This is a genomic window from Paenibacillus sp. LK1 (assembly GCF_002750415.1).
GTDB lineage: Bacteria > Bacillota > Bacilli > Paenibacillales > Paenibacillaceae > Paenibacillus > Paenibacillus taichungensis.
Map to the genome: position 1 here is coordinate 1 of NZ_PEII01000009.1, position 57,671 is coordinate 57,671.

Genomic DNA, 57,671 nt, shown 5'->3' on the forward strand with positions numbered 1-57,671 from the left:
AATCCATCATCCTCCACCAGTTTTTAGGGGCATAGTTTAAAGGTAGAACAACGGTCTCCAAAACCGTTGGTGTGGGTTCAATTCCTGCTGCCCCTGCCAATTAACTATTAAGAACATATTGTATTATGGCGATCGTGGCGAAGTGGTTAACGCACCGGTTTGTGGATCCGGCATTCGGGGGTTCAATTCCCCTCGATCGCCCCTTTGTTTTTTTTGGGGATTAGCCAAGCGGTAAGGCAACGGACTTTGACTCCGTCATGCATAGGTTCAAATCCTATATCCCCAGCCATTATGCGGACGTGGCTCAGCGGTAGAGCATCGCCTTGCCAAGGCGAGGGTCGCGGGTTCGATTCCCGTCGTCCGCTCCAAAATATGGCGCCATAGCCAAGTGGTAAGGCACAGCTCTGCAAAAGCTTTATCCCCAGTTCGAATCTGGGTGGCGCCTCCAGTATTTTCATAAAAACATCATATGCCGGCGTGGCGGAATGGCAGACGCGCTCGACTCAAAATCGAGTGGGAAACCGTGGAGGTTCGAGTCCTCTCGCCGGTATTCAAGCAAGTATGGAAAAGCTCATTAGATGCAAAATCTAATGAGCTTTTTTTATTTGTCGGAATGAAAGGTGACGTGCGGCAATTAAGCAAAGAGGGGCTCCTGAATGGAATTTTGTAGGTCATCACAACACCATTTCATTCCCTGATCTCTGGCACTTGGATTATGGCTTATAGAAGGAAATGGAATTATTTTTGCTTACGTATTGACTCATAACTTTAATGAGTATATTGTGGATATACAAAGTCTCTAATATTACTTCGTTTAATTATGGATATTATAGCTCTTTTAAATTCATATAAAAGATGCTTATCAAAGCAAGATAGTATCCTTTTGCGCGTAAATTTATATTTTATAAAAGAAACGGAGTGAAGCAACGTGTCTGAGGAAAAACATGTATTAAAACATTCTGAAATTTTATTTGATCGATCTGTGTGGGAAGAAGCGTGGAAGAATCAGTCGACAGCTTCAAAATACAATATGAAGAGTACGGCGTTTGACGCAACAGGAGCATTTGAACGATGGGCTAGAGAATATCACCAACAGTCGTTTACTGACGATGGAAAGAAGCGATCCGATCGCATCACAGGCTGGATAGAAAATCAGGGTGTGAGTTTTGACGGGTTATCCATATTAGACATTGGAGCAGCGTCAGGCATCTTTACGATTCCTTTTGCAACCAAAGGAGCGACCGTTACAGCTGTAGAGCCCTCTGAACTGTTAGTTTCATTAATGAAGGAGACAATTCCTGCATCCCTTACATCCAGTATCGATATCGTTTCAGAGCGGTTCGAGGACATATCGATTCAGGACAAAGGTTGGGAGAAGAGATATGATTTTGCATTTGCATCCATGTGCCCGGCAATGTCGAATTGGGAAACGATTGAACAGGCGATTAGCACTGCCCGAAAGTATGTTTATATTAGTACGATGGCTGGACCGAGAGAACACACACTAATAAATGAGCTTAAAGAGGTACTAGGTGTCTATCCATCATACAACGCCGGAGATATGGGATATATACAACAGCTGCTGTACCTGAAAGATTATTCTTACACCACCTTAATCACTAAAGAAACAAGTTATATGCAGATGCCTGTTGAGGAAGTCGTTGATAAGCTTCAGGAGTGGCTTAGCACGCACGAACTGCCAACGGATGAAGGTTCACTTGCCCTGGCTGAGCAATATATCAGAGACACTTACAAGGATGGTATGGTTACATTCTCACGCGGAGGGAAGTTCGGTAAAATTCTGATTCAATTGGTGCAACAGAACATGAAAGTGGTACGGACCAAGTAACAGTAGACCCATTTCAGCAGGAATCAATTTAGATAAAGTTTTAAAAAGAAAAAGGGAGCAGTATAACTGCTCCCTTTTTGATGGTCAGATATAAGACATCTTAATCTTCGACTAAATAACAAACGTTCTTCTACTATAAATAGAAATTGATATAACTCTCATACTTCATCCTCCAAAGAGCCGTTATTGCTTCATGGATAGATCAGGCTTATGTTTACGTTCCCTATACTGTCCAGGCGTGATCCCTTCCCATTTTCGAAAAGAACGGATAAAGTTCTGCGGGTTGTTATAACGAAGCCGTGCGGCGATATCCTTGACCGTCAGTTCGCTTTCGTCGAGCCATTTTTTAGCTATACTGAAGCGGTACTTTGTCAGATACTCACTGAATGAACATCCTGTCTCTTTGCGGAACACACTACTTAGGTAGTTGGCATTGTAATGAAGTCTGGATGCGCATTCCTCCAACGTCAGATCCTTATCGTATTCTTGCTGAATGATGGCAATCATTTTCTCGGATATTTGCTGATATTGGGCGTACTGTCTTTCTTTCAAAATGAGAATGATCGGTATGATGATATGTTTGTTAAACCATTGCTCAACCTCAGTTGCATACTGCAGAGCATGAAGTTCATTGAAAATAGACCCATGGCCTTTGGAGATCTGTCCCAGTCGTATACCGGATTCCTGCATCATCTGCAAAATATGTGTTAACAATCGGGTAAGTGCTACCTGATATTCTTCCGGTGTGCATTCCATGCCAAAGAGCACTTTAAGCAACTGATGGAGATGAGAGGAGGCCAGGGCTTCATCGGCATTTTGGATAGCTTGTATCAGCGTATATTCCAGTGATTCGGGATATGGCAGTGTCCAATGGGAAGTACGATTGTCTATCGCCTCAAACTGAAAGATGATGCCTGCTCCCAGTTTCATTCGATGCTTAAGTGCCTCAAAGGCCTCTGTATAAGCTTGTGGTATCTGAAATAGGGAGTTGTGAGGCTGACTGAAGCCAATGCTTACTTGAAGACTAAGGATCACACTGATCTGATGTTGGAGTTGTTCGGTTAACGTGTACAGATGTTGTGAAAAACGAACACGGTCTTGCTCAGAGGTACCGATGATTGTAACGACAGCCTGTTCATATACCACAGGAAGTAACTGTTGTTCTGCATAAATACTCTCCTCCAGTATGTTCTGAACGGCAAACAACAACAGATCCCGATCCTTGGCATGATATTTGGTGTGATTCATAAGATCAGTCTGGATTGCAATGACGGCTATTTGTTGCCACTCTTGAAGCTGTGAACCATAACCATTCTCTCTGAGTGTGTCATAAAGAGTGGACGGTGCATTTTTACCCAGAAGCAGGTTGATTAGAAAATGAGTGCGTATCTGCAACTTATATTGATTTAGTTTGCTTTCAAGCTGGGATTGAGAAGCAGAGAGCTGCGAGACGCCAGCTCTGATTTGCTCGAATTCGTCTATATGAAGTGTAGACTTGGTTCCAAGGCGATCGGGTAAGCGTTTATCACCGAGTTGTGCAAGAAGCTTGCGGATGGGAATATGCATTCGTCTCGAACCTACCCATGAGAGCAACAGTGAGAGCAGTAGCATAGCAACACTGATATACATGGTGTGCAGCCCAATCTGAACATACTCGTGAGTAAGAATATTCGTAGGCGAAATGAGAATATATGTCCACCCTTTTAGAGAAGAATGCGCATAGGACAGCGAGTAACGTGTATCTGCAATACGCACCTCTCGTTGACCTGAAGAGGCAGCGAAACCACGCTTAGATAACAATTCACTAAAGTTGGCCTTCGAATCGCTGTCCCATATTCCTGCTGAAGCTAATGGCTGACCAATATATTCGGGATCGGGGTGGACCATGATGCGTTGTTCACGATTCAAAATGATAAGTCCGGCTGTAGAGCTGTCGGGTGCATCCTCTTCCAGTGGTTTTTGTAGTGAGCATGCGGGAATTCCCGCAATCAGGGCAGCGTCAGAAGAAACATTTACATCGGGTATCGATCTGGCGAGTGCAATATGATAGATACAGCCTGAATTCACCGGGCGCTCATTGTTATTAAAAACAGATGATGGTGTAAGCTGCCAACCGGAAGTGAGGGTGTTGGATAACAAATCTTTCATGGGCAGAGCCATTGGGAAGTCAGTATTCAGGTATAGGCCAGCATGATCGATAAGCCAGTCCTGGGTCTGATTTACAAGCGTAATATCCATCAGAGGTTCCCATGACCTCATATTCTTGAATTCGGTCTGTAACTTCTCAGCAAACAAAGGCCCGGTACCCTGAACAGATGATGATGAAGTTAGCGAATGGAGCGTGTCCGGTGACCGAACGGCCTGATCAAGCATATAGCTTACGGTTGCAAGTTTGTGCTCCACGTTGGTTTGCATTTGGATTAACAGTTGTTTATTGGCTTGAGCACGATGCAGCTCTGATTGTTTTGAAGAATAGATAAAAGCGGCGATTCCCGTCAACAGAATGGGCAGGGTACTTAACAAGATTCCGAAGACTATCATTTTATGTAGATAGCTGAATGATCGCACAGGTCCACTCCTGACTTATGAAGTAGTAACACTTTCTATTTTAGTAAACGCTTACATATAGAACAATCTAAATTTTGTTTATTTGGATAAAAAAGTAATAAAAAACCAAGCGGAAATTAAGATCATGAAATCGTTCAAATTTTAATAGAGGTCGTTTTAGCTTTAATGGAAGGCATAATGGGAAACGTCAGTCGAGGCAGAACGTAGATAAGAGGTATGGAAGTCGTATTATACGGGGTGAAACGGCTTTGAAGAAGGGTAATAAGGGATATCTAGGCCTTTATTCGGTATAGTGGCCAATGGTCTGATCAAGGGACAGTCAAAGGTCCAACCCGATCCCCGACCTGAGTCTAGGATGAAAAACCGTCCACGGTCTGTTTTGAAAAGTCGCAGTTTCCCCTAGAATAAGGACATAAGGTTAAACAAGAAACAAACGAACAAACACACAAACCAAAATTAACGAACCGAAAGGGTGGTGAACAATAATTATGAGATGGAATAAAGGAAATGGCTGGGCGGTTGTACTGATTGCATTGGGTGCACTCCTCCTCTTCGGAAAGTTAACTCCTCTACTGGGACATTTAATGGGTTATCTAATTCCGATCCTGATGATTGCACTTGGCTACTACGGAGTTAAACGAGGAAATGTACTGCTTGGATGGATTGTTCTCTTCATCGGTATCCTCTCATTGCTGGGTAAACTGGCCTGGCTGATCGGACCGATCATCGCGATTGGGTTAATCATCTTCGGATTCTCCATGTTGAGTAATAATCGCAGTCGTCGTGGCCGTTACTAAGCTTTCACGATTATGATAAGGAGGACAGACAAAATGAGTGTATTTCGTCGAATGCGGGACATTACCGTAGCTAATTTAAACGAACATCTGGAGCAAAGTCAGGATCCAGTCAAACTGATTGATCAGTTTCTGGTCTCGACCCGCCAAGACATCGGTGAAGCCGAGAAGCTTCGTCATCAATATGCAAGCCATACCAGACAAATGAAACAACAAGCGGATCAGGCAGCAGGTATGGTACACAAACGGGAAGAACAAGCTTCCATGGCTCTGAAAGCAGGCGAGGAGCATTTAGCCAAACTTGCTTTGCAGGAGAAAATTCTCCACGAGGAAAAAATGGAGCAATACAATGAATTGTACGCACAAAGCAATGCGGCTTTACAGGAACTGGACGAACAGATCGACCAACTGAAAGTGGAGTATCAAAATGTATACAGCAAACGCCAATATTACTACGCTCGTATGCAGACGATTCAATTGCAGCAAAGAATGAATCAGAGAGGTCACTACAACGGTCAGAATGTACCCCGTATGTTCAACCGGCTGGACGATCAAGTTTCTGATCTCGAATATGAGGCACAAAGTCTCCGGGATTTGCGGCGGATGAGTCAGGATGGGTCAGGTACGTCTGGCACCATGTCATCCTCTACGCTGGACAAAGAACTGGAACGGCTGAAACAAAAGCTGAACAATGACAGAAAGGAGTAGACACATGAATAAACTTTACCGCTCATCGCGTAATCGTATGCTGACAGGTTTGATTGGCGGCATATCTGAAAATCTTGGATTTAGTTCCACGCTGCTGCGTATCATTTTCTTCATCAGTATTTTCGCTACGGGGGGTACATCATTGTTGATCTACTTCATCGCTGCATTGGTAGTGCCAAAAGAACCCTATCACGCTGATCCATACACTTATGGTGCTGATCACGTAAGAGGATACAAGTAAAAGAAAGGAGTAAGCACATGAGCAAATTATATCGCTCAACGCGTGACCGGATGTTGACTGGATTATGTGGTGGGATATCCGAGTCGATCGGCATGGATTCAACCTTGCTGCGTATCATCTTCGTCATCAGTATCTTCGTAACTGGCGGCACGTCGTTGTTAATCTACTTCATCGCAGCACTGGTGGTGCCAAAAGAGCCATATCCACCTTATGATCCATACGGCTATGGTCCGGGCCCTGGTCCTGGCGCTGGTAGAGGATACAACAACTTTGATCACGAGCCGCCAAGAGGTCCTTTCCAAAACAACCATAATCAAGGCCCAGGTAACTTCGGTCCTGGCCCAGGATACAACAGCAGACCTCAGTCTGGTCCACGTTCTTACGACAATAACGCTTACGGAGCAGGGTCACAGCAAGAAAGTGAACTTGATTCCATGATGAAAGATATTGAGAAAAAAGCATTGAAAAAAGAAGTTGAAGAGCTTCGCCAAAAATTATCTCGTTACGAGAAGGGAGAAAAGTAAAATGGGAGTATTTAAACGGATTAAGGATATGACTAAAGCGTCGGTAAATGATATGTTGGATAAAGTGGAAGACCCGATTGTAATGTTGAACCAGTACTTGCGTGACATGGAGGCTGAAATTCATGAGGCAGAGGTAACAGTTGCCAAACAAATGGCGAATGAGCGTCGCATGAAACAGCGTCTGGACGAAGCAGAACGTACATCGGTACAACGTGAGTCTCAGGCAGAGGCTGCACTGGCTAATGGTCAGGAAGAAGTGGCCCGTAAATTGCTGGAAGAGAAAATCTACTTCGATCAAAAAATTACGGAATACAGAGAACTTCATGCTCAATCCGAAGCTCAAGCCAAAGATTTGCTGCAACAGCTGCATGACATGAAAGATGAGTTCTACAAAATGCGTAACAAACGTAATGAACTCGTATCCCGTGCACAAATGGCGAAAGCCAAAAAACAAATGTCCCAAATCAACAGCTTGCACTCCATCGAGAGTGGTGGCGCATCCCTTGGATTCCACCGCATGGAAGAGAAAATCATGCAAATGGAAGCTGAAGCTGATGTGATCCGTGCACCTTATCGTAATACACAATCTACGTACACTAATCCTGTAGATACAGAAAAGCAATTCAAAGTGGATCAACAGCTGCAAGCTCTGAAAAACAAAATCGGCAATGGTGCCAAAAATGAAACGGGCGGTACTTCAAAAGAATAACTGTTCGCTCAGCAGACAATATGATATTCTATAAATCGTGAATAAAGAACGGTTTCTAGAACAAAGGTTAAGCCATACAGGTGTTCAAAGCCTGATATGGCTTTTCCATCGAATTGGGAAGATCAACTTACAGAGGAGGTGCGGCAGAGATGAATAAGAAGGGTCAATGGCTTGCTGTTGTAATCATTGTCATCGGCATGCTGATGTTACTGAACCGAAGTATTAACCTGCTGACCGTCGCCGCACTGATTCTGTTAACGATAGGTATGGTTCAAGTTCGTAAGGGTGACACACATAAAGGCTATCGATACCTCGGTATCGGTGCCGCTCTGTTGTTGCTTGATAATTTAATGATTGTATTTTTAATTGTACTGGCCTCACTAGCCTATTTTTATTCCAAAAACAAAAAGATTCATCTAGATGGACATGTCATGCGAAAGCAAAATTTCATGGCTCGTTACTATTGGGATCAAGCACCATGGACATTGCGGAGTATGAGCCTATGGCATGCCATGGGTGAGATTAATGCAGATTTGTCACTTTCCCTCCCGGAGGAGAAACAAACGATTGTACTTTTGCAGGGAGTTATGGGGAATGTTCGTCTGATACTGCCTGAAGATTATGGTGTTGAAATTGAGGCATCGGTACTCTTTGGACGGATTAGCCTGAACGGAGAGCAGGATAGTGGCATGATGAACAAATTGGTATGGAGAACTCCTGGATATGAGTCCAGTGAACATAAAGCAAAATTTGTCATTTCTTATATTGTTGGCGACCTAAACATCAGTAATCCGTAATAAGTTAAATAGGTGAAGAAGGAGGAGACCGGATGAAGACAAAACGACATACCGACATGGTAACCCGAAGTATGGGTGAAGGGATCCTCCTTGTTTTCATTGTGCTCATTGTAATCTTGTATGTATTGTATACATATGGTTATCTTGCTCCGTTTGCAGGGTGGAGGCATCTGATTCAATCGGGTCTGGCGTTACTGCTGCTCTTGATCGGTATGGGTGCGGCCTTCGGCTTCTATCAGAGCTACCGGGTCAAACGAAGGCTTGAACTGTTGCGAGAGACACTGTTGCAATGGGAAAAGGGCTCACTCTCACGTACAGTGCCAGACCTTGGTATTGATGATGTCGGCCGATTAAGTGAGCAGCTTGGACGAATCGGCAAAAAGTGGGAAGATCAGGTCTCCTCGCTGCAGAGGCTGTCTACGAATAACGCTCAGCTGGCTGAACAGGCCAGAATAACGGCCATTGTGGAAGAGAGACAGCGCCTGGCACGAGAATTGCATGATGCGGTATCACAGCAGCTGTTCGCCATTTCCATGACCGCGACCGCGGTTGGACGAAGAATGGAAAAGGATTTTGCGCGTGCCCAGCGGCAGGTGGCCCTGATTGAAGAGATGGCGTCGGTAGCTCAGTCCGAGATGCGGGCATTGCTATTGCATTTGCGACCTGTCTATCTGGAGGGTAAACATCTCGAACAAGGTTTGCGCGATCTTGTGATGGAGTTGAAAACAAAAGTACCTATGGACATCGTACTCGAAATGGATGAAGACATTCATTTGATCAAAGGCATTGAGAATCATCTGTTCCGTATTATTCAGGAAGCGATGTCCAATACATTACGTCATGCGAAGGCAGAAAAGATGGAAATTCGGCTTCAGCGCCGGATGGATGCCATTCGGGTACTGATTCGTGATGATGGTCAGGGATTTAATCTCGACGATCAGAAACAGGCCTCCTATGGTTTGACCAATATGCGTGAACGTGTGACTGAAATTGGAGGAGCCATTCAATTTGTAACGGCGCCGGGCAAAGGAACACGAATTGAGATTACAATACCTTTGATGAACGATGAAAGCGAGGAAGAACATGTCAATGGAGACGGGAATAGAAACGGAGACGGAAGCGGAAACGTCGATCAAAGTGTTGCTCGTGGATGATCATGAAATGGTACGTATTGGCCTCGCTGCGGTGCTGGATACCGAAGATGGCATTGAAGTGGTGGGGGAAGCGGGCAGCGGTGAGGAAGGCATTCGGTTGGCACAGGAGTATAAGCCTGATGTTGTCCTGATGGATCTCGTTATGGAAGGAATGGACGGGATTGAAGCCACACGGCAGCTGCTTAAAATGTATCCGGAATGCAAGGTCATTGTGCTGACCAGTTATCTGGATGATGAAAAAATGTATCCGGTTATCGAGGCAGGGGCCTTCAGTTATCTGCTGAAAACATCCAGAGCCAATGAGGTGGCAGATGCAATCCGTGCTGCAGCTCGGGGGCAATCGGTTCTGGAGTCACAAGTGGCGTCCAAAATGATGAATCGTTTCCGACAGCCGCAGGCAGTGGCACCAGCTCATGATGAATTGACTGATCGGGAGATGGATGTACTTCGGTTAGTAGCTAAAGGCAAATCGAACCAGGACATCGCAGATGATCTCATTATCGGGATCAAGACGGTCAAATTCCATGTCACGAACATACTAGCAAAATTGGGCGTGGATGACCGTACACAGGCAGCCATCTATGCTTATAAGAATGGACTTGCGGAATAGAAAAAGAAGCGTGTGAAGGTTGAGGCATGCACTATGATTTTGCTGAGTAGATAAGGTGAAGTTAAGAAATCGGTGGAGCACGATTCGAAAGTTTGTTCTGCCCATAAGATGCTATAAGGTCCGATCAGCCATGAAGATGGTGGATAGGGCTTTTTTTGTGTGCCAAAAAGAAGTTTAGCAAATGAGTAATGGGGGCATGCTGTTGATAGATTCATAGAATGTAAGAAAGAGCGGAGGATTCAAATGTTAAATCGATGGATGACAGCAGGCATACTGGCATTAGCAATTATTATACTTGTAGGCATGACTCATGTGTACGCTGAGAAGACGGAATCCGAAGCAGGCAAGCTGGAACAATTGATGAAGACCGCCGATACAGCAATCGATCATGTGGACCGTCTAGTCATTAAATGGCAAGGGGAAGGCCGTGGAGATGCAAAAGAGCAGGCGGAGTTGCTGGCTCATCAGTTAAGATTGCAACAGCCTGAACGCGGTGTTCAGACGGGGCATGATGTGTATCGTAGTGAGATGCTTGCTGATGCTCAGCATGCAGGCATTCTGGTCAATGTTGTCGTGACGGGGGAAAAGGAATACTACACGATCGTCCAATTAACAGGCAATGAACATACAGACCAACGTTTATTGACCACATTACATGAACAAGTATCCCAGTTGCTCAACGATTCGGGAATGAAAGCAGCATGGAATTTCGCTGTGCAGGGCACAGGTGCAACTGAAGTAAGTGGCGCCAGCAGTCAATTGCAGCAAATCGAGGAACAGCTATCTGGAGATATGAATATGCAAGCGATAGAACGTTATACAGATAACAGCACTGCCAGTGTGTCATATGAGGCATCGGATCTGCCCATAGCGATTAAGAGCGGTAAACATCACTTGAACATGCAGCTTGCTGTCCATCAGGATGACGAAAAGGGGACTAATCGAGTTACAGTAGGTTTCCCGGTTATCACGATCGAATATTAATGCAATATTCAAGCAGGTTTATAAGTCTGATCATGAATTTTTATAGATGAAATTTCCATGAATTGTGGAAAAATAGTGATAACATTTCTCAGGAAAATTAGTGCAACCCATGGGGCTTTATGCTAAAATGGCATCACATCCAAGAAGGAAATTTGCTGGTAATTGACGGTTGTATGTTGCGTATATAACACCATTACATAGCTCGGGGAGAGTGTGGAGATATCTTCCCGGAAAGAAAGAGGAGCCCATGGTCGAAAAACAAATGCAAGATGAAGTGCAGACACCAGGTGCAGTATTTTTCATTTTTGGAGCAACGGGTGATTTGGCCCGCCGGAAGCTGTTTCCGGCGATCTACAGTCTCTACCGCGAAGGCAAGTTAGCCGAAGACTTTGCGGTTATTGGTGTAGCGCGTCGTCCGAGGTCACCAGAAGAATTCCGGGAAGACATCTATGAATCCATTAAGGAGTTCTGCCGCTATCCAGCGGGGGAACCCGATGAGTGGAACGCTTTTGTCGAACATTTTGAGTATAAATCACTAGATATCAATAACGTGGACGGTTTCAAAGAATTGCGTGAGCAGACAGAGAGTCTGGAAGCGAAGTTTAACACACCGGGTAACCGTCTGTTCTATCTGGCACTGGCACCTGAGCTCTTTGGCAGCGTGTCATATAGTTTGCGTGATGGTGGAATGCTGGAGAGCCGCGGGTGGAATCGACTTGTGATTGAGAAACCATTTGGATATGATCTGCAATCTGCGGAGCATCTGAATGAGCAGATTCGTGAAGTGTTCCGTGAGGAAGAGATTTATCGGATTGACCACTATCTGGGTAAGGAAATGGTACAGAATATCGAAGTTATTCGCTTTGGTAATGCCTTTTTCGAGCCGCTTTGGAACAATAAACATATTGCCAACGTTCAGATTACTCTGGGAGAGACGGTTGGTGTGGAAGAACGTGGTGGATACTACGATCATTCGGGAGCATTGCGCGATATGGGGCAGAACCATATGCTGCAGATGCTGACGATGATTGCCATGGAGCCGCCAAGCCGTCTATTCCCAGAGGATATCCGGGATGAGAAGGTTAAGGTACTGCGTTCTCTGCGTGCATTTACCTCTAATGAAGAAGTAAGCACTAACGTTGTGCGCGGGCAGTATACGGAAGGGGAGTATCGTGGCAAGCAGCTTCCCGGTTATCGCCAAGAGGACAAGGTTGATCCGGAATCCAATACGGAGACTTATTTTGCCGCACGTGTATTTGTAGATAATTTCCGCTGGGCGGGAGTGCCGTTCTATATTCGGACAGGCAAGCGCCTACCGGTGAAAACGACCGAGATTGTAGTTGAATTCAAATCCATGCCGAGTAACGTTTATCTGGGCAAAAAGTATAAACTGGAGCCGAATTTGCTCGTCATTCGGGTAAACCCGATGGAAGGCATTTATATTAAAATCAATGCTAAGAAGCCGGGTTCAGACTCCGAGATTCAGCCGCTGGCGATGGATTTCTGTCAGAGCTGCATGATTGGAATCAACTCGCCTGAGGCGTATGAACGATTGCTGCATGATGCAGCAGAAGGAGACTCCACCTACTTTACCCGTTGGGACGAAGTGGCTACAGCATGGTCCTTCGTTGACCGGATTGCGGCGGCTTGGGCGGAAAATCACGGAGAGCTGCACACGTATCCAGCAGGTACGTGGGGGCCGGAAGCAACAGGTAAACTGCTGGAGCAGGATGGGTTTCACTGGTGGCCGGTGAACGGTCAGGACGAAGACAGTGTCATCTGGCAAGTGAACAATTAATCGCGGGAAGTATCACTTATGAGTGGCAGCGATTTTGATTAGAGCGAAATCATATTATTGGTGAGAAGACTAACACTGTTACAAATAAGGCTTGGAAAGAACGCAGAGATGCGATCTTTTCAGGTCTTTTTTTCGATAGAGAAGTGGGAGGATGTAAAAATGTACATATAATAAAATAAGTTATTGACAAAAAGTAAGTATATAACTTATACTCAATCCAAGAGATAAAGAAATTACGCAAAGACATACGAAACCCGATGACGAATCGGATACGTACATCATTCATGAGATAAAATGTGAACCAGGTGAAGGGGTTACGAAATACATTCATGAAGAAAAAATTTTAGCATAATATCTTTAATCTAAGAATACTATTTTGTATATATTGAATGGAGGAAAAGAAAATGTTGGATGTAGGATTGTTGTTGATTCGTTTGGTGATTGGGTTGTCATTTATGGCGCACGGGGCTCAGAAGTTGTTTGGATGGTTCGGGGGATATGGAATCAAGGGGACCGGAGGCTGGTTTGAATCGATGGGGATGAAACCCGGCGCATTGGTAGCGTTGCTGGCAGGGCTCGCTGAATTCGGCGGCGGATTGCTGCTGGCTCTGGGTCTGCTCACACCGGTAGGCGGCATTCTGATTGCTCTGACTATGGTTATTGCGATTGTGAAGGTTCATGGTGCGAACGGATACTGGTCCACACAAAACGGGTTTGAATATAACCTTGCGATCCTGGTGGTTGGTGTAGCACTAGCTTTGACAGGTGGAGGACAATACGCACTGGACGCATTAATTTTCTAAGAGCGGTAAGCGAAATGAATAATGAGTACCTGGATGCCATAATGATGGCGGAAGGGTGCTCTTTTTTTGCTAACGGAAAAGAGAAGAATCTGCTGTACGTAATCCGTTATTTTCGGTAAAGATTATGGTACAATAGGAAAGTTGGATACTAAATCAGGTCTACGGCATGAATGAAGCACAATGCTTAGGGAGGATGAACTCCGTTGTAAATGTGTAAAATTAACATAGGATGCTTAACTGCCTAATATGCGAAATGCGAATGTACAATCAACCGGCATAGCCGGATTGCATAAAGATTGAATGGTAGACCGGCCTCGCCGGATTAACGTGAATGAACGGACGAAAGGGATAGAATTTATGAGCAAAGCTGCAGATAACATTCTTCAACAGGAAGTGGACAAACGCCGGACGTTTGCCATTATCTCTCACCCGGATGCGGGTAAAACGACATTGACCGAGAAACTGTTGCTGTTCGGGGGCGCGATTCGTCTTGCCGGTACAGTAAAAGCTCGGAAAGCAAGCAAACATGCAACAAGTGACTGGATGGAGATAGAGAAACAGCGGGGGATCTCGGTAACATCTTCCGTAATGCAGTTTGATTACCTGGGTCATCGCATCAACATCTTGGATACACCGGGTCACCAAGACTTCAGTGAAGATACGTATCGTACACTGACAGCTGCCGATAGCGCAGTAATGTTGATTGACGTGGCCAAAGGTGTCGAGGCACAGACCATTAAATTGTTCCAGGTTTGTGCGAAGCGTGGTATTCCGATCTTTACGTTCATCAATAAGCTGGACCGTGAAGGACAAAGCCCGTTTGATCTGATGGAAGAACTCGAAAACGTACTGGGGATTCGCTCCGTACCGATGAACTGGCCGATTGGTACAGGTCGTGAACTTTGTGGCGTGTACGATCGGATGAAAAATCAGGTGGAATTGTTCCAAGGGGACGATCACTCAACGATTAAAGTACAAAAAGTGGATGGATACGAAGATCCGATCATTCGTGAGATGGCAGGAGATTATCTGCATGATCAGCTGTGTCAGGACTTAGAGCTTCTGGATGTTGCAGGAGACCAGTTCGACATGGAGAAGGTACAACGTGGTGAACTGACACCTGTATTCTTCGGTAGTGCCATCAATAACTTCGGTGTGCAGACGTTCCTCGAGAACTTCTTACAGCTCGCACCGAAGCCGGAACCACGTCGCAGTACAGCGGGTGAGATTGAACCAACGAATGAGAAGTTCAGCGGTTATGTCTTCAAAATCCAGGCGAACATGAACCCGGCACACCGGGATCGTATCGCATTCCTGCGGATTGTATCTGGTAAGTTCCAACGCGGTATGAGCGTGAAGCATAATCGTGTGGGCAAAGAAATCAAACTATCGCAGCCTCAGCAATTCCTGGCACAGGATCGGGATATTGTAGAAGAGGCTTACGCAGGCGATATTATTGGTCTCTTCGATCCGGGTATCTTCCGTATTGGCGATTCATTGAGCCAAGGTAGTGAGGTTATTTTTGACGAATTGCCAACATTCTCACCAGAGATTTTTGCCAAAGTTACGGTTAAAAATGCATTGAAACATAAACAGTACCAAAAAGGGATTGACCAGTTGACCGAGGAGGGTACGATCCAGGTATTCAACACCGTTAGCTTCGACGAGACATTGCTCGGCGTAGTGGGTCAGCTCCAATTCGAGGTATTTGAATACCGGATGAAAGGCGAGTACGGGGTAGACGTGCAGCTACAGCGTATGCCATATCAATTTGCACGCTGGATCGTGGACGAGAATCTGGACCCAAGTAAATTCCGGATCAACTCCGCTCTGGTGAAAGATAAAAAAGGAAATCATGTAGTCCTGTTCGAAAATGAATACGCGATGAGAACCGCAATGGACAAAAACCCAACGGCGAAATTCCTGGAGACAGCTCCATAAGTCGTTATTTCCTAAAATAGCAAAGACAGCAGAAGAAAAACCTAAATCCCTGATCAGAGGGGGTTAGGTTTTTTTGCCGTTCCCAGCGTTTATAGCTCATTAAGGATTTCGCCGCAAAAATAACTTTCAGTCATCGTTCAGTCTTAATTGAGCGGCTTTTTCCTTTTCTAAAACACGGGTATACACAAACAAGGTACAGCCTCCTGAGTTTTGCTCAGTGGCTGTACCTTGTTTGGTTGGGGAGCCTAATTAGTCTATAGGGATATAACTGCCTTGCTCTTGGAGCAAGGCATCATCCAGACCAATGAGCCAAAATCCTTCTTTGCAGACAGAACAACGTGATGATGGTACCTTTCCCTCCAAGGCTTCAGTTATCTGATGGGTTGAACGGGAATGGTGTGCAGATGCTCCTGCGCGATTTGAATTAATTCTTCCTGCTTAGCAGGTTCCGTGTTCTTCCAGATCATTTCGAAAATGGCACCAAGTCCGGGTAATGCTGCTTCCGGTCCATCTACAGAACCTTCGATCATCTCCCGGAGCTGATCATCACTTTTATCATGAACCTTATGAACAATCGCTTCACGCAGGCTTAATGTAATTGGCATCGCAAGTCCCTCCTCGTATATTCGGCTGCTCTAATACTGTTCCCTGGGAAGCGTGAGCGCATTCAAGTTTATTGGGCTTTGTGGTATACTACGAAGGATATTTACATTTACCCTTTAATTGAAAAATGGACTACCAATAGATGCGTAATGCTGAAGTGCAGCGGGAGGTTAGACCCTAATGGCAAAAAAACAATATGCCGTCATTGGCATGGGACGGTTCGGATCAAGTGTAGCCAATGCGCTGAGCGGCATGGGATTCGACGTACTGGCCATTGATGCGGACGAGCAGCGGACCCAGGAAATGTCCAATGTGGTGACTCATGCCGTATCGGCAGATTCGACGGACGAAGAAGCGCTGCGTGCGCTGGGCATACGAAATTTTGATGTCGTCGTTGTGGCGATTGGTGAAGACATTCAGTCGAGTATTCTCACGACCCTTATTCTGAAGGATATGGGTGTACCGGTTCTGATTGTAAAAGCACAAAATGAGCTTCATGGTAAAGTATTGCAGAAGATCGGAGCAGACAAGGTTATTTATCCTGAACGGGATATGGGACTACGTGTAGCCCATCATCTGACATCTCCAAACATTCTCGATTACATCGAGTTATCTGAGGATTACAGCATTTTGGAGATGAGAGCGTCCGAGCAAATGATCGGTAAAAATCTGCTGGAGCTAAATATTCGTGCACGTTTCGGTTGCAATGTGATGGCGATTCGCAGTGGGAATTCGATGAATATCTCTCCGTATGCGGAGGATCGGATTGCGGACGGGGATGTGCTGATCATTGTTGGCCATAAGGACCATTTGACGAAAATGGAGCTTGCATATCCAAAGTAATAAGTACGTTGATGGGATGATGGAACATTCTTTGGTCGGATAATTTCAATTCGTCATGTAATATGTTGATAAAAAATCCCGCAGACGGGAAGGATGGAAAGATGGATATTGTATCACCGCAAAATACACGTGTGAAGGAATGGGCACAGCTGCTGGAGAAAAAGCACCGTACCCGTCAACATAAATATATTATTGAAGGCATTCATCTCGTACAGGAAGCGCTGCGCGCCGGGGCAGATCTGGAATGTATCGTTTACGATGGGGAGCAGGGTGTACCCAAGGAACTGGCTGGACAGGAGGCTCCACTTCAGCGTGTGGAATGGATTAGTGTATCCCCTGCGGTTATCGCCAAGTGTACGGATACGATGACCCCCCAACCTGTTTTTGCCGTTGTACATAAAGGTCGTGAGCCGCTGCAAAGCTTGTTGTCGTCCTCCAAGGGGCTGGTCGTTGTATTGGACAATGTTCAGGACCCTGGTAATGTGGGAACGATCATTCGCAGTGCGGATGCAGCGGGAGCGGCAGGTGTTGTGCTCGGTGCGGGTTGTGCTGATGTCTATAATCCGAAAACGATCCGTTCAACGATGGGGTCATTGTTTCATTTGCCGATTGTAGAAGGACAGTTGGAATCGTTACTGCCTGAAGCAAAGGCTGCGGGTGTAAAGTTGGTGAGTACGTCTTTGCAGGCAGAATATTCGTGCTACAGTTATGATTTTACACAAACGGTGTGGCTTGTGATCGGTAATGAGGGCAAGGGCATATCGGAGTCTACTGCACAACTGGTGGACGATGCGATTACGATTCCAATGCAGGGACAGGCTGAGTCACTTAATGCCGCGATGGCGGCAACGATCTTGTTGTTCGAGGCGATGAGGCAGCGTATGGTTTAGCCGATGAATAATATACTTCGTTATCATATGAGGTAAGAAATATAAGCTTATTCCTACTTGAACGATGAGTGGGGAATGGGCTTTTTTGCATGGTCGGAGAAAGTGGAAATAAATAAATCGAACGATATGGAGCTGGTATGCCAATATATAGTGTAAGGAGGAAGGGGATGGATGATGAGTGAGGCAGAAAAGTACATAAAACTTGTGGAATTAACCCGGGCTGGCGATTACGAAGCATACGGGGAGTTATATGAGCTAACGGTGATGGATGTGTATCGCACTGTTCGTTTTCTGATTCGTGACTCATCTGACGCGGAAGATCTGGTACAGGAAATTTATATTCAGGCATACAGGTCATTAGAGCGTTTCGATTCGGAGAGAGCGTTTCGTCCATGGTTAATGGGTGTGACAATGCGACAGGTCCGAAGTTACCGGCGCAGACGATTGACGCAATTTCGTTTTAGCAAACGGATGGAAAAGTCTGATACGGGGCTTGAGTATGATTTTTCCGGAGACTTAATCAACAAACTGGCAAATCGTCCTCTGCTTGAGCAGGTACACCGATTGCCATACAAGCTGCAGCAGGCCATCACTCTTCACTATTTGAACGAGTACACGCAAGAGGAGATTTCATGCATATTGGACATTCCGCTAGGAACGGTGAAATCGCGTATTCATGCGGCATTATCCAAGCTGAGACAGAATCAGAAGTTGGACCTATGTATTCGGGGAAAGGTGGAGGATTTGCATGAATCTCGATGAACAGCTGCGAACAGCCTACCAGAAAGAGACCAAAGACTGGACAATTCCTGAGAGAACAAAACATAAAATTATGAATGCTATTCGAAGTGAATCAGTTCTCAAAAGACATCGGAAAAAATGGCTGGTTACTTTGCTGCTGGCTGCTGTGCTCATCATTCCTACGGGAGCCTATGCGGGGTATACCTATTTGGCTAACGAAATGTATGGTTCACAGGAGAATATATCAGCGGTGGGTGGAACATCGGAGGATTATATGAGACTGGAAGAGAAGCTCCAGACAGCCAAAGCACACTTAAGTGAAGAGGAATTCATTCAATTTATGGATCTGATGAAGCAAATGGGACAAATGGCTTTGAAGAATGCGGATCAACAGGGAGAGATGCACCCCGAGCAATGGAGTGTCACAGAACAGACGGAATTTAATCGTCTTACTGCAGAACTGGGACCTTTTTTTGAAAAGCTGGAAGCAGCAAGTGTAGACTCTCCAAAAGAACCTTTGGACCAGGAGCAATTTTGGAAGGAACAGCTAGCAATTGCAGAGACGAAGTTTTCCAAGGAGCAGTTTACCGAGTTCAAATCGTTATATGAACAGATGAAGCAGTATGAGGCCATGGTGATGGATCAGGATGGGAACATGCATGAAGACCGATTGTCTGCGGAGCAGAAAGAAGAACTGAAGCAGGTACGTGAGCAGATTTTTCCCTTCTTGGAGAAGTTGGGACTGGATGTACGCAAACCGGGTGAGTAGCTTAGGTAGTGTTCAGGGGCTGAGGAGCGAAAGGATTTCATTCCTTTTGCTCCTTTTTATTTTGTAGAGATGATTTTGTAGATATTCTTCTTATCTGCGTTGCATATTCAGCCGATACTGATGCGGCGTAGTGCCTGTTGCATTGCGGAAGACTTTGCAAAAATAAGATGGGCTGGACATGCCTACACGGTGGCCTATTTCCGGAACAGCGTGTGTAGTACTCGTGAGTAACACACAAGCATGACGAATACGGGTAGCCTGGGCGTAAGCAACGATGGTAGTTCCGGTAGTTTTTTTAAATATATGGGACAGATGATAAGGCGAGAGATGCAGTGTATCTGCGATATCCTCCAGATGAAAAGCTTCAGTGTAGTGCTCTTCAATCCAATGCATGACAGCCTCAGCATGAGGATGCAGAGCTGAAGAACCCGCTGGGAGCGCAGTAGAGTTGGGAAACCGCCTGTCTTTCCAAAGGTAGCGAAGCTGTGCGAGAAGTCCAAGTAAAAAAAGTCGTGTATCCTCTTCCGCTTCATGTGGAAGCAACGTAGGCAGAATATCGGCAAATTGCTCAATCATCTGGACCAGTGGGGATGAGGCGGAAAGACGGATAGGTTGAAGTGGAGACGTATGTCCAAGAAGGTCCAATGTAAAACGATTGGATACGGCAAATTGCCGAGAGTGCGAGTTCAGCAGATGCTGCTCATACATCAGGACGCTGCGAATAAAGGGATGTTCTTTCGTGACTTGAATCTGGATCTGATGCAGCTGAAAAGGGCGGAATATCATCAGTGTACCCGGTTCTAGGGGGAATGCCTGACCCTCGGTTATAAGCTGTCCATATCCATCATGGATATACGTGATTTCCATCTGTGAATGAGCGTGAAAAACTTCTCGGAACGCAGTGGTGGAGGTTCGACGGCATGCCAGATTAAATTGATCCTCAGTGATGATGGGCATTAGGAATGCCTCCCCTTCAAGAGCGCAATATAGTTTTATTTTATCACAAGATGAACGCATAAAAGCGCTTTATTATTGTGTATTGTGAAGGGAATAAGGGAGGTATACATTCATGTTAAAAGTAGCCATTATTGGAGCAGGCGCCATCAGCACAGCGCATATTACAGCGTATTTGGCATTTCCTGAACGATGCCAGATCGTAGCTGTGGTGGATATGTACACGGAAAAAGCACAGAAACGAATTAACGAATACGGATTGAAAGGAGCGCAAGCTGTTACCGATTACCATGAATTGCTGGATCAAAACATTGATTTGGTTTCCATCTGTACCCCTCCATATACCCACGCACCGATCACATGTGATTTTCTGCATGCAGGTACACATGTGCTTGTCGAAAAACCGATGGCCTCTTCTTTACAAGAGGCGGATATGATGCTGGAAGCGGCGCAAACGAGTGGTAAGCTGCTTTCGGTGGTGGCGCAGAATCGCTTTACAACACCGATGATGAAACTGAAAGATGTGCTGGATAGCAAACTTATGGGTCCCATTGTCCACGTACAGGTCGATTCGTTCTGGTGGCGGGGCCATAATTATTATGATCTGTGGTGGCGTGGTACATGGGAAAAAGAAGGCGGTGGCTGTACACTTAATCATGCGGTCCATCATATTGATGCGATGCTTTGGATGATGGGTCCTCCGGTGGAATTGCAGGCGATGATGGCGAATACGACGCATGATAATGCCGAAGTAGAGGATATTTCCATGGCGATGCTTCGATTCCAAGAAGGAGCACTTGGTATGATCACCAGTTCCGTGGTACACCACGGAGAGGAGCAGCAGTTGATTTTTCAGGGTAAAGAGGCCAGGGTATCTGCACCCTGGAAGGTCGTTGCTTCTACGGCACGAACGAATGGATTCCCAGAACCCAATCCAGATTTGGTACAGAAGATTCAGAAACTGAGTGACGACTTAGCGGATGTTATTCATGTGGGGCATGCCGGACAAGTGGAGAATGTGCTAAACGCCATTGAGACAGAATCACCGCTTCTGGTGGATGGGAAGAGTGGTCGGAATACACTGGAACTCATTGTTGGTATCTATAAATCGGCAAGTACGGGAGAGAAGGTTACTTTTCCACTAGAGGGAGAGGATGCTTTCTATACAAGGGAAGGGATTATGAAAAATGCGGTGCACTTTTATGAAAAAAAGACAGCCGTAGAGAACTTCGAGGATGTGGAAATAACGTTAGGGAGAAAGTTGGAGTCTTAGTTAAATAAAAAAAGAGGCCAGTCCCACAGATATTGTGAGATCTGGCTTCATCTTATTGAAATCCTATTTACAAAATAAAATCAATACACCCGATGTTTCCATCCATTTAATTTTGCGATGGCTTCCAGATAATAATAATCTCCATAGATCAGGGAGACATCGATGAAGGAATTGCCGCTGCCTGTGGCGTGCAGCAGAATTGATTCATGCTCTGGCTGATCCCAGACCGCATAGTTCTCTGTTAAGGAACGCAGAATTCGTTCGGCTGCATCGGCATAGAGTCGTTTCTCACCTTCAGGAACGGCGGCGGCCAGTTCCAGCAGACCGGATGCAGCGATTGCTGCGGCAGAGCTGTCCCGGGATTGATCATCCAGGGTAGGAAGTCTGAAATCCCAGTAAGGTACATGATCCTCTGGAAGCGCAGCAATAAAGTAATGGGCGATTCGTTTCGCTGTGTTCAGGAAACGCTCATCTTGGGTATAACGATACGTATTAGCGAATCCATATAACCCCCATGAGGTACCACGACTCCATGAGGACTCAGGAGCATATCCCTGTCCGCCAAAACATTCAATATAATGACCATCCACCGGGTCAAAGGAAAGGATATGTTTGGTTGATCCGTCTTCACGAACACCATACTGCATGGTCGTCTCGGCATGGCTAATGGCAATATGTTTGTAGCGGGGATCTCCCGTCACTTCTGAAGCCCAGAACAACAAAGAGATATTCAGCATGCAATCAATAATGGCCCAGCCATATTTGTCTTCATTCCACGCACGAATGAATTTGCCTGCCGGATTATAGCGTCCTGCAAGGAAATTGGCTGCCTCCAGACCACGTCTGAGAGCATCATCATCACCTGTAAGTTTATGTTTGATTACAGCAGTAGAGAGAAACTGAAAGCCAACATCGTGATGAAGCTCTCCTGTTGGTTTTACAAACCATTGCTCCAAAGTTTCATCCCACGACCATGCCGCATCCCGGTAGCTTTTCTCTCCTGTCATATCGTACATAATCCACAGCATACCCGGCCAGAAACCTGAAACCCACCAATCGGTGTTGATGTTATCATACTTCCCATCATCGCCGGCAAAATGAGGACATTTATCCCCAATGTTTTTTTTCATCTCTGGCAATTTGTTTTCCAGCTTCTGCATGACTTCCTGCCAATATGTCGTAGTTACAGCGGATTCTGCCTTGGCCATGAGATAACCTCCTTAGGGTTAATTGGAAAGTTAAGATAACGCTTTCCTATAAGGAGATTATATCTTTTTAAAAATCTTAAAAGTTGTGTTAGGATATGAAGAAATGTTGCTCTGTTGTCATTGTGAAGAAGGAGGAACGAGAATGTTTGAACGTGTGGACTTTGAGGGAAATACTTTGGTGTGGGATTATCAAATTAAGTCTGTGAACGACTTCAAAGGATATTATCATTGGCATCAATGCGGAGAAATCCTCTATGTCCATGAAGGGCAAGGCATTGTGGTTTTGAATAATCATACCTATCCCATTCGTAAAGGCATGCTCTTCTTTTTTCAGCCCTATCAGCTGCATCACGTTTATGCCGAGGTGCATTCAGATACACCGTATGAAAGGAATATTTTCTATGTAGAACCCATTGTAATGGATCGATATTTGGAAGCGTTCCCGTATCGCCGTGCTTTTTTTTCAAGGTTATGGAAAGGCAGAAATCAACAGCAGGTTTTTGATCTAAGTTCATCTATGGATCAGGTGGATTGGATATACAAAAGTTATCACCAGTCACGCAGTCGAATTGGGGGAGAGTGGGAGGAATCAGTGCTGTTTTTGCTTCAACTCCTGAATGTTTTGGATCAACAAAATGATGTGGAACAGGAGAGGCAACCATACTTGGTCGAATCACGTCAATTAAGACATGCGGAGAAGATGATGCATTGGATTGAAGAGCACTATATAGATGAAATCAGATTGGATCATATGGCGAACGATATCCATTTATCCAAGTCTTATGCTTCCCGTATCTTTCAGCAAGAAACAGGAAGCAGTATTACGGACTACGTCACAGCCCGAAGACTCAAGCAAGCTTATCTTCTGCTGGAAACGACAACAATTTCCGTTGAAGAGGTTGGCAGAAGGGCGGGATTTCCCAATGGCTCTTATTTCATTCAATTATTTCGCAAGTCGGCGGGAACTACTCCGCTTCAGTATCGGCAGCATTTTGAACGCAGCAGCAGACATTAAATCACATGAGTGTAACTGCTGATGTTATTAAAAGTAGCGTCAGAACATTATCGTAATGAAATTTAAAGTGCTATTTTAAAATTGCAATGTATTCGGAAGTTAAAGCGAAAAAGAAGTTTTCTCTTCTAAAATAGAATGAATTTCTATACTTTCCTCAAAAGTACGTCCTACAGCCACTTATCGGCCCACCGTTCTACGGCGCTTAATGCGCGCCCCAACTCTGTGCCTTTGCGGGACAACATATATTCTGTCCGAACAGGGCGCTCCGTAACCACATGACGCACGACCAATCCCTCTTCCTCAAGTTCCTTCATCCGTTCATTAAGTACCCGTTTGCTCAGGTCCGGGATATAAGCGTGAATTTCACTGAATCGTTTGGGTTCTTCCATCAATGTATGAATAATGAGGGCTACCCATTTCCGGCCAATGATCTGATAAGACTGTTCCACCTTTTCGCATATTTGCTTGGCATTCTCATCATCGCTCATAATAGTACTCCTTTGATTTAGTTATGCTTATTATAGCATTAGTATACTTATTGTAACCTGAGTGTCCACAAGCCCTATGTGTAAAATGTCACATACCAATTGTTCTTAATGTTACCACATAAAGCGTTAACATTAAATAAAAACCCTATGAACACTGGTGTTCACAGGTTGGACACGATTGTTGACGAATTGTGACGACAGGTGTAAGATGGGTAACGTCAATTCAATTGGTTACAATTTATAACCTTGATTAAGGTTGTGGAGAGAAGGAATGTTCCATGTTTAATTCAGGTCAGATACACAAGCGGAGGTAAGGCGGGGAACTCCCCCACTAATTCCGTCTTTTGTCATGCTTGGATTTGAACATTTTGCATCATCATATACTATACTGCACAGATCACAGGAGGCACTCCAATGGACGCAATGACATTTGTCCTCTTCGGGGCAACAGGCGATTTAGCCAAACGTAAGATTTACCCTGCATTATATAATTTGTACATTGATTCGAAAATGCCGAAATCCTTCTCCGTTATCGGTCTTGGACGGCGTGAATTGTCGGATGCTGACTTCCAGGCGAATGTTGAAAAGTCACTGCATACCTTCTCCCGTCAAACACCGGAAGAAGAAGCTCAAGTTCGCGACTTCATTGGAGCTTTCCGTTATTGTTCTTTAAATAATACGAAGCTTGAAGATTACACCAAATTGCTGGAACTGGTTCAGAAACGTGAACAAGAGCTCAATATTCCTGAAAATCGCATGTTCTACATGTCGGTTGCACCGGAATTCTTTGAGCCAATCGCACTGAACATTCAAGAAAGCGGCTTAGGTAACACCAAAGGCTGGAAGAAACTTATCATCGAAAAACCATTCGGACACGATCTGCAATCTGCTCGTGAACTGAATGAGAAACTCAGCAATACCTTTGCAGAAGAAGAAATTTACCGCATTGACCATTTCCTTGGTAAACCGATGGTTCAAAATATTGAAACCCTCACTTACGCGAATCCAGTCATTCAGGCTTTGTGGTCCAATCGATACATTGCCAATGTACAGATTACGGCAAGTGAAACGGTTGGTGTTGAAGAACGTGCCGCGTATTATGACCAAAGCGGTGCCCTTCGTGACATGTTCCAAAACCATATGCTTCAGTTGCTGATGATGATTGGTTTGCACTTGCCAAAACGCTGCACACCGGAAGAAATTCAATTCAAAAAGCAGAAGATCGCTGAAGCTCTTCGTCCATTAACGAAAGAGAATATTGCTGCCGAAGTCGTTCGTGCCCAATATGCAGCAGGCGAACTACAAGGAACTTCTGTTGTTGGATACCTGGACGAGCCTGACATTCCAGCTGGTTCTCAGAATGAGACATATGTTGCCGCGAGATTGTGGATCGATGATCCATTCTGGAGTGAAGTTCCATTTTACATTCGTACAGGTAAACGCATGGCTGAAAAATCAACCAGAATTGTTGTTGAATTCAAGGCTCCACTGAAAACAGGTCATGAATCCGAAAATACAACAGAGCCTAACCTGCTGACAATTGAAATTGGACCGAAAGAAAGCATCTCGCTTCAATTGAATGCGAAAAACCCACTCAACCAAGGTGAAGTGGAACCGATGCATATGAACTTCAACTCAGGTGAACGCAACATTCCGGAAGCTTACGAAAACTTGATCTTTGACGCGATGCGTGGAGATTCTACATTCTTTGCTCACTGGAACGAAGTTGAACTGGCTTGGCAATGGGTACAGCCGATCTTGGAAGCATTCCAGGAGGGCAGTGTGCCACTCGATACGTACAGCGCTGGTTCGCAAGGACCTGAGTCAGCAGATCGTCTGATTGCAGAGAATGGCTACCGTTGGTGGTAAAAGTAGTGTAAGAGCAGCATCAGAGAAGAAAACACTACAGTCTGTTCTGCTCAATAATATACAAATTTTTATGAATTACACCGTTCCAATTTTGCATAAGTCCTTCCGGTAATACTCGGAAGGCCGCGAAAATTTTTGATATAGATTAGTTGGCTCAATCTAAATCAGTTCGTAACAATTACGCGCGAGTAGTGTAGGGGACGAAATCGATTCTGAAGAAGCGAAGACTGCGCCTTTATCCCCGGATTTCCCCCTTGAGGGTAATGAAAAGAAATCTGGGGGTAAGAGCGATCGAAAGAACGATTCGTAACCGGAACGGCTACTGCGCCAAGGTTAAGCACTTATTTTGGAATTGGCCAGATAAAAATTAGAAATGTTCATAACAGGAGGAACTAGCAATGAAACTTGGACTTATTGGATTAGGTAAAATGGGATTGAACCTGGGTAGAAACTTGATTGACCACAAACATGATGTGGTTGCTTTTGACTTGAACGCTGAAGCTGTTAATGAAATGAAAGAATACGGCGCAACAGGCGTATCTTCTTATGCAGAAATGGTGGCTTCCCTTGAATCCCCACGTGTATTGTGGATCATGGTTCCTCACAATGTGGTTGACGCTGTATTGGCTGAAGTAAGCCCACTGTTGTCCAAAGGCGATATCATCATCGAAGCCGGTAACTCTCACTATAAAGAGTCCATCCGTCGTTACGAAGAAATGAAACCTAAAGGCATTCACTACATGGATGCTGGTACATCAGGCGGTATGGAAGGCGCACGTAATGGCGCATGTTACATGATCGGTGGCGATCCTGAAGCTTGGGCTGTAGTTGAGCCTGCATTCAAGGATACTTCCGTTGAAAATGGTTACCTGTATGCAGGTAAAGCGGGTAGCGGTCACTTCCTGAAAATGGTTCACAACGGTATTGAGTACGGTATGATGGCTTCCATCGGTGAAGGCTTCGACGTATTGGAGAAAAGCGGCTTCGATTTCGACTTCGAACAAGTTGCTCGTGTATGGAACAACGGTTCCGTTATCCGTTCTTGGTTGATGGAATTGACAGAGCGTGCATTCTCCAAAGATGCTAACCTGGATGAAATCAAAGGGGTTATGCATTCTTCCGGTGAAGGACGTTGGACAGTTGAAACAGCATTCGACCTGCAAACAGCTACGCCAGTTATCGCGTTGTCCCTGTTGATGCGTTACCGCTCCCTGGAAACAGACACGTTCACAGGTAAAGTTGTCGCAGCTTTGCGTAATGAATTTGGCGGTCACGCTGTAGAAAAAAATTAATTTATATATAACTGTTAACATATACGGATAATCGGGTAATGATGAGTATAGTTGTTTACAAAATTCATCAAGTGGAGGGAACATATCATGAAATTTTTCTTAGATACAGGTAATGTTGAAGAAATCAAACGGATCGAACGTCTTGGTCTGGTGGATGGAGTCACGACCAACCCGTCTTTGATTGCCAAAGAAGGTCGCGTATTTAAAGAAGTGATTCAGGAGATCTGTGGGGTTGTTAAAGGCCCGGTCAGTGCTGAAGTCATCGGACTTAAAGCCGAGGATATGTTGAAGGAAGCTTATGAAATTGCTGAGTGGGCACCGAATGTAGTGATTAAACTACCGATGACCGAAGATGGACTCTATGCTTGTCATGAACTGACCCAAAAAGGAATTAAAACCAATGTAACGCTGATCTTCTCTGCAGCACAGGGCCTGATGGCAGCGAAAGCTGGCGCAACTTACATCAGTCCATTTGTTGGTCGTCTGGATGATATTGCGGTGGATGGCATGAAGCTGATTCGCGATCTGCGTCTCATTCTAGATACGTACGATTTGCCTTCCGAAATTATTGCAGCAAGCATCCGTAATATCAAACATGTGGAGGATGCAGCCCTTTCCGGTGCGCATATCGCGACCATTCCGGGTTCGCTCCTGCCAACATTGTGGAAACACCCACTGACAGACAGTGGCATTGAGCGTTTCCTGAAAGATTGGGAATCTGTTCCGAAATAATAAAATGTGGATAGGGTCTGATTCCTCAGAGCCATATTTCATTAAAAAGCCTTTCGACTTGCAGATAAACAAAATCTGCTGGCGAAAGGCTTTTTTAGTTGTAAGTGATGAGATCCCCGTACGAGCAGGTGCTGTCCTTCTTTTTCGGGACAACAGTGCATAAGGATAGTATATAGCCTATAGCTCATCCCGCAGGGGAGGGACGCCCGATGATGAGAAGACGATGGCGAAGCCGAAGACGCCGCAAGCCGCCAAGTGGCAGGCGCAAAATGTGGTTGATTATTTTATTGGTAACAGCGTTTTGTTTGATGCAGGGTTTCGCCTATGTAGACAAGAAAATGAAACCGCCCATCATGCATCTGGCCAAAATCAGAGTGAAGCAAATTGCAACGGAAGCGATCAATAAGGCAATTACTGCGCAGGTTTCCGAAGGTAAATCCACCGAAGGATTGATTGACTGGAAAACCGATACGGCTGGGAAAGTGTCCGGATTCATGCTGAATTACGATGAGCATATGCGGATCACTGCGAGTACGATGAACATCGTGCAATCCACTTTGCAGAACGTGCATATGTTAAAAGAAAAAATTCCGCTGGGGCAGGCGTTGGGCAGCCCGGTACTGGCATCCTTTGGTCCAAGTATACCGGTTCGTATTGAGCCTCAGGGGGCCGTCAAGGTGGATCTGAACACCCGTCAGCAGAACGCCGGTATAAACATGATTCTGGTTGAAGTGTACATTCACATCATTGCCGAAGTCGCGGTGGTGGTGCCCTTTGACATGGAACCCGAGACCGTTGATACGGAAATTCCGATATCTTACCTGTTGGTGGTCGGGGATGTGCCGATGTATTACTATGATAATCAGGGCAAGCCGGTGGGCAGCAACGGTAGCAACGCACCCGCAATTGCACTTCCATCCGGTCAGACTGGTGTTTCGAGTGGTCATGGAGGAGCACCGAATTCAAACTCTTCCAACCAGCAGCAGGCTCCAGCAAACGGTCTGAACGGAAATGGACTGGAGGTTGAGCCGGATTTGTCTGATCCGAATGGGGGATTGCAGCTTGACGTAGATGTAAACCACTGATGAGTCAAAGGCAAATATCGAATAAAAAAAACGGGGCCTCTATATGAGGTCCCGCTTTGCATTAAAAATCATCTCAATACTAAATAGATACTTCTTATCTTTTGTTCCAACCTCATTTTGCTTCATTTGCTTTTGGCTTTTTTCTGTTTGCGTTCTTCCTGCTCCCAATGCTTTAGATTCGGGTAAGGGTCAAATGACCATTCATTCAGCCCGCTATCACGATAGATCCCATAGTGCAGATGAGGAGGAAACTTGCCTTGTGTACCCGGTTTTCCATACCCTGAACTACCCACCCAGCCCAAAACCTGACCAGGGGTAACCACTTCGCCGATATGGGCGTTTTTGTCGAAGCCGGATAGATGAGCATAATAGTGGTAATGGTTGTTCAGATCACGAATACCGATACGCCAGCCGCCAAACGGATTCCAGCCTTTAATCTCCACGACACCGTAACAGGTACTGCGCACAGGCAGGCCATGTGGTGCAAAAATATCCGTGCCTTCATGAATGCGGTACCCACCCCAACTGCGTTTTGTCCCCCAGGTGCTGCGGTAAGAATAGTTGGTTCCGAGAGGAACGGGGAAGGCGTGATCAAAGAGATCGAGGTTGTCAAAATGCTCATATAATTTCGCGAATTGCTGAATGCGCTGCACCGCACGGGAGTTATGATAATATTCCCATAGAGCAATGTTGAAGTCCTCCGGCTTGTTCCCATAATTCTTAATAATGGAAGCCATGCTGTAGAGTACGTCCAGGTCATTATTGGCATCTGCTACACCATCACCAGAACCGTCACGACCATAACCATTGAAAAAGACAATGGAGCCCGGATGTTGATCCGTCTCATCTGGATTGAGCCAGCCTCTCCAGGCTGGGGAGGTCATGAATATGCCGGTCAGCCGTTCCGGATGTTTACGATCTTTCGGATGTGCACGCGAGATGGTTCGTTCGTATTGATCAATTGCTGCGAGCCTGTACCAGGGAATTTGGGTCATCTGACCAATGCTTTCATATAGATGTCGGCGTGAAGCGAAAATTTCCGCTGGTTTTTGCTTTACAGCCTGTGGTTTGGAATCAACGGCGGTGGGTTCACCGTAAACATCAACAGGCAAGAATGGGAGAAGCAGTGTGCCTGCAAGCAATGTTTTGATCCAAAAGGAATAAGTTAACCGCGATGTAAAGCGATCTTGCACAGGGAAGCAGCCCCCTTTCCAATGAGATGATGCACATGGTGCCCGGTGAACCAAGCTATAACCTAGCGTTCTTCAAAAGTCTTCATTTTATCCATGTAAGCATTTTGCATAAATCCAAAAAGCGACTTTCAATCAGCGAGAGGTAGATCGAAATGGGTTTATTCGTCTACCTCTCGTACTCGGGAGCGAAGGAATCGAATTATGCAAAATGCGGATGTAAGACATGAATGCACAAGATGTGACAAATGGGGGTTTTTCCAGCGCTTTCATGGTATAATATGTTCCGAGCAACAGCCTAACTTCAGTAGAAAGAAGGTTTATGCATTGGCTAAACGTGTTAAAGAACCGAAACCGGACTGGATTCGGATCAAATTGACAACCGGCGATAACTATCAGGAAATGAAAACGATGATGCGTTCCAAAACGCTGCATACAGTATGTGAGGAAGCACGGTGCCCAAATATTTACGAATGTTGGGCCAATCGGACGGCTACTTTTATGATTTTGGGCGACATTTGCACACGGGCATGCCGTTTTTGCGCGGTAAATACTGGCTTGCCGACGGAACTTGATTTGCAGGAACCAGAACGCGTGGCAGAGGCGGCAGAACAGATGAATCTGCAGCACTGCGTAATTACGAGCGTGGCGCGTGACGACCTGAAGGATGGAGGAGCGACGATTTTTGCGGAGACGGTGAAAGCCGTTCGTCGTCGTTTGCCTTTATGTAGCGTAGAAGTACTGATTCCAGACTTTTTGGGTGACCGGGATTCCTTGCAGATTGTCATGGATGCCAAACCGGACATCTTGAATCATAACATTGAGACAGTAGAGCGGCTTTCGGACAAAGTTCGTGCCAAGGCAAAATACAAGCGTTCACTCGAACTGCTTGCTCGTGCCAAGGAAATGCAGCCAAATATCCCGACGAAATCGAGCATCATGCTTGGTGTAGGTGAGGAATATCATGAAATTTTGCAAACGATGGATGATCTGCGCGCTGTGGATTGTGACATTATGACGATTGGTCAATACTTGCAGCCATCTGAGAAACATCTGTTTGTGGAGAAGTATTATCCGCCAGAGGAGTTCGCATCATTGAAGCAGGAAGGACTGAAGCGTGGATTCAGCCACGTGGAATCCGGACCTATGGTCCGCAGCTCCTACCATGCCCATGAACAAGTGAAATCTGCTGCGAAAAATAGTGAAAAGGCGGCATCTCACGCATGATGGAGGAGACAGGTTTGGAAGAAGAAAAAAGTTCAGAACAGGTTGAGGAATCGGTTCAGGAGCCTGTACAGGACAAACCTAAAGAACCGGTTATTGTTCAAATCGGCGGAAAGAATTATGAAATCGTGCAGAACCACAAGGAAGGCTGGAATCCTGAAGTCTTCCGTGACCGTTACAGCGAAGTGCTGGAGCGGTACGATTACATTATTGGGGACTGGGGTTACAGCCAGTTGCGGTTGAAGGGTTTTTACCGGGACAACCACCCCAAAGCAACGAAGGATTCCACAATCTCTAGCATGGTGGACTATATCAATGAATATTGCAATTTTGGCTGTGCGTATTTTGTGCTTCAGAAGAGCAAAGATCAGCCTCAAGCCAAAGCAAAAAGCGGTTCCTGAGAAGGACCGCTTTTTTTGTTGCATACATTTAGTCCAAAAAAGCTGTGCGAACCCTGTTCCAAAACGGATACGGGCGGAAACGAGCAAAGCTGACCTTATGACGAGCCACTTGGCAGCGTACGGATATGAGATCTTCCACCATAACGTTTACGTGGTCAATGGTAAGTAGCAACCGCTGATCCTTACGTGAGAAGATATCACAGTGATGGTGCTTTGGCAAAATAACTGGTGAACCCAGCGTCCGATAGACGCGGTTATTAATCGATGCAATCTCGGCGATCTGAATGGCCTCGATCGTGGGATGCACCATGGCGCCGCCAAGCGCTTTGTTGTATGCCGTACTGCCTGAAGGTGTAGATACACAGATACCGTCACCACGGAACATCTCAAACGTCACATCATTAATGTCGACCTGGGCAACCACCGTACCGTCTACACCTTTTAACGTAAATTCGTTCAGTGCAATATAAGAGGTATTGCCCGATTTTTTACGAATCTCAAGCTCCAATAGCGGGTACTCCACAATCCGGGGTTTGAGTCGTTCCGGGTCGCCTTTGCCGCTCATTAATCGAACCAGTTCCCGTAATTCTTCCTTCTTCCAATCGGCATAAAAGCCGAGATGGCCTGTATGAACCCCAACAAAAGCAATGTCCGGGATGCGGTCGATGAAATTGTGAAATGCTTGCAGCATCGTACCATCGCCTCCGATGGAGATGACAATCTCCGGCGATTCTGCATCCAGCTTAAACCCTTCCTCTTTTGCCAGCGCATGAAACTGCTGACTGAGATCAATCGATAACTGGTCTCCGCGGTCTTGAACATAGTATCTCAAGATGAAAGCTCCTTTGTGGTCATTATACTACCGATGATAATCAATTCCAGGGAAGAACACAACGTTGGATTGATATTCAGTTGAATATAAACGCACAGGATGGCTTATTTTTTCATGCGTCGAGGTAAGAAAAAGGGACTCATCAGAGAAAGTATCAGTAGTAAAAGTAATACGACTCCAAGTACACCAATTCCCGAAAACAGGATCTGTGTCCAATCGGGTGTATACGAAAATAATTCTGGCTTGGCACCGTTTTGGAACAAAACAGGCCATTCTGAACCACCCATCATCGGCAGCCATAGCACAAGTACAAGTATGGGTGCAATGAGAGCGTGAATTGCTCTCGCAAATAAAAAGGGGCCATATCTCATGGGTGTGTTACTCAGGACACTCATGATCTGGGCATGGACGGATAATCCTCCCCAGGAGAGGACAAATGCAGCAGCAGCAGCTTTGTACACGAGCGGAATGGAAATGCCCGCTCCTCCTGCTTCCTTGGTTCCCAAAGTGACTTCAAATAATCCACCTACGAGACTGTGAGATAAGGCAGGGGGAAATCCCGTATATAAAAGCAGTTGTTCCGTAATGGCGTATAACCCGCCTAGCCATCCAGTTTGAACGAGTAATTCCAACATAACGGAGAAGAATACAACTAACCCTCCTACGATAATAATAAGGCGAAGGGATGAGGAGACTGCCTGGCGCAGCAATTCACCAAATGCCCGTCCATCAGCCTTTCTTGCCTCGTGCATTGCATAAATGGCTCGGAGCAGTCTGTTTCTGTGTACCTTTGCAGAAGCGGAGGGAGAGTCGTTGATCGACTGTTTATCCTTTACGGAGACATTTCCATGGAAGCGCATGAGCAAGCCCACAAGAAATGCAGCACCATAATGTGATGTGACAAGTATGGGAGCGATAGCTACATTATGAAAAAAACCGACCGATACGGCTCCAATCATGAAGATGGGATCGGATGATGTGGTGAAAGCAACGAGGCGTTCACCTTCTTCCCGAGTAACCAATTTTTGCTCCCACAATTGTGCAGTCAATTTGGCTCCAGTGGGATAACCGGAAGCGCAACTGACGGCAAACACAAAGCCACCGCTTCCGGGAACGCGAAATAGCGGACGCATCAAAGGATTTAAGAGTGTACCCAAAAAATGAACAATGCCGAAGCCGAGAAGCAGTTCGGAAAGCACCAGAAAGGGAAAAAGGGAGGGAAACAGCACGTCCCACCAAATGGATAGTCCACGTACACCTGCATGCCAGGTTTCCGTAGGAAACAGCACCATCAACACACACAGGATCAGAAGAGCTAATGGGATCAGGACATGGGTGATTCGTTGTGAAGCGGCCATGAATTCTTCTCCTTTATTTTTGGAATGGTCAGTGTGCAGCAGATCGCTGGTGCTTTTGCCATCAATATATGAGACAAAGCGGACAAACAGTACAAATTAATGTTTAGAAAGCGCTTGCAAAAGTGGCTGTGTTTTTAAGAGATGTATGCTAAAATGATAAAAACGCCTGGACGTCAACTATTTACCTAGAAGGTGGAATTAAATCGGATGGAGTGATGATTATGAGTCTTGTCACCGGAATCCTGGTTTGTGCTTTTGTTTATGTTATACGTGCCTCGCTTGTTCGCTCTGAAGAAGAGGACTGGCGAAGTTATTAATGAAATATTTGGTGCGCCAAACCTCATGTTTGGCGCTTTTTTTGTGCCTTCAGTACGAGATAGACCTGTATAAGTTATGGCTATGTGGAACCATAAGCCTTTCATGTTATATAGGACTTTTGGGATTTTTTTGATAGAATGAAGATAAAGGTGTTCGTGGCCTTGTTCTTCAATCTCCTTTCACAATTAAGCATGGGAGTGTAATATATGTCAAAATTCGACACCTGAAAGGAGGGGGAAGCGGAATGAATCCTAGTTTGAGCATCTACGACAATCTTGGTGGAGAGACAGGCGTTCGCGCACTGGTCGAAGCTTTTTATCCGATTGTTCAGCAGAATGAGAAGTTGGCACCTCTTTTTCCGGAGAATATTCAACCGGTAATCGACAAGCAATACATGTTTTTGTCTCAGTTCTTCGGTGGTCCTGCATTGTTTTCCGAGGCTTTTGGTCATCCGATGATGCGTGCACGTCATATGCACTTTGAAGTGACGGTTGAACGGGCAGAAGCCTGGCTTGCATGTATGGATCAGGCGTTGACACAAGTTGGTGTGGAAGAGCCGTTGCATTCTTTCGTCCTGCAGCGATTGTCGGGGCCAGCACATCATTTTGTGAATACACCTTAGTTCCGATTACAAGCTTATGGGAGAGGGATGGAATGAGTGGAATTAGAGCCTCTGTATAAGGTAAAGGTGAAGTGTCATTATTGCGAGACTGAGTATGATACCTCACGTGTAAGACCAAGCTTAAAACGGCCATATCGGACGGATTCCGATTTTTGCGCGTATTACAAGCGGGAAAATCCGGATTTCTATGTTGTTCGAATTTGTCCTGAGTGTGGATTTGCTTCGACAGAGAATTCGACAGAACAATTAAACGATAAACAGCGCAAGGCTTTTAAGGAGCAGATCGGCAATCGTTGGGTGAAACGAGACTATAGCGGAGCGCGGACACTGGAACAGGCGATGGATTCGTACAAGCTTGGACTGCTTGTTGCGCAGGTTATTCAGGAGAAAGATCGTGTCGTTGCAGGCCTGCTGCATCATATTGCCTGGTTGTATCGGTACATGGAGGATCATACCCAGGAAAACCGTTTTCTTGAATTTAGCCTTGAGGCTTATGTAAAGGTTTATGAACGGGAAGGTACTGGCGGGAATGAAGCCAAGCTTCTTTATCTATTGGGAGAGTTGAACCGCAGAGTAGGTCGATTCCATGAGGCTGTAAAATGGTTCGGCAGGGTTATTCATGACAAGCGCATTACCGATGCAGCCATGATTCGTGCTTCGCGAGAGCAGTGGGCATTACTGCGGGAACAGATGATTTCGAGCAAGCTGGAATTGCCAGATGAAATGATTGAAGCAGACAAAGAGGCTGCGAAACGCAGCCCCATTTGATAAGTGACAGTTGTTCTCTAGTTGCGGACAGGACGACTGGACAGCAGGTAATCACTATCGTTGTCGATCACAGTCATGCTGGCATTACAACAAGGAAAGACCAGTAATTTCTTTTTGCCTTCGCGAATGCGTATAAGCTCCTTTGGTTTGAGTGGCAGCAGTACATTGTTTGCATGGCAGTACGGACATTGCTGTACATAAATGTCCCCCATTACAATATCGTAAGGCCAGCTGTTTTCAAAAGGGATCATTCTTGCTCGCCTTCCGTAGAGGCAGGTTTAGCCGCTTCTTCTTTGGCCAACTCGGCGATTTTCTGCATCAGGATATGCTGCGGCATATGCATCAGATGTTCGAGGGGAACACCCAGAGATTCTGCTAATTTGACGGCTGTGTCAGCCGAGACTTGTAAAGGTTTCATACGATTACCTCCTGAAAATAGCTTAAACTATTTCTCTAGTATAGAGATATAGCGCTTATAAAACCAGTTCTAATTCAAGGTTAATTATCCATTCTACTGAGAGAGGTGCCTTATTTAAATGAAAACACCATTACAACCCGTCTGGGATCTGGAGTCCATTTTTAGTGGAGGTTCTGCCTCTGAGTCATTCGCTGCGTATCTGATTGAGCTGGAGCAGGATGTACGTAAGCTGCAAGCCCTTTTGAAAGATACACCTGCACCCAAGTCTCTGGAAGAAACGAATGCGTTTGATCCGATCCTAGATCTGCTGCAGAGCTGTTATATCCGAATTTCGGAAGGGTCGGCATTTGTGTCCTGTCTTTCTTCACAAAACCAAAAGGATAAAAAAGCAGTTCAGCTTCAGGGAACCATTAGTTCTCTTGCCGCGATGTTGAACAGTACCAAGTCCCATTTCGACAATACACTTAGCCAGACGACAGACTCTGTATGGGAAGCATGGATTGCTCGGGAAGATATTCAGCCGCTTGCCTTCGCACTGAACGAGAGCCGCACGCTAGCTCGTGAGAAACTGTCACCTGAACTTGAAGGTCTTGCGCTCGATCTCGGCGTAGATGGTTACCATGGGTGGGGCAAATTCTATAACACTATTGTAAGCAAGGTGAACATCCCATTTGAACAAAATGGTGAAACGGTGATGTTATCCGCAGGTCAGGCTGCCAATAAGCTGAGCGACAGTGACCGAAATGTGCGCGAGACTGTATTCGCTAACTGGGAACAGGCTTGGACGGATGTCGAAGACTTCTGCGCAGATACATTAAACCATCTCGCCGGTTTCCGTCTCAAATTGTATGAGAAGCGCGGCTGGGATGACATTCTCAAGGAACCTTTGGCGATCAACCGGATGTCGCGCCAGACTCTTGATACGATGTGGGACGTAATTAACGGTGCCAAACCTGCATTGGTTCGATATTTGGAGCGCAAGGCGAAACTGCTAGGTGTAGAGAAACTCAGCTGGAGTGACGTAGATGCACCCGTAGGCAAGTCGGGTGGAAAAGTCACATATGACGAGGCAGCTATCAATATTGTTGATCAATTCGCCAAGTTCAGTCCCAAACTTTCCAAATTTGCAGAGATGGCGTTTGAGAAACGTTGGATCGAAGCAGAGGACCGTGCTGGTAAGCGTCCAGGGGGATTCTGTACGTCCTTGCCACTCAGCAAAGCAACACGTATTTTCATGACCTTCTCTGGGACGCCGTCGAATGTGTCGACACTTGCTCATGAACTTGGTCACGGATATCATCAGCACATTATGGAAGAACTGCCAGCCTTGAATCAACGCTACGCCATGAATGTGGCGGAAACGGCATCTACCTTTGCTGAGCTGATTGTAGCCGATGCTCTGGTTCAAGCAGCAACGGATGAGCAAGAGAAGCTAGCTCTGCTTGAAGACAAGATTCAACGAAGCGTTGCGTTCTTCATGAATATTCACGCTCGTTTCCTGTTCGAAAATCGGTTCTATGAGCAACGCAAACAAGGGTTGGTGAATGCAGATGAGTTGTCCAAACTGATGGTGGAAGCACAGCAAGAAGCGTTCTGTGGTGCACTTTCATCCGATCATCCGCATTTCTGGGCATCCAAGCTGCATTTCTATCTGACAGGTGTACCATTCTACAATTTCCCGTATACGTTCGGGTATATGTTCAGTGCAGGCATATACGCCAGAGCGCAGGAGGAAGGTACGGCATTTGCCGATAAATACGATGATTTGCTGCGAGATACGGGCCGAATGACGGTAGAAGAACTGGCTCAGAAACATCTGGGTACAGATCTTACACAACCTGATTTCTGGCAAAATGCAGCGAACCTGGTCATTGCCGATATTGATCAATTTCTTGAGATGACAGAATCCGCAAAATAGTATTCCTATATATGTAATGAGGCTGCAATCCTGTGTAAATGTACACGGGATTGCGGCCTTTTTTAGTGTTTTTTAAAGCTAAGCTCTCGCTAAATATTTTGTCGCAATTGAGAGAAATAACTCGCTAAAAGCACGCAAAATGGCAATTAATTGTGCAAATTATAGTCATAATTACCCAAGTTTGTTTGACTTTGTTGAATGACCACATTTGTTGTCATATAATGAGTCGTAAGTCCTTGTTTTGTAGGATGAAGTGCATAAAGGAGGAGCGTTATGGTAAAAATTGACCAGCTTTCATTAGCACGACAGTTGGATCTGGTGTTCAAAGAGCTTGATCATGAATTATCAGGGTTAGATTCAGGTGTAGTTTTTGTGCAAATACGAAATAATGTAATTGGAAAGTTTGGGATTCGACATAATCCGATAACCGGACGTGACGGTCAAATGGAAGTGGAGGACGGTGGGCTAAATGAAACCCAACGCTCTTCTTTCCGCGCAATGGCACTGGAAACTTTGAAATTCAAGCGAAATTGGACTCATGGAGAAATTGCATATGATTTTACAGTAAGACAAGGCATGATTTTGGTTGATGCCACGATGGAGTCCAACTATAATATGGCGAACCTGATGATTCGTTATCCAAGAACCAATACATACATGGATTCAGGCATGGAGTCGTCTTCATAATTGTGAAGAGCACACAGGAAAGCGGCACTTCCGAGGAAGGCCGCTTTTTGTTCTTGCATATGCGAGCACGAATTACGAGCTTACGAACGACCCGATAATTGCTGCTCAGCGATTTGGACCAGACGTTTAGTGATGTAACCACCCAGAGAACCTGTCTCACGGGAAGTGTAGTTACCATAGTAACCGTCTTGGGGAATTGTTACACCCAGCTCTTGTGCAGCTTCAATTTTCAATTGTTGCAAAGCTGCAGTTGCTTGAGGAACAACCAGATTGTTTGAAGAATTTCTGCTTCCTTGGTTTTGACCTCCGTACATGTGTGTCACCTCCTTATGGCTTGGTGATGTTAGTATGGTTAGAGAATGAGGAAATATGCATGATATGGCGTAAGGGAAAATTTGGATATAAAAGATAAGATATAACATGAAAAAAGCCGACCCAGTATGGATCGGCTACATAGAATAAAAGGAAAAAGTAGGAGCTATGTCCCATAGAAGTCGCCCGAGAGTACAAGATTCTACTCGGTTGGCGGAACAATCTCAATACGTGTGAAAAGTTCAACGGGCTGTTCTGGTTCCAGACGAATCAGTCCCGTTTGCTCGTCTGTTAAATTTAAATTGGGTGCATCAGGAAGCCAGGTATACGGTTCAATGCATAGAAATTGATCAGATTCTCCCTTTGTAAAGAGGACCCAATGTTTGAAATATGCTTCATCCGCTGAATATTTAAGCGTGTATCCATCCTGCCTGCGCAAGTGAGCTACTGCTGGTTGCCCATCGGCAGCTTTCAAAAGGGTATCCCAGTTTCGTCCTTGCATGTTCATACCTTCGTTCAATGAAGACCATTCTCCGAGAGATTCAATCTCACCTGTAGGCAGTTGTTCTTCATTCTGAGCGTAAATTCCGGACACAGGAAGTTGAAGTGACCATTCGGCAGGTTTACCGTCAAGCAGAAACCATGTATGATATCCCATTCCAAAAGGAGCAGGAGTAGAGCTCAGATTGGTCACACGCAGACGCTGGCTTAACACCGCGTTTTGAAGTCTGAACGTCATCTCAAGCTTCAAAGGAATTGGAAATTGAGCCATCCAATGCTCTTCATTTTCAGTTAATAATTCCGTTGTAATTGCACAGCCATCTTCATCTTCTTCGATGTCGCTGACACACCAGGACTGGCTGCGGTGGAGGCCGTGAATATGGTTGTCATTGGCCGTATTCTGATCGAATTGGTAATGAACTCCCTCATATTCGAATTGTCCTCGATGAATGCGGCCTGGCGGAACAAGAAGCGGAACGCCGAAGTGATACGGCTTCTGTAAATAAAAGGCAAGTTCATCTTCTTCCGGACTGCGAACGACATCGCGGCCCTGCACCAGATCGCGAATCGAGATAATATTATTTCCAAGACGCGGCAGCAGGGTAATCTCCAATTCACGGCTATGTAGGATATACGTGTCGTAACCATTCCATTGGCCTTTGGTCACTTGTTTCATATCGATGCTCCTTTTCCCACTTGAAATCTGTCTGCAAACGGCCATTCCTATATGCCGTTGCAGGCGTGTCATTGTGTACATGCCATTTATCCCATTAGCATACCGAATGAATGCTGGTGATTAGGATAAGCAATTCCATCATAACAGATTTCAGTGAAGTGGGTAAAAAAAGCTATTCCCATTTTGACATTCTGGTCCGCGCGGATTAAGATGGTATTCTGAACGATGCGTTTTATCCAATGAATGATAATCAAAGCGATGACAGGGACAAGTAAGCTAAGAGAACTCTCTTCAGAAAGCCGGTGGATGATGTGAACCGGTGTGAACTCTTTACCGAATGGACCCTTGAGTGCTGGCTTGAACAGGCAATGTCTGAAGTTTGGACTACCCTTAGTAGAATCGGACGTATACTCCACGTTACGGAGAAATGAAGGCATTTCTTCTACATGATCTAATTAGGTCTAGAGGAATGGAGAAATGCGAATAAGGGTGGCACCACGGTCTCACGTCCCTTGCGGATGTGGGCCTTTTTGCGTTCGCGGAGAATTAGGAACAAACAAATAGGGAGGCGTTATGTGAAATGAAAACAGTACTTTCGGGAATTCAGCCGAGTGGCAAGCTCACATTGGGTAACTACATCGGAGCAATTAAAAACTTTGTGAAATTGCAGCATGACTACCAATGTCACTTCATGGTGGTTGATCTCCACGCTGTAACGGTAGCTCAAGAGCCAGCAGCGCTGCGTGAGCAATCTGAGGCGGTAGCTGCCTTGTTTATCGCAGCTGGAATCGATCCTACGAAATCCAATGTATTTCTGCAATCCCATGTACCGCAGCACGCGGAATTGGGCTGGTTGATGACTACACTGACATCGATGGGCGAGCTCGAACGCATGACTCAGTTCAAGGACAAATCATCTGGTAAAGATTCCGTTGGCGCTGGGCTGTTTGTCTATCCTTCATTAATGGCTGCTGATATTTTGCTGTATAATGCTGATCTTGTGCCAGTTGGCGAAGACCAAAAGCAGCATCTGGAATTGACACGTGATCTGGCGGGACGCTTTAACCATCGTTATGGTGAGTATTTCACGATTCCAGACCCGTATATTCCACAGGTGGGTGCTCGGGTAATGTCACTGGATGATGCTTCTTCCAAAATGAGCAAAAGTAATCCCAATGCAGGCAGCTACATTGCCTTGCTTGATCCGCCAGATGTGATTCGCAAAAAAATTAGCCGTGCCACAACCGATTCCGGTCGTGAAGTTGTATATGATCCGGCAAACAAACCTGAAGTCAGCAACCTGATGAGTATCTATGCTGAATGCGCAGGTCTGTCATTGAAAGAAGTAGCGGAGCGCTATGAAGGCAAAATGTATGGTCCATTCAAAAAAGAACTGGCTGAAGTGGTCGTATCTGTTATTGAACCTTTACAAGAACGGTATCGTGAGATTCGTGAGTCTGGCGAATTAGCTGACATCCTGGAAACTTCAGCTCGTCGCGCAGAAGCGGTGGCTTCCCAGACACTTCATGCAGTTAAAGAACGTATGGGGTTTGTTCCTAGACGTACGTTGTAGTAGGACGAGGCAAGTAACTTAAAGTAAATGAATTATTCACATAATAAAGAGGAGCTCTGATGGGGCTCCTCTTTAATTATCGTTTCGTACTATCCTATGAAGTTTACCGGGTCAAGAGGCTGTTTCCGAAGTGGTACGTGCTTCACGACGCTCTTTCTTTGCGCGAATAACAAATCCCCAGCCGATGTTGGCAACGGACACGACAAACAGCAACGTAGCCAACCAGCCGGAGTAAGAGATCATAATCGCCGTAACCGCTAACAACATAATCGAAGAGAATGCAAACCATAGCGATAAACCTTTGCTCATTGGGAAAAACCTCCATATAGAAATTTGATGAAATTCCGTATAACCTGAAGCGCACGAGCCATAATAATCTTGCAAGCTTGCAATTACATTACAGACACAGATTGAAGGGAGATTTTAAATATGGCTCAAGGATCTCGTTCTAACAACTTGGTGGTACCTCAAGCAAACTCAGCATTGCAACAATTGAAAATCGAAGCTGCACAAGAACTGGGTGTAACTATCCCACAAGACGGTTACTACGGTAACTACACTTCCCGTGAGACAGGATCTCTGGGTGGGTACATCACCAAACGTCTGGTACAAATCGCTGAGCAGTCTCTGGCTGGGTCTGGCAAATAATTATTATAACCAAAAAGCAACAAGCAGAAGCCCGGAGCGGAAACGCTCCGGGCTTTCTCGCGCATTCGTTCCTATGTCTGATTGTGCCCTTCCATGCACCTTTCGTCAAGAGCGTGCGGATAAAAGTTTTTTATTCATTTTCTCGTCACTTAACCAGCCGACATACGTATCAATCGTTTCGAAATTTCGATCCATAACGACTACAGCGACAAATGGGTACTGTTTGCGGTGTCGATAACGCACATCCGCCCAGCGAACCTTGTATCCTGCTGGTAATTCTTCCACCTCTGCAACAGCATAGGAGGTGAAGTACAGAAACGCAGTGACTTCAGGAGAGTTGCGTGAGGCGGCGACAGCCGCGTGAGTAGACGATGAAGCATGGAGATTCCAGGTTAAGACGGAATGGTCCATTTTGCCAATCTCATAACTGCCGTCTTCAAATCTTTTCACTACATGCCATCGGTACCAGGATATTGTTGGGATGACCATGTAATGAGCCTTAGAATTATTTTTGTCGAGTCGTTTCACCTGTCTAACAGCCATAGCACGTGCTATTGTCCGCCATACATAATACAAGCCAATCAAAATATACAGTGAAACAAAGAGTGGAGCAGGGGCGATCAGATCGAAGGCCCATAACAATATGGCCAGCACATGTGTGGTAAACAGAAACGGATCAAAAATATGAATGATGTTCCAGGCAATCCAGCGTTCTGTAAAAGGCCGTGCTGCCTGAGTTCCATAGGTATTGAACAAATCGGTAAAAACGTGAACGCCAACGGCGACAGCAGTCCAAGCCGCGACGTGTCCAACAGCGACACCCGGGAAGATCAGTGCAATGACACCGGTGATGAGCAGTACCCATAACAGGAGAAATGGCAGTGAATGGGACATACCCCGGTGATTCCGGATGTAGAGCGAGTTGCTTTTGAGACGTAACGCAGTATCGATGTCAGGAGCCTGCGAGCCTGCAATGGTTCCAACCATGACCGCAGCTGCGAGCATGGGACTCGTCGCGACAACAGGATCGACATAAGCCAGACCGGCCAAACCAATCCCCATGACAAAATGTGTAGAAGTATCCATAAACGTCTCCTTTGTGTGGTGTATCGTTAATGCGAGTTGCTTCTCTATCTAGGTGATACCCATATATAGTGTATATTATCCGCCTACCGGGAAGCAAAACACCCTAATTTCCAAAGATATGACAAGAACCTGCTCAATTGACAGCAATTGTACGAGCATTGTCAAACTATTTTTCCTTTTCCTGTGATAAACTTTATATCGGAGGCGAAAGAGAGAAACCTCCATGAGATCAAGAAGAAGGGGGATTCACAAGCGTGGACAATCCATTGAGATACCAGGCTTCTTCCGATTCGGCAACACGATCTGCGCCTCCGATGAAGTCAGGGACGTGGAAAGATTTTATCCATATTACGAAACCAGGCATTCTTCGAACCAACCTTATTGCGGTTTTTGGTGGCTTTTGGCTTGCATCCCAGTGGGACGTCAACTACGGCAAAATGCTGCTGACCCTGCTTGGAACGGTACTGATTATGGCTTCTTCTTGTGTATTTAACAATTACTTTGACCGTGAACTTGATCTCAAAATGGAACGTACCCGCAACAGGTCCTTGCCAACAGGACGTTTAACACCCAAAGTCGTTTTATCCTATGCCATTATTTTGGGTGTGATTGGATTATCCGTACTCTTTTCCTTCTCCGGGGTACTTGCCGGATTATGCGGCATTTTTGGCATGTTTGTCTATGTGATTATGTACACCCTTTGGTTAAAACGTTCGTCGACATGGAGCACCTCCATTGGCGGTCTGTCTGGTGCAATGCCACCAGTCATCGGTTATGTCGCAGTAACTGGACGGATGGATCTTGGTGCATGGCTGCTTCTGGCCATGTTGTTTTTATGGCAGCCTCCACACTTCTGGGCGCTCGCGATCCGTAGGGTGGAAGATTATCGGGCTGGTGGATTTCCGCTATTACCGGTGGTAAAGGGTATTGAACGGACCAAGATTCAGATGATTCCTTATCTGGTTTTGCAAATCTTTGTCCCAGTTCTCATGTATGCTTACGGGTATGCAGGAATTTTCTATCTTACCGTTTCACTGATACTTTCCGTGCTGTGGCTGTACTACGCACTTAAAGGCTTTCGTGCACAAAATACAGATGCCTGGGCCAAAAAGGTATTCCTTTACTCCATTAACTATCTATCTTTGAGTTTTATATTGATGATTCTGGATACAGTGCACAAATGAGCAGCATGAAATGCTTTAATAAACATTAGATGGGCACGGGTCCGTGGAACAGCTACAATAACAAGGGGGCCCATTGTCGGTTGGGTTCTTGGTATACATATGCATCAAAGTAGTATGGGAATGAGGAAAAGTCATTAAAAACACGATTCAAGTCCATGAATTTTATAGAGAACTGCTTCAACTTTTATGTATGCGTATTCATATGATCTGATATCGGAAGGGACGATAATGATGCTGAAAAAGTATAAATGGACATGGATGCTGTTAGGGCTTGCACTAATTATGGCGGTGTATTTAATGTGGGGCACCGTATTTGCCAGCAAGGAAAAGTTACCCGAAATTCGGGAGATTCAATCCTTTTCGATGGAAAATGTGGATGGAAGTACAGTATCTCTGGATGATACCAAAGGCAAGGTACGTTTGTTCTACTTTTATTTCACCAGTTGTCCGGATGTGTGCCCAATTACGACGTTTACGTTATCCCAGGTGCAGGATCTGTTGAAAGAGGACGATACCTTTGGCAAGGATGCCTCATTTGTATCTATTTCGTTTGATCCAAAAGTGGATACCAAGGAGAAGATTAAGGAATTTGCAGATCGATTCCACGCGGATTATGAAGGCTGGTACTTCTTGCGGGGGGATATGGATCAAACGAAGGAGCTCGCCAGGGATTCATTCCAGATCCTCATTGAGGGTGAGAACAAGGATGATTTTGCCCACATGAACATGATTGGATTGGTGGATCGGAATAACCAATTGCGTAAGGTATACAATGCGTTTAATACAGAGGATGTTGAACCAGCAGTCATTGCGGAAGACATTCGCAATCTGATCAAGGAATAAAGATGCGTTCATTATAATCGCCAAATAAAGAGGCTGCTTCCTGGGTTGAATGAATACCCGGCGAGCAGCCTCTTACGGTTTAAAACGATGGGAATTCAGGATATTGGATATACGATTCCAATCCGGCTTTCTCCAGCTGGGCGATGATGTATTCATCGGGAGTTCCCTCTACACCCGCATAACCACGTCGTGTATACATCTGTACTGCATCCGGGAAGGCATCTCGTAGCACACCCCTGATTTTTTTGCCCGAACTGTCATTATCCATAAATAAGTAGACCTCATCGTAACCAACCTGTTTGCGCAGCGACTCAAGCTTGAGAGAATTCAGTGTTCCAAATGTGCACAAAATGTTGATTTCGGGTCCTACAAGACGTTTTAGTTTGCTGCGGTCGTTTTTACCTTCCACAATGACATGAATAGGCATCATATTCACCTCTTGATCGAGAGCTTATGTCGACATTCCCCGGGAAATGTTGCAGCGGAAATCGACTGGATTATATAAAATGGACTTTCTAATTTTTACACGAGTGACTACGTTGACAGAAACATCTTTGATTTCTAACTTTCAGCAACAGTGGCTGTTCCGTTTACGGATCGTCCATTCCTAATGAAGATATTTAAGAAGAGATCTTGAAGATGAAGAAGTCGCCTTGTTCGTGTGTAAAACATCAGTCCATTTTATATAGTTTAGCTGTAAATGGGGGAATGATGCAAAGCCAAGAAAAATACTAGCCTTTCTGTTGTCAAAGAGTACGGATAGTAGATCATTCTGATACGGTTAACCCAGTATGCTTTTAGGATCAGATAGGGAAGCTTCGCGTCTGGCTGTGAAATAAGGGAGCAGCATAATGCCGATCATCAATAATACAAAAGCAATGAAATACGGCGATAAACCCACACGAAGCTGTCCTGCTGTGATTGGGCCGATGAAAGAACCGATGGAGGTAGCAATGGATTGCAATGAGAAGATACGACCCAGCTTGTTTCCACCGCTTAAATGAATAAAGAGTGTTGCCATGGCTGGGAAAATAATGCCTTTGGACATCCCCAGAACGAAAAGCACGGAAGACAACGGAATCTGTGGTATCGCCGCCATAGCAAAGAAACATAAAGACATCAGCAGCACACCTGCAATCAACCGCAGTTTGGGAGAATAACGGTTGAGAAATAGCATGCTCAGGGTAAATAGTGCTCCAATACTGATAATGGAAAACAAAAGTCCGGTAGACATCATGGACGAATGTCCGCCTCCACGCAGTGGCAGTTCAAAAAACAGAATTCCTTGGGCACAGGCAATGACAAGGGGTAGAGCAAAGTACCGCCAGGATACGGGCAGGAATTTTCTTTTTTCTTCAACCAGGTTGCTAGGCATGGCGGGCTCGGTCACTTTTTCGTGCTGAACTTCAACGAGGCCTTTGGGCATGGATAACCATGCGATAACACCAGACAGTATGAGCAGATAACCGAGACTTGCAAAGGTGGCCGAAAATCCTAAAGCTCCCACGATCAATGCGCCTGCGGCGGGGGACACCACGGATGCCAGCGTATGTACAACGCCATGGCCTGACATGTACTTACCTTGCTTGATTGGATCACTTGACAGCTGCGCAAGCAATGCGAGACAGGCCGGAGAGAGAAAAGCAAGTACAAACCCGCTGATGGAGCGCAGGGCGAGCAGCTGCCATGGCGTATGGATTTGTGCCTGGATAAGCAAAATGATGCCTGCACCCAGTAAACTGAATACAATGTAACGACGACTGCCATGTTTGTCGATTTGGGTTCCGGCAATCAGATTGCCTGGGAGATGAGTCAAGGAATAGATGCCCATCATCCAGCCGATGAAGGTCGGGGCTGCCCCGAGCGAGATAGCGAAAGGGGTCAAGATTGGATACTGCGCGTGCAGATCAAAAACAGCAAGGAACAAAAATAGATATAGCCAGATGGCCGTTTTCACATAAGCCCCTCCTTGTTAAGCGATGCATGTTCAATAACTGGTCATGATGTGTTCCCCGTTCCTTGGACAGAACCTCATGGTACTACTTGTACGCCCGGCGGGACGAACTTAGACCGTTTATTTTTACATAGGAGGCTTAGCTGACAGCAGCTTCGGAAATCATGTATAATATTCGGGAGTGTTAATAATCAACTCTAATACGGAAGGTGTAGTCATGAACATAGAAGTAATCAAAGAGTTTGTGATGCAGAACTGGCTGGTGATTGTGGTTGCGTTGATCATTTTGTTCTTTGTTCTGAACGTGGTCAAAACCGTATTGAAATGGGCGATTGCCATCATCATTATTGCGGCTCTACTGATATACAGCGGCATCTCCATTGATCAGATCAAACAGACAGTTACTGACGTTCAATCAAGTACGATGGACACATTGAAGAAGGAAGCGACCAGTATGATGCTCAAAGAAGCTTCCAAAGCAACATACACCAAGGGACAGGATGGGGCATTTACCATCACAAGCCCCAATGTGGAGATTAAGGGTAGAACGAATTCGGATAAAGTCGATGTTACATTCCGGGGGATCTCCGTGGGTGAATGGAAGGTCGACAATGAAACGATACGAACTTTTGTCAAACAGGCACAGGAGAACGGAACAGCACCGGCTTCGTAGTAAAGGAGGAATGAATACGTGCTGCAAAGTTGGCTGGATAGTCTGAAAGAATTCAATGGCATAACGATTATGCTGCTGCTGATTGTGGCCGCTTCATTGCTTCAGGGGTGGTCCAGAGGTGCTTCGCGTTCGGCAGGAAGACTCTTTGGATTCCTCATGGATGGCATTATGGCGGTCATTGGTATTTTGTTATCTATTGGTTTAACCTTATGGCTTGCGCCATATGTTCAGCAATGGTTATCTGTGCATGCGGCAGACATGCCTAACCGTGAATTGAACCGATGGGAGCAGATGTATTATACATTGATTACGGCCATTGCTGATTTTCCGCTGATGCGGTTTGCCGTGTTGTTTGTGATTAGTTATGGCTTCATCCGATTGGTTCTCGGATTGCTCTCTTCCCTTATTTTCAGCAGAAGATACAGTTCGGCAGAGCAAGAGAGCAGACCCAAAGGATTTTTCAGCCGTATTACGGGTGCTGTGATTGGTACAGTTATTGGCTCCGTCCGCGGGATGATTGTGATTGCCGTATTGTTCATGATTGTCAGTCTCTATCCGGGCAGCATGTTTAGTCGCTATGTAGAGGCTTCACCTATTTATATGCAAGGAGCCAAATCTGTTATAGAGCCATTATCAGGTACATTCATCAAGGACAAGTTGCCCGTATTTACGCAAGCCGTGCAAAAGGAACTTGGGGCGATCCTGCAACGCAAATATGAAGTCATTGACCATAACATTCCGGCGGATATTGAATCTGCGGCAAAAGAAATTGTGAAAGGTCAAACGACAGATGAAGCCAAAGCCAGGGCATTATATGACTGGGTAGGTTCTCGCATTCAATATGACTATGGCAAAGTGGATGACTATGAGCAAAAGGGCATATGGCACGAGCAGACGCCACAAAATACATTTGATACACGTCAAGGCGTATGTATCGATTACGCTCGTCTATATGCGGTCATGGCTCGTTCACAGGGTCTCGAAGTCAAAGTGGTTACAGGGCTTGGTTATAACGGGCAGGGTGGATATGGTCCGCATGCCTGGAATGAAATATATTTGAGTGATTCGGAAAGCTGGATTCCGCTTGACCCCACTTGGGCGATTAGTGGCGATTGGTTCAATCCTCCTAACTTTGCCGATACCCATCTGAAAGATCAATCAGCTTAACATTACGCCGGACATGGGTCCGGGAGATGACGACGTTGCCAGGTTATCATGCCGAGGCTGTACAGCCTGGACGGTATGCATCAAGTCATGAAAGAGGTAGGATGAATGAACAATCATTCAAAAGAGAAGGACGAACTTACGGACAAGAGGCGCTTCAGTTACCGGATGAACGTATTTTTCTTCGCTTCCTTTGTTATTTTTAGCGTTATTATTGTACGTTTGGCGTTTTTGCAATTCGTGGAAGGGCCTGAGCTCAGTCAGGAGGAAGCGAGCAACATTACCAAAGATGTACCGCTCGCTCCCGTGAGAGGAACCATCTATGATTCCACGGGCGAGGTGAAGTTGGCTTACTCCAAGCCGATTCAATCCTTGTATCTGACTTTATACAAAAACTATGGGGATGTGGATGGCAAGCCTAATCCGAATATAGCGGAAGTGGAGGACATCGCCACCCGGCTGCATGATGTTTTTGAGCAGTATAAGAAAAAGGATTCCGAGGCCCTTACGGTCGACAACATCTTAGAAGCAATGGACCTCAATTCGCGCAAAGCGAATGGGTTCATGCCACGTCTGATCAAGAGTGATCTGTCCGATGAAGAAGTGGCTTATTTCCTGCAGCACAAGGATGAATTCAAGGGAATTCAGATTGTAGAGGAAAGTGTGCGTTACTATGATCCGGATACGGTAGCCGTTCAGACGATTGGTTATCTCAAAAAGTTCAAAAGCTCCAAAACATTGGATAAATACAAAGAGGTTGATGAGGCCAATAAAAAGCAAACGGACCCAGGTCTTGTATATACCGAGAATGAGTTTGTTGGCTTTGATGGACTGGAACTGCAATATCAGGATGTTCTGCGGGGAAAAAGTGGTTATAACTCCGTTGATGTTGACTTGCGGAATTTGCCTGAAGGTGTAGCGGGCTCTACCCCACCCGAAAAAGGGTACGACCTGATTACAACGATTAACAAAAATGTTCAGGTGAAGACAGAACAGGCGATACTGGATCAACTAAGCTGGCTGCATACACATCCAGTTTCAGGTAAGCTGCATCCGAATGCCAAAACAGGTTTTGCGGTAGCTATGGAAGTGGATACAGGGAAGATTGTTTCGATTGCCAGTATGCCAGATTATGACACGAATATCTGGAGAACGGGTAGTATTAGCAACGATCAATATGATGACATCAAGTATGTATATCAAAATGGTACAATTCGCTCGTTCCCGCCCGACGATTCTAAAAAACGAGCTGAATCTATCGTATTACTCGGTTCAACGATTAAACCGCTTAGTGTATTGATCGGTTTGAAAGAAGGATTTTTCACAACAAATACGGTGTATTCAGACCGTGGTTCAACGACTTTCGGTGGAGATAACCGTAGAGTACAGAACTCATCGGGACACGTGTATGGGTCGTTAACTCCCCATGATGCGATTCGACATTCCTCGAACGTGTTCATGATTGATGAGATTGGCAAGAAGCTTTACTCCCAATATGGCGCAGAGGGAATCAATGTTTGGGATAAATACATGAAGCAGTTCGGTCTGGGTGTATCCACTGGGATTGATCTGCCGAATGAATTCTTGGGTATTCGGGATTATATGAACACCGATGAAAGTTCACTAACTCGACTTGTTTATGGCTCCTTTGGACAACAAGGGAAATATACAACGATGCAGCTGGCACAGTATGCTACGATGCTAGCGAATAAAGGAAAACGCATGGAGCCACAATTAGTCAGTGAGTTCCGTGATTCGGAAGGCAATGTGGTTGAGAAAATGAAACCGAAAGTGCTCAGCACAGTCGATTTTAATGATGCTTACTGGAATGAAGTACAGCGAGGCATGGCAACCGAAGTAACGGCATTTAGTGGATTCCCTTATGACTTTGCAAGAAAAACAGGTACATCCACACAGTTAGTCGGAGGCAAATTGGTGGATAACGGGGTATTTATTGCTTACGCTCCACGCAACAATCCGAAGCTGGCTGTAGCCGTGGTTATTCCTGAAGGGGGCTTTGGTTCGAGCAGTGCCGCCCCTGTTGCACGTGCGATCTTCGACGCATATGACGAGGAGTTTGGTCTGGACGGTGTACCGAAGAAAGATAAAAATAAGGAATCAGATACACAGTAATGTAAGTCGTTGATTTCAAAAGAAGGGACCCTTTTAAGGGTCCTTTTTACGTTTGCCAGGACTAAAAGGCCACTTTCCCACAAGCTGCTGCATATCAGTATGTAACAAACATTGTGCATGCCACGTTATATAAGAGAATGAAAATTTATTTCAAAAGTAAAGAGATTAACGATATGTCTGTATTGACATCGTTTCGAAAGTATCACCATATGTCTATTCTGTTTACGAAAATGTAACCAAAATCTGGAGGACATGGCAGTTGACCTTTGATAGACTTGTAAAAGGAAAGGTATGTTACATGAACCGATTGATGCAATATGCGTGATAGATGAATCTACTTTTACATAAGAACGGAGAGGCTTATCCCATGTTTAACCGATTGAGGAAAAAGAAAATGTCCAATGAAGATACACCAGTCAACAACAAGCCGTCTAGTGTAAGAATGAATGTGTTTTTTTTCGCTGCGTTTGTGATATTCAGTATCCTCATTTTCAGGTTAGCCTTTGTGCAATTTGTGGAGGGACCTGAACTGACCTATATGGAAACCAGCCGAAATACTAAAGATATTCCGCTCGCTCCTGTTCGTGGGCCAATCTACGATGCGACAGGGGAAGTCGCGCTGGCTTATTCGGAGCCTGTGCAGTCCCTCTATGTATTGTTGTATGAGGATTATAGAAATGATGACCGCAAGCAGGAGGCACAGGAACTCGCAGATGAACTGGCGGCTGTGTTTAAACAGTTTAATCCGGGGGACAAAGAACAACCCGATGCAGAAGAGATCTTAAAACGCTTGGATCTGGAATCTCAGAAGGCACATGGGTATACTCCTCGTCTGGTGAAATCTGATCTCAACATGAAAGAAATTGCTTATTTTATGGAGAAAAAGGCCGAATATCCAGGTGCTATGGTTCTTGAGGAAAACGTAAGAAAGTATGATCCAGATAGGGTAGCAGTTCAGGTGATCGGATATACACGAGAGTTCAAGGGCCAACAGGACAACTTGGATAAGTATAGAGAAATCAGCAAATCTGAAGCAACAGAACGCGACCCGGGATTGCGCTATACTCAGCAAGAAAAAGTTGGAGTTGATGGCCTTGAATTTCAATATCAGGAGGAGCTTCGTGGGCGTAGCGGCTACCAATCCATTGATATTAATTTGCGTAATTTGCCAGAGGGTACGATGCAACAGACTCCGCCGGAGAAGGGATACAGTCTGGTCTCCACAATCAATAAGGAAATTCAGATGGCAGCACAGCAGGCAATAACGGATGAATTGCGTAAGCTTCCGAAAGCCGTTACGGGATATGCGGTAGCCATGGAAGTGGATACTGGCAATGTAGTGGCTATGGCGAGTATGCCCGATTATGATCCGAATGACTGGGATTATGACAAGATCAAGTACGTTTATCGCAACGGAACGATGGCTTCCTTCCCGCCGGACGATTCGAAAAAACATACTGAATCCGTTGTACTGCTAGGTTCCGTAATCAAGCCACTCAGTGTATTGATTGGATTGAAAGAAGGACTATTTACGACCGGGCAGACCTATCCCGACCAGGGATATGCCATTTTGGGGAAAGACGGGAGAAAAGTGAGGAACTCCCATTCTGCATATAATGGCAATATTACAGCGAGACGGGCTATTGAGAAATCTTCCAATGCCTTTATGATTGATATGGTTGGCAAAAGACTTCTAAATAAATATGGCTCGGATAAAGGGCTTGATGTTTGGCACGAGCACATGCAGGAGTTTGGCTTGGGTGTATCAACTGGTGTTGACTTGCCTGGTGAATTCTTGGGCAGACTTGAGTATAAAAACAAAGATGAATCGGCTCTTACACGTCTTGCTTTTGCCTCATTTGGTCAGCAAGGTAAATATACAACGCTTCAACTTGCACAATATACCACGATGCTTGCTAATAAGGGCAAACGAATGGAACCTCATTTGGTGAAGGAAATCCGTGATGCCGATGGCAATGTGGTCAAAAAAATCAAACCAAAAGTGTTAAACGAGGTTGATTTTGCGGATGTATACTGGAATGAAGTGCATAAGGGCATGGTCACCAGAGTGAGTTCGTTTGAAGGGTTCCCCTACGATTATGCGAGAAAAACAGGAACCTCGGAGCAGGGAACAGGACCGAACAAAAAGGAAAACGGTGTATTTATCGCATTTGCACCACGGGATAATCCGAAGTTGGCTATAGCGGTTGTTGTGCCCGAAGGTGGCTTTGGATCGGTCAGTGCGTCTCCGATTGCACGTAAAATTTTCGATGCTTACGATGAAGTGTATGGCCTTGATGGGACTCCAAAAGGGAAGAAAGATCAGGGGAAAGATACAGAGTAGCGATGAAGTAGCTCAAAGAAAATAGGACAGAAGATAAGCGAGAAAGAAAACAGGTTAATTAAATCGCCAAAATACTCATTGGGACAGGCAGGGGAAATTATCCCTTGCCTTTTTATTTTGCATCAGCTAAAATTTGCACAAGGGAAACATTATTAGTCTTGTGTAAATTTTAATACCTTGTACAACAAAATTAGATGAGGACAATTATGTTAGGAGAGGGAAAGGGGCGGTTTGGATTGTTGATGGTGAAGATGAGGAGCATTCAGAGAGGGTTAATGACACTGACAGCTGTTGTTCTGGTTATCGTGCTAACAGCGTGCTCAAGTGCAGCGGAAACAGGAGGTAGTGAAGGGAAGGTACAGGTTACAGCAACAACAGGCATGATTGCGGATGTAGCGCGTGAAGTCGGCGGGGCATATGTTGATGTTACCGGGCTAATGGGCCCAGGGGTAGATCCTCACTTGTACAAGGCTTCGCAGGGAGATATTCGGAAGCTGGAGCAAGCGAAGGTTATCTTCTATAACGGGCTGCATCTCGAAGGAAAAATGACAGACATCTTGGAGAAAATGTCCAAGAGCAAAATAGTAACAGCTGTCACGGAGAACATTCCGGTGGATGAATTGCGATCAGGGGAAGATACAGGCGGAACGGAATATGATCCACACGTCTGGTTTGATGTCAGCCACTGGATGCATGCCGCAGAAGCTGTGCGCGATACACTCATGGAAGCAGACCCTGAACACGCAGAAGAATACAAGGTACAGGCGGAGCAGTATCTAACAAAACTGGAGGCATTGGATTCCGAGGTGCGGGAAAAAATCCAGGAGATACCGGAAGCCAGTCGGGTATTGGTTACGGCGCATGATGCCTTTGGATACTTCGGCCAAGCTTATGACATGAAAGTGATGGGGCTCCAAGGAATCAGTACAGCAGCTGAGTATGGAGCGAGGGATGTCAGTGAGTTGCGAGATTACCTTGTGGAAAATAATATCAAAGCGGTATTTGTAGAATCCAGCGTACCGGCAAAAGCGATGGAAGCGATTATTGCTGGGGCAGCCGAAAAAGGACATACCGTAAGTATTGGTGGTGAACTGTTCTCGGATGCAATGGGTGCTGAGGGAACAGAAGAAGGAACGTATATCGGTATGATCCGCCACAACACTCAGACGATTGTAGAAGCTTTAAAATGATAAACGATATGAAGAGAGGAGTGGACAGAGCATGAGCGATACATTTTTATCCGAAAAATCTCAACCACAACTAAATGCTAACCATCTGAAGGGAACACAGCCTACATCAGCTCCGCTTAGTGTTCGGGACCTGGCGGTGGCTTACCATAAAAAGCCGGTGCTCAGTGGGGTATCTTTTGACATCCCGGAAGGTCAGTTGATTGGTATTCTTGGTCCCAATGGGGCCGGGAAATCAACCTTGATCAAAGCGGTTCTGGGACTAGTGCCTAAAATGCACGGCGAAGTAAAAATTTTTGGTCAGTCCTACCGAGAACAGCGTCGCCGCATCGGCTACGTACCTCAGCGTGAATCTGTTGATTGGGATTTCCCAACACACGCCCTCGATGTTGTCATGATGGGGCGTTATGGACATCTGGGCTGGTTCCGCCGTCCAGGCAAAAAAGAACGGGATCTGGCAGCTCACTGCCTGGAGCAAGTGGGCATGGGTGATTATATGTACCGCCAGATCAGTCAGCTATCCGGAGGACAGCAGCAGCGTGTCTTTCTGGCAAGAGCACTGGTACAGGATGCGGAATTGTATTTCATGGATGAGCCGTTTGCAGGTGTGGATGCTACAACGGAGAAAGCTATCATTTCACTGTTGGAACAGTTAAAGAAGCAAGGGAAGACCGTACTGGTTGTTCACCATGATCTGGCGACAGTAGAGGAATATTTCGACCATGTGTTGCTGCTTAATGGAAGGCTGGTTGCAGGTGGCCCCACAAATGAAGTATTTGTACCGGATACTTTGCAAGAGACGTACGGAGGCCGGATAGCGATGATTGGAAGCCGGTCGGAGAAAGGCCAGGTGTAGTGCATGTGGAACTGGATAGTAGCTATTTTGTCCGATCCCAATACACGCTGGATATTGCTTGGCTGCTTATTGCTCGGCTTTAGTAGTGGAATTATTGGCTCTTTTACATTTTTGCGTCGTCAGAGTCTCATGGGAGATACGCTGGCTCATGCAGCTTTGCCAGGGATTTGTATCGCGTTTATGTTGACTGAAACCAAATCCGTAGGATTATTTCTGTTCGGTGCGCTTGTGGCTGGAATCATTGCGACCTTCGGGATTTCGTGGATTACAAGGTATTCCCGGATCAAGCAGGATGCGGCAATGGGGATTGTGCTAACTGTATTTTTCGGTATTGGCGTAGTGATGCTTACTCGGATTCAGCACGGTGCAAGCGGCAGTCAGAGTGGACTTGATAAATATTTGTTTGGGCAGGCCGCATCCATGGTGATGACGGATGTGTATGTCATGGGCGGTGTCTGTCTTGTATTATTGATCGCTTGTCTGGCATGGTTCAAAGAATTCAAGCTGGTGAGCTTTGACCCGGGATTTGCACGAGGTATGGGACTGCCGGTTGGCATGCTGGAACAACTAATTCTGCTCTTGACCGTTATTGCGGTTGTCGCAGGGATTCAGGCGGTTGGCGTGGTGCTGGTCGCCGCTTTGCTGGTGACCCCTGCAGCAGCAGCTCGCTGCTGGACGGACTCGCTCTCGCTTATGGTACTGTTGGCCGGCGTATTTGGAGCACTGAGCGGTGCGACAGGTACAATCTTCAGCACCCTGGTGCCTAACCTGCCGACAGGGCCAGTAACCGTACTGGCAGCGACAGTACTATTTGCGGGTTCCGCATTGCTTGCTCCACGGCGCGGACTGTTAGCACGGCGTTTACGAAGTATGCAGGCGAAATCTGCTTACTTGAGAGAAGAGCATGCCACGCTACAGACACTCTCTGCACAGCGAGCACAGCAGGAACGGGGTGAGTTGTAATGGCAACGTTTTGGATTATATTGACGGCTATCCTGGTATCCTCCGCCTGTGCCATTCTTGGCTGTTTTCTCATATTAAGGCGGATGGCTCTGGTTGGAGATGCGATCAGTCATGCGGTTCTCCCAGGTATTGCGATTGCTTTCCTGTGGAGCGGTTCACGTGATTCGTTATGGATGCTGCTTGGGGCAACCGTATTTGGATTACTGACAGTGTTCTTTATTCAAAGCTTACAGGCTGGAGGATTATCATCGGATGCTTCTATCGGAATAGTGTTCACGGCACTCTTCGCAGTGGGTGTGATTTTGATCAGTTTGAATGCCGGGCATATTGATCTGGATCTCGATTGTGTCTTGTTCGGTGAGATCGCTTATGTCCAGTGGGATACCTTAACGCTTGGGGGGACGGATGTAGGCCCAAGGGCGGTTTGGATGCTGGGCATCACCTTGCTGGTCATCCTCCTTGTAATCGGCCTGTTCTACAAGCAGTTCAAGTTGTGCGCTTTTGATCCGGCGCTGGCTGCGGCCTGCGGTATTCCGGTGGTGTTGTTCCACTATTTGCTTATGGGGCTTGTTTCCATGACATCTGTGGCTTCATTT

Annotated in this window: 57 protein-coding genes, 6 tRNA genes and 1 other annotated feature (1 of these 64 running past the window's edge); of the genes, 47 read left to right on the top strand and 16 right to left on the bottom strand. The window is 45.7% G+C overall.

Annotation, left to right across the window (positions count from 1 at the left end):
• The first annotated feature begins 25 nt into the window (after window positions 1-25).
• The 7 genes from CS562_RS19715 to CS562_RS19745 all read left to right on the top strand — a co-directional run bounded on the left by CS562_RS19715 (window position 26) and on the right by CS562_RS19745 (window position 1,849).
• Window positions 26-99 (top strand) — tRNA-Trp (locus CS562_RS19715).
• Between the two features lie 29 nt (window positions 100-128).
• Window positions 129-201, top strand: a tRNA-His gene (locus CS562_RS19720).
• Window positions 202-214: 13 nt separating this feature from the next.
• A tRNA-Gln gene (locus CS562_RS19725) sits at window positions 215-289 on the top strand.
• A gap of 4 nt (window positions 290-293) precedes the next feature.
• Window positions 294-368: transfer RNA gene (locus CS562_RS19730), tRNA-Gly, on the top strand.
• Between the two features lie 6 nt (window positions 369-374).
• Window positions 375-448: transfer RNA gene (locus CS562_RS19735), tRNA-Cys, on the top strand.
• A 23-nt stretch (window positions 449-471) separates the two neighbouring features.
• A tRNA-Leu gene (locus tag CS562_RS19740) sits at window positions 472-550 on the top strand.
• 378 nt (window positions 551-928) lie between these two features.
• Window positions 929-1,849 (top strand): class I SAM-dependent methyltransferase, encoded by a 921-nt coding sequence (locus tag CS562_RS19745; protein ID WP_099858009.1) that lies wholly within the window; start codon window positions 929-931, stop codon window positions 1,847-1,849.
• A 183-nt stretch (window positions 1,850-2,032) separates the two neighbouring features.
• Here the strand turns inward: CS562_RS19745 and CS562_RS19750 are convergent, their stop codons facing one another.
• Window positions 2,033-4,417 carry a helix-turn-helix domain-containing protein gene (locus CS562_RS19750; RefSeq protein ID WP_143813568.1) on the bottom strand — a complete coding sequence of 795 codons (2,385 nt, stop codon included), beginning with the start codon at window positions 4,415-4,417 and terminating at the stop codon, window positions 2,033-2,035.
• Window positions 4,418-4,905: 488 nt separating this feature from the next.
• Here CS562_RS19750 and CS562_RS19755 point away from each other — a divergent pair, with 488 nt between their 5' ends.
• The 12 genes from CS562_RS19755 to CS562_RS19810 all read left to right on the top strand — a co-directional run bounded on the left by CS562_RS19755 (window position 4,906) and on the right by CS562_RS19810 (window position 15,480).
• A complete protein-coding gene (locus tag CS562_RS19755; RefSeq protein WP_062324034.1) occupies window positions 4,906-5,214 on the top strand; it encodes a LiaF transmembrane domain-containing protein in 309 nt (102 codons plus the stop codon).
• Between the two features lie 33 nt (window positions 5,215-5,247).
• On the top strand, window positions 5,248-5,919 hold the full coding sequence (locus tag CS562_RS19760; RefSeq protein ID WP_063566170.1) for a PspA/IM30 family protein: 672 nt from the start codon (window positions 5,248-5,250) through the stop codon (window positions 5,917-5,919).
• Window positions 5,920-5,923: 4 nt separating this feature from the next.
• The gene (locus CS562_RS19765; protein WP_063566169.1) at window positions 5,924-6,160 is read left to right on the top strand and encodes a PspC domain-containing protein; all 237 of its coding nucleotides are present in this window, start codon (window positions 5,924-5,926) and stop codon (window positions 6,158-6,160) included.
• A gap of 17 nt (window positions 6,161-6,177) precedes the next feature.
• The gene (locus tag CS562_RS19770) at window positions 6,178-6,684 is read left to right on the top strand and encodes a PspC domain-containing protein (RefSeq protein ID WP_063566168.1); all 507 of its coding nucleotides are present in this window, start codon (window positions 6,178-6,180) and stop codon (window positions 6,682-6,684) included.
• 1 nt (window position 6,685) lies between these two features.
• Window positions 6,686-7,393, top strand: a complete 708-nt coding sequence (locus tag CS562_RS19775; protein WP_024634152.1) for a PspA/IM30 family protein — start codon at window positions 6,686-6,688, stop codon at window positions 7,391-7,393.
• A gap of 149 nt (window positions 7,394-7,542) precedes the next feature.
• Entirely contained in the window at window positions 7,543-8,190 is a 648-nt protein-coding gene (liaF, locus tag CS562_RS19780; RefSeq protein WP_076290952.1) for a cell wall-active antibiotics response protein LiaF, read from the top strand.
• Window positions 8,191-8,222: 32 nt separating this feature from the next.
• Window positions 8,223-9,344, top strand: a complete 1,122-nt coding sequence (locus CS562_RS19785; RefSeq protein WP_099858011.1) for a sensor histidine kinase — start codon at window positions 8,223-8,225, stop codon at window positions 9,342-9,344.
• On the top strand, window positions 9,280-9,954 hold the full coding sequence (locus tag CS562_RS19790; protein ID WP_090904561.1) for a response regulator transcription factor: 675 nt from the start codon (window positions 9,280-9,282) through the stop codon (window positions 9,952-9,954). Before CS562_RS19785 ends, CS562_RS19790 begins: the two co-directional genes overlap by 65 nt.
• Window positions 9,955-10,197: 243 nt before the next feature.
• Window positions 10,198-10,938 carry a YwmB family TATA-box binding protein gene (locus CS562_RS19795; RefSeq protein ID WP_099858012.1) on the top strand — a complete coding sequence of 247 codons (741 nt, stop codon included), beginning with the start codon at window positions 10,198-10,200 and terminating at the stop codon, window positions 10,936-10,938.
• A gap of 247 nt (window positions 10,939-11,185) precedes the next feature.
• Window positions 11,186-12,736 carry a glucose-6-phosphate dehydrogenase gene (zwf, locus tag CS562_RS19800; RefSeq protein WP_076290949.1) on the top strand — a complete coding sequence of 517 codons (1,551 nt, stop codon included), beginning with the start codon at window positions 11,186-11,188 and terminating at the stop codon, window positions 12,734-12,736.
• A gap of 404 nt (window positions 12,737-13,140) precedes the next feature.
• On the top strand, window positions 13,141-13,539 hold the full coding sequence (locus CS562_RS19805; protein WP_053783291.1) for a DoxX family protein: 399 nt from the start codon (window positions 13,141-13,143) through the stop codon (window positions 13,537-13,539).
• Between the two features lie 357 nt (window positions 13,540-13,896).
• Window positions 13,897-15,480 carry a peptide chain release factor 3 gene (locus CS562_RS19810; RefSeq protein ID WP_076290948.1) on the top strand — a complete coding sequence of 528 codons (1,584 nt, stop codon included), beginning with the start codon at window positions 13,897-13,899 and terminating at the stop codon, window positions 15,478-15,480.
• A gap of 371 nt (window positions 15,481-15,851) precedes the next feature.
• On the opposite strand, the gene sspI is transcribed toward CS562_RS19810, so the two are convergent.
• A complete protein-coding gene (gene sspI, locus CS562_RS19815) occupies window positions 15,852-16,085 on the bottom strand; it encodes a small acid-soluble spore protein SspI (protein WP_062324046.1) in 234 nt (77 codons plus the stop codon).
• A gap of 178 nt (window positions 16,086-16,263) precedes the next feature.
• Between sspI and CS562_RS19820 the strand changes: the two genes are divergently transcribed.
• The 4 genes from CS562_RS19820 (at window position 16,264) to CS562_RS19835 (ending at window position 19,326) form a co-directional block, all read left to right on the top strand.
• Window positions 16,264-16,926: a potassium channel family protein gene (locus CS562_RS19820; RefSeq protein ID WP_064635682.1), complete on the top strand. Its 663-nt coding sequence runs from the start codon at window positions 16,264-16,266 to the stop codon at window positions 16,924-16,926.
• A gap of 101 nt (window positions 16,927-17,027) precedes the next feature.
• Window positions 17,028-17,816: a TrmH family RNA methyltransferase gene (locus CS562_RS19825; protein WP_099858013.1), complete on the top strand. Its 789-nt coding sequence runs from the start codon at window positions 17,028-17,030 to the stop codon at window positions 17,814-17,816.
• A gap of 171 nt (window positions 17,817-17,987) precedes the next feature.
• On the top strand, window positions 17,988-18,578 hold the full coding sequence (locus tag CS562_RS19830) for a sigma-70 family RNA polymerase sigma factor (RefSeq protein WP_175381112.1): 591 nt from the start codon (window positions 17,988-17,990) through the stop codon (window positions 18,576-18,578).
• Window positions 18,565-19,326, top strand: coding sequence for a DUF3600 domain-containing protein (locus CS562_RS19835; protein WP_099858014.1), 762 nt, complete (start codon window positions 18,565-18,567; stop codon window positions 19,324-19,326). Before CS562_RS19830 ends, CS562_RS19835 begins: the two co-directional genes overlap by 14 nt.
• Before the next feature lie 90 nt (window positions 19,327-19,416).
• On the opposite strand, the gene CS562_RS19840 is transcribed toward CS562_RS19835, so the two are convergent.
• A complete protein-coding gene (locus CS562_RS19840) occupies window positions 19,417-20,283 on the bottom strand; it encodes an AraC family transcriptional regulator (RefSeq protein ID WP_099858015.1) in 867 nt (288 codons plus the stop codon).
• A gap of 112 nt (window positions 20,284-20,395) precedes the next feature.
• Between CS562_RS19840 and CS562_RS19845 the strand changes: the two genes are divergently transcribed.
• The gene (locus CS562_RS19845) at window positions 20,396-21,553 is read left to right on the top strand and encodes a Gfo/Idh/MocA family protein (RefSeq protein ID WP_099858016.1); all 1,158 of its coding nucleotides are present in this window, start codon (window positions 20,396-20,398) and stop codon (window positions 21,551-21,553) included.
• Between the two features lie 80 nt (window positions 21,554-21,633).
• Here the strand turns inward: CS562_RS19845 and CS562_RS19850 are convergent, their stop codons facing one another.
• On the bottom strand, window positions 21,634-22,761 hold the full coding sequence (locus CS562_RS19850) for a glycoside hydrolase family 88 protein (RefSeq protein ID WP_175381113.1): 1,128 nt from the start codon (window positions 22,759-22,761) through the stop codon (window positions 21,634-21,636).
• A gap of 142 nt (window positions 22,762-22,903) precedes the next feature.
• Here CS562_RS19850 and CS562_RS19855 point away from each other — a divergent pair, with 142 nt between their 5' ends.
• Complete coding sequence (locus tag CS562_RS19855; RefSeq protein ID WP_175381114.1) at window positions 22,904-23,776, top strand: AraC family transcriptional regulator; 873 nt, start codon at window positions 22,904-22,906, stop codon at window positions 23,774-23,776.
• Window positions 23,777-23,943: 167 nt separating this feature from the next.
• Here the strand turns inward: CS562_RS19855 and CS562_RS19860 are convergent, their stop codons facing one another.
• Window positions 23,944-24,264, bottom strand: coding sequence for a winged helix-turn-helix transcriptional regulator (locus CS562_RS19860; RefSeq protein ID WP_024632671.1), 321 nt, complete (start codon window positions 24,262-24,264; stop codon window positions 23,944-23,946).
• A gap of 414 nt (window positions 24,265-24,678) precedes the next feature.
• On the opposite strand from CS562_RS19860, the gene zwf (CS562_RS19865) reads away from it, so the two are divergent.
• From zwf (CS562_RS19865) to yunB, 4 genes are all read left to right on the top strand, one after another.
• On the top strand, window positions 24,679-26,133 hold the full coding sequence (gene zwf, locus CS562_RS19865; RefSeq protein WP_099858018.1) for a glucose-6-phosphate dehydrogenase: 1,455 nt from the start codon (window positions 24,679-24,681) through the stop codon (window positions 26,131-26,133).
• A 398-nt stretch (window positions 26,134-26,531) separates the two neighbouring features.
• The gene (gene gnd / locus CS562_RS19870; RefSeq protein ID WP_076290940.1) at window positions 26,532-27,425 is read left to right on the top strand and encodes a phosphogluconate dehydrogenase (NAD(+)-dependent, decarboxylating); all 894 of its coding nucleotides are present in this window, start codon (window positions 26,532-26,534) and stop codon (window positions 27,423-27,425) included.
• A gap of 87 nt (window positions 27,426-27,512) precedes the next feature.
• The gene (gene fsa, locus CS562_RS19875) at window positions 27,513-28,157 is read left to right on the top strand and encodes a fructose-6-phosphate aldolase (protein WP_024632668.1); all 645 of its coding nucleotides are present in this window, start codon (window positions 27,513-27,515) and stop codon (window positions 28,155-28,157) included.
• 209 nt (window positions 28,158-28,366) lie between these two features.
• A complete protein-coding gene (gene yunB / locus CS562_RS19880) occupies window positions 28,367-29,242 on the top strand; it encodes a sporulation protein YunB (protein WP_076290939.1) in 876 nt (291 codons plus the stop codon).
• 122 nt (window positions 29,243-29,364) lie between these two features.
• Here the strand turns inward: yunB and CS562_RS19885 are convergent, their stop codons facing one another.
• Window positions 29,365-30,435 carry a M23 family metallopeptidase gene (locus CS562_RS19885; protein ID WP_076290938.1) on the bottom strand — a complete coding sequence of 357 codons (1,071 nt, stop codon included), beginning with the start codon at window positions 30,433-30,435 and terminating at the stop codon, window positions 29,365-29,367.
• 324 nt (window positions 30,436-30,759) lie between these two features.
• On the opposite strand from CS562_RS19885, the gene lipA reads away from it, so the two are divergent.
• Together lipA and CS562_RS19895 are read left to right on the top strand one after the other, a co-directional pair.
• Window positions 30,760-31,659 carry a lipoyl synthase gene (gene lipA, locus CS562_RS19890; RefSeq protein ID WP_076290937.1) on the top strand — a complete coding sequence of 300 codons (900 nt, stop codon included), beginning with the start codon at window positions 30,760-30,762 and terminating at the stop codon, window positions 31,657-31,659.
• A gap of 14 nt (window positions 31,660-31,673) precedes the next feature.
• Window positions 31,674-32,057, top strand: coding sequence for a YutD family protein (locus CS562_RS19895; protein WP_257219555.1), 384 nt, complete (start codon window positions 31,674-31,676; stop codon window positions 32,055-32,057).
• Window positions 32,058-32,085: 28 nt separating this feature from the next.
• Here CS562_RS19895 and CS562_RS19900 read toward each other — a convergent pair whose 3' ends face one another.
• Complete coding sequence (locus CS562_RS19900) at window positions 32,086-32,889, bottom strand: NAD kinase (RefSeq protein WP_024634403.1); 804 nt, start codon at window positions 32,887-32,889, stop codon at window positions 32,086-32,088.
• Between the two features lie 104 nt (window positions 32,890-32,993).
• Window positions 32,994-34,247, bottom strand: a complete 1,254-nt coding sequence (gene ylbJ / locus CS562_RS19905) for a sporulation integral membrane protein YlbJ (protein ID WP_099858019.1) — start codon at window positions 34,245-34,247, stop codon at window positions 32,994-32,996.
• A gap of 562 nt (window positions 34,248-34,809) precedes the next feature.
• On the opposite strand from ylbJ, the gene CS562_RS19910 reads away from it, so the two are divergent.
• Together CS562_RS19910 and CS562_RS19915 are read left to right on the top strand one after the other, a co-directional pair.
• Entirely contained in the window at window positions 34,810-35,187 is a 378-nt protein-coding gene (locus tag CS562_RS19910) for a globin domain-containing protein (protein ID WP_099858020.1), read from the top strand.
• 36 nt (window positions 35,188-35,223) lie between these two features.
• The gene (locus tag CS562_RS19915) at window positions 35,224-35,955 is read left to right on the top strand and encodes a DUF2225 domain-containing protein (protein ID WP_063566144.1); all 732 of its coding nucleotides are present in this window, start codon (window positions 35,224-35,226) and stop codon (window positions 35,953-35,955) included.
• 17 nt (window positions 35,956-35,972) lie between these two features.
• Here the strand turns inward: CS562_RS19915 and CS562_RS19920 are convergent, their stop codons facing one another.
• Entirely contained in the window at window positions 35,973-36,206 is a 234-nt protein-coding gene (locus CS562_RS19920) for a hypothetical protein (protein ID WP_099858021.1), read from the bottom strand.
• Complete coding sequence (locus CS562_RS19925) at window positions 36,203-36,373, bottom strand: YycC family protein (RefSeq protein ID WP_064506463.1); 171 nt, start codon at window positions 36,371-36,373, stop codon at window positions 36,203-36,205. The genes CS562_RS19920 and CS562_RS19925 overlap by 4 nt, the downstream gene beginning before the upstream one ends.
• Window positions 36,374-36,491: 118 nt before the next feature.
• Between CS562_RS19925 and CS562_RS19930 the strand changes: the two genes are divergently transcribed.
• Both CS562_RS19930 and CS562_RS19935 read left to right on the top strand, forming a co-directional pair.
• Window positions 36,492-38,291, top strand: coding sequence for a M3 family oligoendopeptidase (locus CS562_RS19930; RefSeq protein WP_099858022.1), 1,800 nt, complete (start codon window positions 36,492-36,494; stop codon window positions 38,289-38,291).
• 273 nt (window positions 38,292-38,564) lie between these two features.
• Complete coding sequence (locus CS562_RS19935; protein ID WP_063566141.1) at window positions 38,565-38,978, top strand: hypothetical protein; 414 nt, start codon at window positions 38,565-38,567, stop codon at window positions 38,976-38,978.
• A gap of 80 nt (window positions 38,979-39,058) precedes the next feature.
• Here CS562_RS19935 and CS562_RS19940 read toward each other — a convergent pair whose 3' ends face one another.
• Both CS562_RS19940 and CS562_RS19945 read right to left on the bottom strand, forming a co-directional pair.
• Window positions 39,059-39,292 carry an alpha/beta-type small acid-soluble spore protein gene (locus CS562_RS19940; RefSeq protein ID WP_076290933.1) on the bottom strand — a complete coding sequence of 78 codons (234 nt, stop codon included), beginning with the start codon at window positions 39,290-39,292 and terminating at the stop codon, window positions 39,059-39,061.
• Window positions 39,293-39,492: 200 nt separating this feature from the next.
• Window positions 39,493-40,467: an aldose 1-epimerase gene (locus tag CS562_RS19945; protein ID WP_076290932.1), complete on the bottom strand. Its 975-nt coding sequence runs from the start codon at window positions 40,465-40,467 to the stop codon at window positions 39,493-39,495.
• Window positions 40,468-40,716: 249 nt separating this feature from the next.
• Window positions 40,717-40,983, top strand: a binding site (T-box leader).
• A 64-nt stretch (window positions 40,984-41,047) separates the two neighbouring features.
• Between CS562_RS19945 and trpS the strand changes: the two genes are divergently transcribed.
• Window positions 41,048-42,040 (top strand): tryptophan--tRNA ligase, encoded by a 993-nt coding sequence (trpS, locus tag CS562_RS19955; RefSeq protein WP_099858023.1) that lies wholly within the window; start codon window positions 41,048-41,050, stop codon window positions 42,038-42,040.
• 111 nt (window positions 42,041-42,151) lie between these two features.
• Here trpS and CS562_RS19960 read toward each other — a convergent pair whose 3' ends face one another.
• The gene (locus tag CS562_RS19960) at window positions 42,152-42,349 is read right to left on the bottom strand and encodes a hypothetical protein (RefSeq protein ID WP_063566137.1); all 198 of its coding nucleotides are present in this window, start codon (window positions 42,347-42,349) and stop codon (window positions 42,152-42,154) included.
• 120 nt (window positions 42,350-42,469) lie between these two features.
• Between CS562_RS19960 and CS562_RS19965 the strand changes: the two genes are divergently transcribed.
• Window positions 42,470-42,688: an alpha/beta-type small acid-soluble spore protein gene (locus CS562_RS19965; protein ID WP_017692386.1), complete on the top strand. Its 219-nt coding sequence runs from the start codon at window positions 42,470-42,472 to the stop codon at window positions 42,686-42,688.
• Window positions 42,689-42,793: 105 nt separating this feature from the next.
• On the opposite strand, the gene CS562_RS19970 is transcribed toward CS562_RS19965, so the two are convergent.
• A complete protein-coding gene (locus CS562_RS19970; protein WP_099858024.1) occupies window positions 42,794-43,774 on the bottom strand; it encodes a metal-dependent hydrolase in 981 nt (326 codons plus the stop codon).
• A gap of 254 nt (window positions 43,775-44,028) precedes the next feature.
• Between CS562_RS19970 and cyoE the strand changes: the two genes are divergently transcribed.
• Both cyoE and CS562_RS19980 read left to right on the top strand, forming a co-directional pair.
• Window positions 44,029-44,958 (top strand): heme o synthase, encoded by a 930-nt coding sequence (cyoE, locus tag CS562_RS19975; RefSeq protein WP_076290929.1) that lies wholly within the window; start codon window positions 44,029-44,031, stop codon window positions 44,956-44,958.
• Window positions 44,959-45,189: 231 nt separating this feature from the next.
• Window positions 45,190-45,801, top strand: a complete 612-nt coding sequence (locus CS562_RS19980; RefSeq protein WP_175381119.1) for an SCO family protein — start codon at window positions 45,190-45,192, stop codon at window positions 45,799-45,801.
• Window positions 45,802-45,880: 79 nt separating this feature from the next.
• Here the strand turns inward: CS562_RS19980 and CS562_RS19985 are convergent, their stop codons facing one another.
• Window positions 45,881-46,228, bottom strand: coding sequence for a toprim domain-containing protein (locus CS562_RS19985; protein ID WP_024631255.1), 348 nt, complete (start codon window positions 46,226-46,228; stop codon window positions 45,881-45,883).
• Between the two features lie 354 nt (window positions 46,229-46,582).
• On the bottom strand, window positions 46,583-47,758 hold the full coding sequence (locus CS562_RS19990; protein ID WP_076290927.1) for an MFS transporter: 1,176 nt from the start codon (window positions 47,756-47,758) through the stop codon (window positions 46,583-46,585).
• A gap of 214 nt (window positions 47,759-47,972) precedes the next feature.
• On the opposite strand from CS562_RS19990, the gene CS562_RS19995 reads away from it, so the two are divergent.
• From CS562_RS19995 to CS562_RS20030, 8 genes are all read left to right on the top strand, one after another.
• Window positions 47,973-48,428 (top strand): ATPase, encoded by a 456-nt coding sequence (locus CS562_RS19995; RefSeq protein WP_076290926.1) that lies wholly within the window; start codon window positions 47,973-47,975, stop codon window positions 48,426-48,428.
• A 69-nt stretch (window positions 48,429-48,497) separates the two neighbouring features.
• Window positions 48,498-49,595, top strand: coding sequence for a transglutaminase family protein (locus CS562_RS20000; protein ID WP_076290977.1), 1,098 nt, complete (start codon window positions 48,498-48,500; stop codon window positions 49,593-49,595).
• A gap of 105 nt (window positions 49,596-49,700) precedes the next feature.
• Window positions 49,701-51,725 carry a peptidoglycan D,D-transpeptidase FtsI family protein gene (locus CS562_RS20005; protein ID WP_076290925.1) on the top strand — a complete coding sequence of 675 codons (2,025 nt, stop codon included), beginning with the start codon at window positions 49,701-49,703 and terminating at the stop codon, window positions 51,723-51,725.
• A 367-nt stretch (window positions 51,726-52,092) separates the two neighbouring features.
• A complete protein-coding gene (locus CS562_RS20010) occupies window positions 52,093-54,069 on the top strand; it encodes a peptidoglycan D,D-transpeptidase FtsI family protein (protein WP_246317947.1) in 1,977 nt (658 codons plus the stop codon).
• Window positions 54,070-54,275: 206 nt separating this feature from the next.
• Window positions 54,276-55,259, top strand: coding sequence for a metal ABC transporter solute-binding protein, Zn/Mn family (locus tag CS562_RS20015; RefSeq protein ID WP_257219556.1), 984 nt, complete (start codon window positions 54,276-54,278; stop codon window positions 55,257-55,259).
• Between the two features lie 31 nt (window positions 55,260-55,290).
• Window positions 55,291-56,112, top strand: coding sequence for a metal ABC transporter ATP-binding protein (locus CS562_RS20020; protein ID WP_246317948.1), 822 nt, complete (start codon window positions 55,291-55,293; stop codon window positions 56,110-56,112).
• Window positions 56,113-56,115: 3 nt separating this feature from the next.
• Complete coding sequence (locus CS562_RS20025) at window positions 56,116-57,075, top strand: metal ABC transporter permease (protein ID WP_063566128.1); 960 nt, start codon at window positions 56,116-56,118, stop codon at window positions 57,073-57,075.
• On the top strand, window positions 57,075-57,671 hold the 5' portion of the coding sequence (locus CS562_RS20030) for a metal ABC transporter permease (protein ID WP_063566127.1). The gene runs 276 nt beyond the window's last position; the window shows 597 of its 873 coding nt (coding positions 1-597); the start codon lies at window positions 57,075-57,077; its stop codon lies beyond the right edge, outside the window. The genes CS562_RS20025 and CS562_RS20030 overlap by 1 nt, the downstream gene beginning before the upstream one ends.

Coding starts and splice junctions, on each gene's coding strand:
- CS562_RS20010 (WP_246317947.1), top strand. CDS start 52,093: ATGTTTAACCGATTGAGGAAAAAGAAAATGTCCAATGAAGATACACCA.
- CS562_RS19830 (WP_175381112.1), top strand. CDS start 17,988: ATGATGAGTGAGGCAGAAAAGTACATAAAACTTGTGGAATTAACCCGG.
- CS562_RS19775 (WP_024634152.1), top strand. CDS start 6,686: ATGGGAGTATTTAAACGGATTAAGGATATGACTAAAGCGTCGGTAAAT.
- CS562_RS19970 (WP_099858024.1), bottom strand. CDS start 43,774: ATGGATACTTCTACACATTTTGTCATGGGGATTGGTTTGGCCGGTCTG.
- CS562_RS19930 (WP_099858022.1), top strand. CDS start 36,492: ATGAAAACACCATTACAACCCGTCTGGGATCTGGAGTCCATTTTTAGT.
- zwf (WP_099858018.1), top strand. CDS start 24,679: ATGGACGCAATGACATTTGTCCTCTTCGGGGCAACAGGCGATTTAGCC.
- CS562_RS19810 (WP_076290948.1), top strand. CDS start 13,897: ATGAGCAAAGCTGCAGATAACATTCTTCAACAGGAAGTGGACAAACGC.
- CS562_RS19850 (WP_175381113.1), bottom strand. CDS start 22,761: ATGGCCAAGGCAGAATCCGCTGTAACTACGACATATTGGCAGGAAGTC.
- CS562_RS19785 (WP_099858011.1), top strand. CDS start 8,223: ATGAAGACAAAACGACATACCGACATGGTAACCCGAAGTATGGGTGAA.
- CS562_RS20015 (WP_257219556.1), top strand. CDS start 54,276: ATGTTAGGAGAGGGAAAGGGGCGGTTTGGATTGTTGATGGTGAAGATG.
- CS562_RS20005 (WP_076290925.1), top strand. CDS start 49,701: ATGAACAATCATTCAAAAGAGAAGGACGAACTTACGGACAAGAGGCGC.
- gnd (WP_076290940.1), top strand. CDS start 26,532: ATGAAACTTGGACTTATTGGATTAGGTAAAATGGGATTGAACCTGGGT.
- CS562_RS19985 (WP_024631255.1), bottom strand. CDS start 46,228: ATGCCTATTCATGTCATTGTGGAAGGTAAAAACGACCGCAGCAAACTA.
- CS562_RS19765 (WP_063566169.1), top strand. CDS start 5,924: ATGAATAAACTTTACCGCTCATCGCGTAATCGTATGCTGACAGGTTTG.
- zwf (WP_076290949.1), top strand. CDS start 11,186: ATGGTCGAAAAACAAATGCAAGATGAAGTGCAGACACCAGGTGCAGTA.
- CS562_RS19940 (WP_076290933.1), bottom strand. CDS start 39,292: ATGTACGGAGGTCAAAACCAAGGAAGCAGAAATTCTTCAAACAATCTG.
- CS562_RS19855 (WP_175381114.1), top strand. CDS start 22,904: ATGTTTGAACGTGTGGACTTTGAGGGAAATACTTTGGTGTGGGATTAT.
- CS562_RS19760 (WP_063566170.1), top strand. CDS start 5,248: ATGAGTGTATTTCGTCGAATGCGGGACATTACCGTAGCTAATTTAAAC.
- yunB (WP_076290939.1), top strand. CDS start 28,367: ATGATGAGAAGACGATGGCGAAGCCGAAGACGCCGCAAGCCGCCAAGT.
- CS562_RS19790 (WP_090904561.1), top strand. CDS start 9,280: ATGGAGACGGGAATAGAAACGGAGACGGAAGCGGAAACGTCGATCAAA.
- CS562_RS19925 (WP_064506463.1), bottom strand. CDS start 36,373: ATGAAACCTTTACAAGTCTCGGCTGACACAGCCGTCAAATTAGCAGAA.
- CS562_RS19860 (WP_024632671.1), bottom strand. CDS start 24,264: ATGAGCGATGATGAGAATGCCAAGCAAATATGCGAAAAGGTGGAACAG.
- CS562_RS19965 (WP_017692386.1), top strand. CDS start 42,470: ATGGCTCAAGGATCTCGTTCTAACAACTTGGTGGTACCTCAAGCAAAC.
- CS562_RS19945 (WP_076290932.1), bottom strand. CDS start 40,467: ATGAAACAAGTGACCAAAGGCCAATGGAATGGTTACGACACGTATATC.
- fsa (WP_024632668.1), top strand. CDS start 27,513: ATGAAATTTTTCTTAGATACAGGTAATGTTGAAGAAATCAAACGGATC.
- CS562_RS20000 (WP_076290977.1), top strand. CDS start 48,498: ATGCTGCTGCTGATTGTGGCCGCTTCATTGCTTCAGGGGTGGTCCAGA.
- CS562_RS19835 (WP_099858014.1), top strand. CDS start 18,565: ATGAATCTCGATGAACAGCTGCGAACAGCCTACCAGAAAGAGACCAAA.
- CS562_RS19805 (WP_053783291.1), top strand. CDS start 13,141: ATGTTGGATGTAGGATTGTTGTTGATTCGTTTGGTGATTGGGTTGTCA.
- CS562_RS19755 (WP_062324034.1), top strand. CDS start 4,906: ATGAGATGGAATAAAGGAAATGGCTGGGCGGTTGTACTGATTGCATTG.
- trpS (WP_099858023.1), top strand. CDS start 41,048: ATGAAAACAGTACTTTCGGGAATTCAGCCGAGTGGCAAGCTCACATTG.
- sspI (WP_062324046.1), bottom strand. CDS start 16,085: ATGCCAATTACATTAAGCCTGCGTGAAGCGATTGTTCATAAGGTTCAT.
- CS562_RS19960 (WP_063566137.1), bottom strand. CDS start 42,349: ATGAGCAAAGGTTTATCGCTATGGTTTGCATTCTCTTCGATTATGTTG.
- CS562_RS19935 (WP_063566141.1), top strand. CDS start 38,565: ATGGTAAAAATTGACCAGCTTTCATTAGCACGACAGTTGGATCTGGTG.
- CS562_RS19910 (WP_099858020.1), top strand. CDS start 34,810: ATGAATCCTAGTTTGAGCATCTACGACAATCTTGGTGGAGAGACAGGC.
- CS562_RS19845 (WP_099858016.1), top strand. CDS start 20,396: ATGTTAAAAGTAGCCATTATTGGAGCAGGCGCCATCAGCACAGCGCAT.
- CS562_RS19820 (WP_064635682.1), top strand. CDS start 16,264: ATGGCAAAAAAACAATATGCCGTCATTGGCATGGGACGGTTCGGATCA.
- CS562_RS19840 (WP_099858015.1), bottom strand. CDS start 20,283: ATGCCCATCATCACTGAGGATCAATTTAATCTGGCATGCCGTCGAACC.
- CS562_RS19980 (WP_175381119.1), top strand. CDS start 45,190: ATGCTGAAAAAGTATAAATGGACATGGATGCTGTTAGGGCTTGCACTA.
- CS562_RS19825 (WP_099858013.1), top strand. CDS start 17,028: ATGGATATTGTATCACCGCAAAATACACGTGTGAAGGAATGGGCACAG.
- ylbJ (WP_099858019.1), bottom strand. CDS start 34,247: ATGGCCGCTTCACAACGAATCACCCATGTCCTGATCCCATTAGCTCTT.
- CS562_RS20025 (WP_063566128.1), top strand. CDS start 56,116: ATGTGGAACTGGATAGTAGCTATTTTGTCCGATCCCAATACACGCTGG.
- CS562_RS20020 (WP_246317948.1), top strand. CDS start 55,291: ATGAGCGATACATTTTTATCCGAAAAATCTCAACCACAACTAAATGCT.
- CS562_RS19770 (WP_063566168.1), top strand. CDS start 6,178: ATGAGCAAATTATATCGCTCAACGCGTGACCGGATGTTGACTGGATTA.
- liaF (WP_076290952.1), top strand. CDS start 7,543: ATGAATAAGAAGGGTCAATGGCTTGCTGTTGTAATCATTGTCATCGGC.
- CS562_RS19920 (WP_099858021.1), bottom strand. CDS start 36,206: ATGATCCCTTTTGAAAACAGCTGGCCTTACGATATTGTAATGGGGGAC.
- CS562_RS19795 (WP_099858012.1), top strand. CDS start 10,198: ATGTTAAATCGATGGATGACAGCAGGCATACTGGCATTAGCAATTATT.
- CS562_RS19995 (WP_076290926.1), top strand. CDS start 47,973: ATGAACATAGAAGTAATCAAAGAGTTTGTGATGCAGAACTGGCTGGTG.